This is a genomic window from Rhizobium sp. Leaf306 (assembly GCF_001423425.1).
Taxonomy (GTDB): Bacteria; Pseudomonadota; Alphaproteobacteria; order Rhizobiales; family Rhizobiaceae; genus Neorhizobium; species Neorhizobium soli.
This window is the reverse complement of record NZ_LMNX01000002.1, coordinates 54,070-108,574: the sequence shown is the minus strand read 5'-3', so window position 1 is coordinate 108,574 and position 54,505 is coordinate 54,070. Positions and strand designations below refer to the sequence as shown.

Annotated in this window: 60 protein-coding genes (2 of these 60 running past the window's edge); 23 read left to right on the top strand and 37 right to left on the bottom strand. The window is 60.9% G+C overall.

Translation table 11 applies throughout. From position 1 onward, the window contains the following. Positions 1-1,131, top strand: the 3' portion of a protein-coding gene (locus tag ASG19_RS08380) for a hypothetical protein (RefSeq protein WP_244476122.1). The gene continues 99 nt to the left of window position 1, outside the view; the window shows 1,131 of its 1,230 coding nt (coding positions 100-1,230); its start codon lies off the left edge, out of view; the stop codon is at positions 1,129-1,131. Between the two features lie 124 nt (positions 1,132-1,255). Here ASG19_RS08380 and ASG19_RS08375 read toward each other — a convergent pair whose 3' ends face one another. The 7 genes from ASG19_RS08375 to ASG19_RS08345 all read right to left on the bottom strand — a co-directional run bounded on the left by ASG19_RS08375 (position 1,256) and on the right by ASG19_RS08345 (position 9,519). Beyond that, positions 1,256-2,380, bottom strand: a complete 1,125-nt coding sequence (locus tag ASG19_RS08375; protein ID WP_062455215.1) for a branched-chain amino acid ABC transporter substrate-binding protein — start codon at positions 2,378-2,380, stop codon at positions 1,256-1,258. A gap of 140 nt (positions 2,381-2,520) precedes the next feature. Next, the gene (locus ASG19_RS08370) at positions 2,521-2,874 is read right to left on the bottom strand and encodes a DUF6867 family protein (RefSeq protein ID WP_062455213.1); all 354 of its coding nucleotides are present in this window, start codon (positions 2,872-2,874) and stop codon (positions 2,521-2,523) included. A 39-nt stretch (positions 2,875-2,913) separates the two neighbouring features. Further along, a complete protein-coding gene (locus ASG19_RS08365) occupies positions 2,914-3,642 on the bottom strand; it encodes an ABC transporter ATP-binding protein (protein WP_062455212.1) in 729 nt (242 codons plus the stop codon). Further along, on the bottom strand, positions 3,642-4,520 hold the full coding sequence (locus tag ASG19_RS08360; protein WP_062455210.1) for an ABC transporter ATP-binding protein: 879 nt from the start codon (positions 4,518-4,520) through the stop codon (positions 3,642-3,644). The genes ASG19_RS08365 and ASG19_RS08360 overlap by 1 nt, the downstream gene beginning before the upstream one ends. Then, a complete protein-coding gene (gene livM, locus ASG19_RS08355; RefSeq protein ID WP_062455209.1) occupies positions 4,520-5,908 on the bottom strand; it encodes a high-affinity branched-chain amino acid ABC transporter permease LivM in 1,389 nt (462 codons plus the stop codon). The genes ASG19_RS08360 and livM overlap by 1 nt, the downstream gene beginning before the upstream one ends. A gap of 1 nt (position 5,909) precedes the next feature. Beyond that, positions 5,910-6,812 (bottom strand): branched-chain amino acid ABC transporter permease, encoded by a 903-nt coding sequence (locus ASG19_RS08350; protein ID WP_062455207.1) that lies wholly within the window; start codon positions 6,810-6,812, stop codon positions 5,910-5,912. A 280-nt stretch (positions 6,813-7,092) separates the two neighbouring features. Beyond that, entirely contained in the window at positions 7,093-9,519 is a 2,427-nt protein-coding gene (locus ASG19_RS08345; protein WP_062455204.1) for an FAD-dependent oxidoreductase, read from the bottom strand. A 206-nt stretch (positions 9,520-9,725) separates the two neighbouring features. Here ASG19_RS08345 and ASG19_RS08340 point away from each other — a divergent pair, with 206 nt between their 5' ends. Further along, positions 9,726-9,992: a hypothetical protein gene (locus ASG19_RS08340; RefSeq protein ID WP_062455202.1), complete on the top strand. Its 267-nt coding sequence runs from the start codon at positions 9,726-9,728 to the stop codon at positions 9,990-9,992. Positions 9,993-10,072: 80 nt separating this feature from the next. After that, on the top strand, positions 10,073-10,375 hold the full coding sequence (locus ASG19_RS08335) for a HigA family addiction module antitoxin (RefSeq protein ID WP_062455200.1): 303 nt from the start codon (positions 10,073-10,075) through the stop codon (positions 10,373-10,375). Positions 10,376-10,399: 24 nt separating this feature from the next. Here ASG19_RS08335 and ASG19_RS08330 read toward each other — a convergent pair whose 3' ends face one another. The 4 genes from ASG19_RS08330 to ASG19_RS08315 are packed head-to-tail and all read right to left on the bottom strand — an operon-like array spanning position 10,400 to position 15,492. Further along, positions 10,400-10,951 carry a sarcosine oxidase subunit gamma family protein gene (locus ASG19_RS08330; protein WP_062457830.1) on the bottom strand — a complete coding sequence of 184 codons (552 nt, stop codon included), beginning with the start codon at positions 10,949-10,951 and terminating at the stop codon, positions 10,400-10,402. 10 nt (positions 10,952-10,961) lie between these two features. Continuing rightward, the gene (locus ASG19_RS08325; RefSeq protein WP_062455198.1) at positions 10,962-13,919 is read right to left on the bottom strand and encodes a sarcosine oxidase subunit alpha family protein; all 2,958 of its coding nucleotides are present in this window, start codon (positions 13,917-13,919) and stop codon (positions 10,962-10,964) included. Continuing rightward, complete coding sequence (locus tag ASG19_RS08320; protein WP_062455196.1) at positions 13,916-14,188, bottom strand: sarcosine oxidase subunit delta; 273 nt, start codon at positions 14,186-14,188, stop codon at positions 13,916-13,918. Before ASG19_RS08320 ends, ASG19_RS08325 begins: the two co-directional genes overlap by 4 nt. 50 nt (positions 14,189-14,238) lie before the next feature. Further along, entirely contained in the window at positions 14,239-15,492 is a 1,254-nt protein-coding gene (locus tag ASG19_RS08315; RefSeq protein WP_062455194.1) for a sarcosine oxidase subunit beta family protein, read from the bottom strand. A 262-nt stretch (positions 15,493-15,754) separates the two neighbouring features. Here ASG19_RS08315 and ASG19_RS08310 point away from each other — a divergent pair, with 262 nt between their 5' ends. Together ASG19_RS08310 and ASG19_RS08305 are read left to right on the top strand one after the other, a co-directional pair. Then, positions 15,755-16,783 (top strand): DUF2793 domain-containing protein, encoded by a 1,029-nt coding sequence (locus ASG19_RS08310; RefSeq protein ID WP_062455192.1) that lies wholly within the window; start codon positions 15,755-15,757, stop codon positions 16,781-16,783. 288 nt (positions 16,784-17,071) lie between these two features. Next, positions 17,072-17,347, top strand: a complete 276-nt coding sequence (locus ASG19_RS08305; RefSeq protein ID WP_062455190.1) for a DUF1153 domain-containing protein — start codon at positions 17,072-17,074, stop codon at positions 17,345-17,347. Positions 17,348-17,435: 88 nt separating this feature from the next. On the opposite strand, the gene ASG19_RS08300 is transcribed toward ASG19_RS08305, so the two are convergent. Then, positions 17,436-17,894 (bottom strand): paraquat-inducible protein A, encoded by a 459-nt coding sequence (locus ASG19_RS08300; RefSeq protein ID WP_062455188.1) that lies wholly within the window; start codon positions 17,892-17,894, stop codon positions 17,436-17,438. 154 nt (positions 17,895-18,048) lie between these two features. Further along, entirely contained in the window at positions 18,049-18,399 is a 351-nt protein-coding gene (locus ASG19_RS08295; protein WP_062455186.1) for a hypothetical protein, read from the bottom strand. A gap of 427 nt (positions 18,400-18,826) precedes the next feature. On the opposite strand from ASG19_RS08295, the gene ctrA reads away from it, so the two are divergent. Continuing rightward, positions 18,827-19,528 carry a cell cycle two-component system response regulator CtrA gene (gene ctrA / locus ASG19_RS08290; protein WP_062455185.1) on the top strand — a complete coding sequence of 234 codons (702 nt, stop codon included), beginning with the start codon at positions 18,827-18,829 and terminating at the stop codon, positions 19,526-19,528. 112 nt (positions 19,529-19,640) lie between these two features. Here ctrA and ASG19_RS08285 read toward each other — a convergent pair whose 3' ends face one another. The 3 genes from ASG19_RS08285 to ASG19_RS08275 all read right to left on the bottom strand — a co-directional run bounded on the left by ASG19_RS08285 (position 19,641) and on the right by ASG19_RS08275 (position 21,137). Then, entirely contained in the window at positions 19,641-19,892 is a 252-nt protein-coding gene (locus ASG19_RS08285; protein WP_062455183.1) for a hypothetical protein, read from the bottom strand. Between the two features lie 54 nt (positions 19,893-19,946). Then, positions 19,947-20,309, bottom strand: a complete 363-nt coding sequence (locus ASG19_RS08280) for a response regulator (protein ID WP_062455181.1) — start codon at positions 20,307-20,309, stop codon at positions 19,947-19,949. Positions 20,310-20,462: 153 nt separating this feature from the next. Beyond that, positions 20,463-21,137: a histidine phosphotransferase family protein gene (locus ASG19_RS08275; RefSeq protein ID WP_062455179.1), complete on the bottom strand. Its 675-nt coding sequence runs from the start codon at positions 21,135-21,137 to the stop codon at positions 20,463-20,465. A gap of 255 nt (positions 21,138-21,392) precedes the next feature. On the opposite strand from ASG19_RS08275, the gene ASG19_RS08270 reads away from it, so the two are divergent. Then, positions 21,393-21,929 carry an EipA family protein gene (locus ASG19_RS08270; RefSeq protein ID WP_062457827.1) on the top strand — a complete coding sequence of 179 codons (537 nt, stop codon included), beginning with the start codon at positions 21,393-21,395 and terminating at the stop codon, positions 21,927-21,929. Between the two features lie 100 nt (positions 21,930-22,029). Further along, positions 22,030-23,280 (top strand): hypothetical protein, encoded by a 1,251-nt coding sequence (locus ASG19_RS08265; RefSeq protein ID WP_062455177.1) that lies wholly within the window; start codon positions 22,030-22,032, stop codon positions 23,278-23,280. Positions 23,281-23,296: 16 nt separating this feature from the next. On the opposite strand, the gene ASG19_RS08260 is transcribed toward ASG19_RS08265, so the two are convergent. Both ASG19_RS08260 and ASG19_RS08255 read right to left on the bottom strand, forming a co-directional pair. Further along, on the bottom strand, positions 23,297-24,118 hold the full coding sequence (locus tag ASG19_RS08260; RefSeq protein ID WP_062455175.1) for an RNA methyltransferase: 822 nt from the start codon (positions 24,116-24,118) through the stop codon (positions 23,297-23,299). Next, positions 24,118-24,507 carry a hypothetical protein gene (locus tag ASG19_RS08255; RefSeq protein ID WP_062455173.1) on the bottom strand — a complete coding sequence of 130 codons (390 nt, stop codon included), beginning with the start codon at positions 24,505-24,507 and terminating at the stop codon, positions 24,118-24,120. Before ASG19_RS08255 ends, ASG19_RS08260 begins: the two co-directional genes overlap by 1 nt. A 45-nt stretch (positions 24,508-24,552) precedes the next feature. Here ASG19_RS08255 and ASG19_RS08250 point away from each other — a divergent pair, with 45 nt between their 5' ends. Together ASG19_RS08250 and rpoH are read left to right on the top strand one after the other, a co-directional pair. Further along, the gene (locus tag ASG19_RS08250; protein ID WP_062455171.1) at positions 24,553-25,578 is read left to right on the top strand and encodes an RluA family pseudouridine synthase; all 1,026 of its coding nucleotides are present in this window, start codon (positions 24,553-24,555) and stop codon (positions 25,576-25,578) included. Positions 25,579-25,783: 205 nt separating this feature from the next. Then, a complete protein-coding gene (gene rpoH / locus ASG19_RS08245) occupies positions 25,784-26,686 on the top strand; it encodes an RNA polymerase sigma factor RpoH (protein ID WP_062455169.1) in 903 nt (300 codons plus the stop codon). 150 nt (positions 26,687-26,836) lie between these two features. Here the strand turns inward: rpoH and ASG19_RS08240 are convergent, their stop codons facing one another. Together ASG19_RS08240 and ASG19_RS08235 are read right to left on the bottom strand one after the other, a co-directional pair. Beyond that, a complete protein-coding gene (locus tag ASG19_RS08240; RefSeq protein ID WP_062455167.1) occupies positions 26,837-29,287 on the bottom strand; it encodes a hypothetical protein in 2,451 nt (816 codons plus the stop codon). Between the two features lie 58 nt (positions 29,288-29,345). Beyond that, positions 29,346-30,641 (bottom strand): adenylosuccinate synthase, encoded by a 1,296-nt coding sequence (locus ASG19_RS08235; protein ID WP_062455165.1) that lies wholly within the window; start codon positions 30,639-30,641, stop codon positions 29,346-29,348. A 337-nt stretch (positions 30,642-30,978) separates the two neighbouring features. On the opposite strand from ASG19_RS08235, the gene ASG19_RS08230 reads away from it, so the two are divergent. Next, positions 30,979-31,866, top strand: a complete 888-nt coding sequence (locus tag ASG19_RS08230; RefSeq protein ID WP_062455163.1) for a DMT family transporter — start codon at positions 30,979-30,981, stop codon at positions 31,864-31,866. 83 nt (positions 31,867-31,949) lie between these two features. Here the strand turns inward: ASG19_RS08230 and ASG19_RS08225 are convergent, their stop codons facing one another. After that, entirely contained in the window at positions 31,950-32,504 is a 555-nt protein-coding gene (locus ASG19_RS08225) for a transglutaminase-like cysteine peptidase (protein WP_062455161.1), read from the bottom strand. Positions 32,505-32,729: 225 nt separating this feature from the next. On the opposite strand from ASG19_RS08225, the gene ASG19_RS08220 reads away from it, so the two are divergent. The 3 genes from ASG19_RS08220 to ASG19_RS08210 all read left to right on the top strand — a co-directional run bounded on the left by ASG19_RS08220 (position 32,730) and on the right by ASG19_RS08210 (position 34,194). Then, positions 32,730-33,077, top strand: coding sequence for a hypothetical protein (locus ASG19_RS08220; protein WP_062455159.1), 348 nt, complete (start codon positions 32,730-32,732; stop codon positions 33,075-33,077). 160 nt (positions 33,078-33,237) lie between these two features. Then, the gene (locus tag ASG19_RS08215; RefSeq protein WP_156466456.1) at positions 33,238-33,441 is read left to right on the top strand and encodes a hypothetical protein; all 204 of its coding nucleotides are present in this window, start codon (positions 33,238-33,240) and stop codon (positions 33,439-33,441) included. Between the two features lie 177 nt (positions 33,442-33,618). After that, positions 33,619-34,194, top strand: coding sequence for a hypothetical protein (locus tag ASG19_RS08210; protein ID WP_062455153.1), 576 nt, complete (start codon positions 33,619-33,621; stop codon positions 34,192-34,194). 35 nt (positions 34,195-34,229) lie between these two features. Here the strand turns inward: ASG19_RS08210 and ASG19_RS08205 are convergent, their stop codons facing one another. Both ASG19_RS08205 and ASG19_RS08200 read right to left on the bottom strand, forming a co-directional pair. Continuing rightward, positions 34,230-34,658: a L,D-transpeptidase gene (locus ASG19_RS08205; RefSeq protein ID WP_062457824.1), complete on the bottom strand. Its 429-nt coding sequence runs from the start codon at positions 34,656-34,658 to the stop codon at positions 34,230-34,232. Between the two features lie 198 nt (positions 34,659-34,856). Then, on the bottom strand, positions 34,857-35,246 hold the full coding sequence (locus ASG19_RS08200; protein WP_062455152.1) for a RidA family protein: 390 nt from the start codon (positions 35,244-35,246) through the stop codon (positions 34,857-34,859). Between the two features lie 180 nt (positions 35,247-35,426). Between ASG19_RS08200 and ASG19_RS08195 the strand changes: the two genes are divergently transcribed. Then, positions 35,427-36,467 (top strand): phytanoyl-CoA dioxygenase family protein, encoded by a 1,041-nt coding sequence (locus tag ASG19_RS08195; protein WP_062455151.1) that lies wholly within the window; start codon positions 35,427-35,429, stop codon positions 36,465-36,467. A 43-nt stretch (positions 36,468-36,510) separates the two neighbouring features. Here the strand turns inward: ASG19_RS08195 and ASG19_RS08190 are convergent, their stop codons facing one another. The 5 genes from ASG19_RS08190 to galE all read right to left on the bottom strand — a co-directional run bounded on the left by ASG19_RS08190 (position 36,511) and on the right by galE (position 40,320). After that, positions 36,511-37,134 (bottom strand): alpha/beta hydrolase, encoded by a 624-nt coding sequence (locus tag ASG19_RS08190; protein WP_062455150.1) that lies wholly within the window; start codon positions 37,132-37,134, stop codon positions 36,511-36,513. Between the two features lie 11 nt (positions 37,135-37,145). After that, a complete protein-coding gene (locus tag ASG19_RS08185; protein WP_062455149.1) occupies positions 37,146-38,075 on the bottom strand; it encodes a VOC family protein in 930 nt (309 codons plus the stop codon). Between the two features lie 143 nt (positions 38,076-38,218). Continuing rightward, on the bottom strand, positions 38,219-38,911 hold the full coding sequence (gene ung / locus ASG19_RS08180; protein WP_062455148.1) for a uracil-DNA glycosylase: 693 nt from the start codon (positions 38,909-38,911) through the stop codon (positions 38,219-38,221). 11 nt (positions 38,912-38,922) lie between these two features. Then, positions 38,923-39,318, bottom strand: coding sequence for a VOC family protein (locus ASG19_RS08175; RefSeq protein WP_062455147.1), 396 nt, complete (start codon positions 39,316-39,318; stop codon positions 38,923-38,925). Between the two features lie 12 nt (positions 39,319-39,330). Next, on the bottom strand, positions 39,331-40,320 hold the full coding sequence (galE, locus tag ASG19_RS08170; protein WP_062457821.1) for a UDP-glucose 4-epimerase GalE: 990 nt from the start codon (positions 40,318-40,320) through the stop codon (positions 39,331-39,333). 193 nt (positions 40,321-40,513) lie between these two features. On the opposite strand from galE, the gene ASG19_RS08165 reads away from it, so the two are divergent. Continuing rightward, entirely contained in the window at positions 40,514-40,870 is a 357-nt protein-coding gene (locus ASG19_RS08165; RefSeq protein WP_062455146.1) for a YbaN family protein, read from the top strand. 1 nt (position 40,871) lies between these two features. On the opposite strand, the gene ASG19_RS08160 is transcribed toward ASG19_RS08165, so the two are convergent. The 3 genes from ASG19_RS08160 to ASG19_RS08150 are packed head-to-tail and all read right to left on the bottom strand — an operon-like array spanning position 40,872 to position 43,664. Next, complete coding sequence (locus tag ASG19_RS08160) at positions 40,872-41,654, bottom strand: heme ABC transporter ATP-binding protein (RefSeq protein ID WP_062455144.1); 783 nt, start codon at positions 41,652-41,654, stop codon at positions 40,872-40,874. Between the two features lie 22 nt (positions 41,655-41,676). Then, positions 41,677-42,765, bottom strand: coding sequence for an iron ABC transporter permease (locus ASG19_RS08155; protein WP_082476258.1), 1,089 nt, complete (start codon positions 42,763-42,765; stop codon positions 41,677-41,679). Beyond that, a complete protein-coding gene (locus ASG19_RS08150; protein WP_062455142.1) occupies positions 42,765-43,664 on the bottom strand; it encodes an ABC transporter substrate-binding protein in 900 nt (299 codons plus the stop codon). The genes ASG19_RS08155 and ASG19_RS08150 overlap by 1 nt, the downstream gene beginning before the upstream one ends. A 161-nt stretch (positions 43,665-43,825) precedes the next feature. On the opposite strand from ASG19_RS08150, the gene ASG19_RS08145 reads away from it, so the two are divergent. Continuing rightward, entirely contained in the window at positions 43,826-44,173 is a 348-nt protein-coding gene (locus tag ASG19_RS08145; protein ID WP_062455140.1) for an antibiotic biosynthesis monooxygenase, read from the top strand. 8 nt (positions 44,174-44,181) lie between these two features. Next, positions 44,182-44,706 carry a heme utilization cystosolic carrier protein HutX gene (gene hutX, locus ASG19_RS08140; protein WP_062455138.1) on the top strand — a complete coding sequence of 175 codons (525 nt, stop codon included), beginning with the start codon at positions 44,182-44,184 and terminating at the stop codon, positions 44,704-44,706. Positions 44,707-44,784: 78 nt separating this feature from the next. Here the strand turns inward: hutX and ASG19_RS08135 are convergent, their stop codons facing one another. Continuing rightward, positions 44,785-45,027: a hypothetical protein gene (locus ASG19_RS08135; protein ID WP_062455136.1), complete on the bottom strand. Its 243-nt coding sequence runs from the start codon at positions 45,025-45,027 to the stop codon at positions 44,785-44,787. Positions 45,028-45,272: 245 nt separating this feature from the next. Here ASG19_RS08135 and ASG19_RS08130 point away from each other — a divergent pair, with 245 nt between their 5' ends. The 3 genes from ASG19_RS08130 (at position 45,273) to ASG19_RS08120 (ending at position 46,432) form a co-directional block, all read left to right on the top strand. Then, positions 45,273-45,563, top strand: a complete 291-nt coding sequence (locus ASG19_RS08130; RefSeq protein WP_062455134.1) for a hypothetical protein — start codon at positions 45,273-45,275, stop codon at positions 45,561-45,563. A gap of 128 nt (positions 45,564-45,691) precedes the next feature. Next, complete coding sequence (locus tag ASG19_RS08125; protein ID WP_062455132.1) at positions 45,692-46,084, top strand: DUF983 domain-containing protein; 393 nt, start codon at positions 45,692-45,694, stop codon at positions 46,082-46,084. 99 nt (positions 46,085-46,183) lie between these two features. After that, on the top strand, positions 46,184-46,432 hold the full coding sequence (locus ASG19_RS08120) for a hypothetical protein (RefSeq protein WP_139283784.1): 249 nt from the start codon (positions 46,184-46,186) through the stop codon (positions 46,430-46,432). 329 nt (positions 46,433-46,761) lie between these two features. Here ASG19_RS08120 and treY read toward each other — a convergent pair whose 3' ends face one another. The 5 genes from treY to ASG19_RS08095 form a co-directional block, all read right to left on the bottom strand. After that, positions 46,762-49,299, bottom strand: coding sequence for a malto-oligosyltrehalose synthase (gene treY, locus ASG19_RS08115; protein WP_062455129.1), 2,538 nt, complete (start codon positions 49,297-49,299; stop codon positions 46,762-46,764). Continuing rightward, positions 49,296-51,107, bottom strand: a complete 1,812-nt coding sequence (treZ, locus tag ASG19_RS08110) for a malto-oligosyltrehalose trehalohydrolase (RefSeq protein ID WP_062455127.1) — start codon at positions 51,105-51,107, stop codon at positions 49,296-49,298. Before treZ ends, treY begins: the two co-directional genes overlap by 4 nt. 129 nt (positions 51,108-51,236) lie before the next feature. Beyond that, positions 51,237-51,923: a metallophosphoesterase gene (locus ASG19_RS08105; protein ID WP_062457815.1), complete on the bottom strand. Its 687-nt coding sequence runs from the start codon at positions 51,921-51,923 to the stop codon at positions 51,237-51,239. A gap of 74 nt (positions 51,924-51,997) precedes the next feature. Continuing rightward, positions 51,998-52,801 carry a nucleotidyltransferase family protein gene (locus ASG19_RS08100; RefSeq protein WP_062457812.1) on the bottom strand — a complete coding sequence of 268 codons (804 nt, stop codon included), beginning with the start codon at positions 52,799-52,801 and terminating at the stop codon, positions 51,998-52,000. Positions 52,802-52,963: 162 nt separating this feature from the next. After that, the gene (locus tag ASG19_RS08095; RefSeq protein WP_062455125.1) at positions 52,964-53,197 is read right to left on the bottom strand and encodes a hypothetical protein; all 234 of its coding nucleotides are present in this window, start codon (positions 53,195-53,197) and stop codon (positions 52,964-52,966) included. Positions 53,198-53,334: 137 nt separating this feature from the next. Between ASG19_RS08095 and ASG19_RS08090 the strand changes: the two genes are divergently transcribed. Together ASG19_RS08090 and ASG19_RS08085 are read left to right on the top strand one after the other, a co-directional pair. Further along, positions 53,335-53,517 (top strand): DUF3008 family protein, encoded by a 183-nt coding sequence (locus ASG19_RS08090; RefSeq protein WP_062455123.1) that lies wholly within the window; start codon positions 53,335-53,337, stop codon positions 53,515-53,517. 81 nt (positions 53,518-53,598) lie between these two features. Further along, on the top strand, positions 53,599-54,505 hold the 5' portion of the coding sequence (locus ASG19_RS08085; RefSeq protein WP_062457809.1) for an amidase. 455 nt of this gene lie beyond the right edge of the window; the window shows 907 of its 1,362 coding nt (coding positions 1-907); it begins with the start codon at positions 53,599-53,601; its stop codon lies off the right edge, out of view.

The window sequence follows — 54,505 nt, the reverse complement described above, 5'->3', positions numbered from 1 at the left end:
GGCTTCGAGCCGCTCGACGCCGGCATGCACCATGCCCGCTATGTGCGCTCGGCGGCACAGAGCGCCAAGACATGGAACCTGGATCTCCAGACAGGTGAGCTGCAGCGGACCGCAAAGACGGCGTATTTCGACATAACCTGTCGGGTGCGGGATGCGGGCGACGGCGTCACGCAGAGCCGGTTCTACATCTTCGACCACTGCGCGCTGGTCAACAGCCTGAACGGCAAGCCGCTGCCGCGCCGTATCCTCGACGGTTATCGAAGCGCCTTGCGTATCGTCACCCAGGGCGGCATGGCCGGCTATCTCAGGCATGCATGGCGGTTCGGCCTATTTTTCCTGTTTCCATTCCTGCTGGTGGCGGTAGCGCTTGGGCTCACCGCCGTGATCGCTGCCCTGCCCGCACTGCTCGGGCTCAATATGTTGCATCTGTTGTGGAGCATACCGCTTGGTCTTGCGCTGTTCCGCTACGCCTTCCTGCCCTTCATGGCACGGTTTCACACGCTGCACCTGTTTGCCGACTGGGAGATGGCCGACGCGATGGGCAATCTCGACAGGCCCGATGTCAACGCCTGGCTGGCGAGCTGCATGGAGGGTGTCCGCGAGGCACTGACTGAGGATGCGGACGAATATCTCATCACGTCGCACAGCATGGGATCGGCTGTCGCGACGCACGTGATCGGCATGCTGCTTGCGGAAAATCCTGATGTGTTCAGGCGGGGCGCAGATCAGAGCGACCGCAAAGTGAGCTTCGTGACGCTCGGTGGCGCGATCCTGCAATGCTCGATGCTGCGGCCCGCTACAACATTGCGCGAATGTGTCGGCCGCATTGCCCGATCACCACAGATCTTCTGGCTGGAGGTTCAGTGCCTCACCGACAGCATTCATTTCTACAAGAGCCGCGTCGTGGCGCTGGCAGGACATGAAGATGCACCCCAGGCGACGCTTGCCTTCATCAGGGTCAAGCGGATGATGGCGCCCGAGCGCTACAACAGGATCAAGCGCGATTTCCTGCGCGTGCACCGTCAATACGTTCTGGGATCGGAAGCAAAGTCGAATTTCGATTTCACACTGATGACCGCCGGCCCTCTTCCCGCGGCGCGGTTTGCCAGTTTCACCCCCGAAAGTTTCTGATGGGATTTTCAGGGTTTGAGCTCGGGAAACTTAGAGCTCGATATCTGAACCCTGCAGGCATCAATGCAAAAAGCCCGGCCAATGGCCGGGCTTCCTGTCAATCGATGGTTCAAGCCTTGAAGGCTCAGCCCTGCGGGAAGTAGCTGTACTTGCCGTCCGGCCCCTTCTTCCACTCGTACATGACGTAGCCGGGGAGCTTCGGGTCGCCCTTGGCGTCGAAAGCCATGTCGCCGAGAACGGTCTTGAACGGACCCTTTTCCTTGAGAGCCTTGGCAACGACTTCTGCGTCGTCAGGGCTGCCAGCAAGCTTGATGCCTTCGGCGATGACCTGAACGGCTGCGTAGGAATAGAGCGTGTAGGCTTCAGGGTTGAAGCCGGCAGCCTTGAACTTGGCAACCAGTTCCTTGTTCTCCGGACGCAGTGTCGGATCGGGACCGAACGTGTTCAGCGTGCCTTCGACTGCATCGCCAGCGATCGAGGCCAGTTCGTTGGAGACGATACCGTCACCCGATACGAGCGTTGCCTTGAGGCCAGCATCCTTCGCCTGACGGATGATCAGGCCGGCTTCCGTGTGGAGACCACCCCAGTAGATGATCGAAACACCGGCTTCCTTCATCTTGGAAATCAGCGCTGAGAAGTCCTTGTCGCCGACGTTGACGCCTTCGCGGATGACCTGCTTCTTGCCGGCCGCGTTGTAGGCTTTCATGGTTTCTTCAGCGAGACCCTGGCCGTAAGGTGTCTTGTCGTCGATGATCGCGATCTTTGCATCGGCGAACTTCTCGGCAAGATACTTGCCGGCGACGCCGCCCTGCTGGTCGTCACGGCCGCAGGTGCGGAACGTGTTCCACAGGCCGCGCTCGGTGAAGACAGGGTTGGTTGCTGCAGGGGTGACTTCGAGCATGCCGTTTTCGGCATAGACTTCCTGCGAAGCCGGGATCGAAACGCCCGAGTTGAAGTGACCGACCACATACTTCACGCCATCGGACGCGAACTTGTTGGCAACGGAAATGCCCTGCTTCGGATCGGAAACGTCGTCGCCGAGCGCGATGACCAGCTTTTCGCCGTTGATGCCGCCGGCGGCATTGATATCGGCGATAGCCTGTTCAGCACCCTTCTGCAGCTGCGCGCCGAATGCAGCATTCGGGCCGGTCAGCGGGCCGCCAACGCCGATAATGATATCGGCCCAGGCGTTGCCGCTGAATGCGACCATCGCCGTCAGCGCGACGGCGGAAAGAAGAGACTTCTTCATTGATTTACTCCCAGTTTTTAGGTGAGCGGTTTTTTGGGACCCGGACGCAATACCCACCATCATTGCGCCGGAGAAATGTTCCACCCTCTGGTGTATTCTTATTTGACCCAACCCAATCTGAAGTCAGAAATGAGCGACTGTCAATCTTTCTTCTTCCATGAGAAAGCGGAGACAGGCTGATAGAGCCAGTAGTAGTTCTGAACCATCTGACGGGTGCGGCGAATGCGGAATCCGGAGATGGAAAACGCCATCAGCAGCACCACATCGATGATGTAATGGAACGGGCTGATGAACGGTCCCTGGAACAGCGCGTAGTGCATGAACTGCATCGCGACGGCCAGAAGCAGCGTGTAGGCGATGACATGGCCATAGCCGTTCCAGCCTTCTGCGACCGCCTTGCCGGCGCGCCACGCCGTCCAGAAGCCGAGGACCATGACGAGTGCGCGCAGGAAATAACGCACGCCAGTATCGGTTTCGAAAAACAGGCCCTGCATCTCAGTGTCCCCCGGTCGCCGGAATGATGATCATGGTGCTCAATGCCGGCCCCCCTCGAGATAGGCGGCGCGGACTTCGGGATTTGCGAGCAGTTCCTTGCCGGAGCCGGACATCGTCACCTTGCCATTGACCATCACATAGGCGCGATCGGACAGTTTGAGTGCCGCAAACGCGTTCTGCTCGACGAGGAAGACGGTGAGCCCCTCTTCCTTGTTCAGCTTCTTGATCGCCTCGAAAATGCCCTTGACGATCAATGGTGCGAGGCCGAGCGACGGCTCGTCCAGAAGAAGGAGTTTCGGACGCGCCATCAGTGCACGGCCGATCGACAGCATCTGCTGCTCGCCGCCCGAAAGCGTGCCGCCGCGCTGGGCCTGGCGTTCCTTGAGGCGCGGAAACAGGGTGAAGATCTTTTCGACGTCCTCTTTGAAATACTTGAGGTTGTCGAGACCGGCGCCCATCTGCAGGTTTTCGTGCACGGTCATGCGCGGAAAGATGCGGCGGCCTTCCGGCGACTGGGCGATACGCCGACGCGCAATCAAATGCGTCGGCACCTGCGTGATGTCTTCGCCGTCGAAGATGACCTGACCCTTGCGGGCCTGCGGGCTGCCGCAGATCGTCATCATCAGCGTCGACTTGCCGGCACCGTTGGCGCCGATCAGACTGACGATCTCGCCCTTGTTGACTTCGACATTGACGCCGTCGAGGGCCCGGATGTTGCCGTAGTAGGTTTCGACGCCCTGGACTTTCAGAAGGGGTTCACCGGCCATCAGACGGACCCCTCTTCAATAATGCCCTTGTCGAGCTTTTCCTCGATTTCTTCAACTTCATCATCCTCGACGCCGAGATAGGCTGCGATCACCCTCGGGTCGTTCTTCACGTGATCAGGCGTTCCGTCGGAAATCTTCTGGCCGTATTCCAGAACCACGACGTGATCCGAAATCTCCATGACGACGGACATGTCGTGCTCGATCAGGAGCAGCGACGTGCCTTCGTCGCGGATGCCGCGCAACAGCGCGTTGAGCGTCAGCGATTCCTTCGGGTTGAGGCCGGCGGCGGGCTCGTCCAGGCACAGAAGCTCCGGCCCTGTGCACATGGCGCGGGCAATTTCCAGCCGGCGCTGGGCGCCATAGGAAAGATCGCCGGCCGGGTCGTCGGCGCGGTCTGTCAGATCCGCCTTGTCCAACCAGTATTCAGCCTTTTCGATCGCGGCCTTGGCAGCGTTCTTGTAGGTCGGCAGACCCAAGAGGCCGAGGATCGTGTAACCCGAAGCCTTCATCAGCACATTGTGCTGCGCAACCAGCAGGTTTTCGAGAACCGTCAGGCCGGAAAACAGCCGGATGTTCTGGAAGGTACGGGCAACACCCGCGACCTTGTTGATCTCGAAATCGCGAAGGCGTTCCAAAAGGAACTCCCGGCCGTTGCTGCGATGCAGGGTCAGCATGCCCATCGTCGGCTTGTAAAAGCCGGTGATGCAGTTGAACACCGTCGTCTTGCCAGCGCCGTTCGGGCCAATCAGCGCGGTGATTTCACCGCGCTTGGCTTCGAACGAGAAGTCGTCGATCGCCATCAGGCCACCAAACCGCATCGACAGATGCTCGACCCTCAGGATCGTGTCTTTCGTCATAGTCGTCATATCCGTCGCCATCAGCCGTGGCCTTCCTTGGTGAAGCTGCCGGAGATGGCCTTGCGCTCCTTCAGGAAGGCTGTCGGCTCACGCGAGCCCACGAAGCCACGCGGCTTGAACAGCATGACGATGATCATCGCCAGCCCGAACAGCAGCATGCGGTAGAGTTCCGGGGTGAAGTCGGGGCCGAAGATGATCTTCAGGAACGACATCTCGCGCAGGATTTCGGTACCGCCGACCATGATGACAGCGGCGATCGCGATACCGGTCAGCGAACCCATGCCGCCGAGAACCACGATGGCCAGAATGACCGCCGATTCCAGGAAGACGAAGCTTTCCGGAGAGACGAAGCCCTGGCGGGTCGCGAAGAAGGAGCCCGCAAAACCGCCGAACATCGCGCCCGTGGCAAATGCCGTGAGCTTGGTGGTGACGGTGTTGATGCCGAGCGAGCGGCAGGCGATTTCGTCTTCGCGCAACGCTTCCCATGCACGACCGATCGGCATGCGACGCAGGCGAATGGTGACATATGCCGTCAGCATGCAGAGCGCGAGGATGATGTAGAACAGGAAGATCTTGTAATAGACCGACGAAGCCGAAAGACCCCAGGCCTTGACGAAGTTGTTCGGGGAGCCCGTATCGAACGACCAGATGCCGAAGAACGACGCCTTGGCAATGCCCGAGATACCGAACGTGCCCTTGGTGACGTCGGTCCAGTTGATCAGAACAAGCCGGATGATTTCACCGAAGGCGAGCGTCACGATGGCAAGGTAGTCACCCCGCAATCTCAACACCGGGAAGCCGAGGATGACGCCCCAGAGCGCGGCGAGAATGCCGGACATCGGCAGCAGCAGCCAGAACGAGAAGCCGAAATAGGATGACAGAAGCGCGTAGGAATAGGCGCCGACCGCATAGAAGGCGACATAGCCAAGATCGAGCAGACCGGCGAGACCGACGACGATGTTGAGGCCCCAGGCGAGCATCACATAGATGAGGATCTGGATGCCGAAGTTGTCGACATATTTCAGCGAGCCCTGCTTGCCGACGATCAGCAGCGACAGGAATGGATAGATGAGCAGGAAGACCAGCGCGAACTTGAGGAAGTGGCGATGGAAGAAGCTCTTCTCTTCCGAAATCTCGAGAATGCCGGCTTTGGCCTTGGCAAGTTTGCGACGGTCGAGATGGGGCTTGATAAAGGCGACGGTCATGAAGCGACCGACGGCAGCGACTGCCACGAACACCGCAAGCAGGCCCCAGCGGGTGCGCCAGACGAGCTGGTTGTTGATATCCTGATAGGTCTCGATGCCGACGAACAGGGAGAACATCAGGAAGGCGATGACGCCCGCAAATATGCCTTCCTTGATCGCCTTGGCCATGACGTTGTTGGGAACGGTTTCCGATACGGTCGCCATGTTACACCTTCTCCACTTCAGGACGACCGAGGATGCCGGTCGGCTTGAAGATCAGCACGAAGGCGAGGATCGCAAAGGTCGCGACATCCTTGTAGGCGATCGAGAAATACGCCGACCACAGGCTTTCGATGAGGCCGATCAGCAACCCGCCGAGAACAGCGCCCGGCAGAGAGCCGATGCCGCCGAGAACGGCTGCGGTGAATGCCTTCACACCCGGAATGAAGCCGTCGTTGAACGAGGCGACACCGTAGTACATCAGGTACATGGCACCGGCGACGGCGGCGAGAGCCGCGCCCATGATGAAGGTGATCGAGATCGTCTTGTCGACGTCGACGCCGAGCAGAGCCGCCATCTTGCGATCCTGTTCGGTGGCGCGCTGGGCACGGCCGAGCGGCGTCTTGTTGACGATGTACCAGAACGCAAACAGCAGGATCGAGGTGATCACGACGATCAGGATCTGCTTCAGCGACACCGTGATCGCACCGAAATGATAGGTGTCGGTGACCAGCGGCGGGATCGGCTTGTTGCGCGGACCCTGCGTCACCTGGATGAAGTTCGACAGAAAGATCGACATGCCGATCGCGGTGATCAGCGGCGCCAGGCGGAACGAGCCGCGCAGCGGACGGTAGGCGATCCGCTCGATCGTCCAGTTCCACAGGCCTGTCATCAGCATGCCGACGAGCAGCATCAGCAAAAGCAGCAGCGCCACCGGAATGCCGGCGAAGAAGGATGTGGCAAGCAGGAACACGATCAGGGCGGCAAAGCCGCCGAGCATGAAGATGTCACCATGGGCAAAGTTGATCATGCCGATGATGCCGTAAACCATCGTATAGCCGATTGCCACGAGCCCATAGATGGATCCGAGAGTCAGCCCGTTTATGAGCTGCTGGATAAAATATTCCATATATTTTCCCCTGCGGATGCGATCCTTGGCGGCCGCATCTTTCGCTTGAATGTCCCTGATAGGATCTTCAATTTTTTTGATTCCTACCGGTTTCGATCGAAATGTGAAGTGCAAAAGAAAGAGGCAGACATAATTTCAGTGGCTTTTGCAGCACGTGACGCAAATCCGCTTGGCATTGTTGAAAAAACGGCACGATTTCCACACGAATGGCAAAAACTATAGAGAAATAACCTCTGGTCTGCTTCGGTCTTGGCTTATCCGCTTCTTCAGCTTTCGACGGTCAGGACCGCATGCGCGACCCGTTGGCGTCAAAGATCGGATGCGGCTGAAGCCGGGCGATGAGCATCTCGCCGAGCACCTCGATCTGCCACCCCTCCTCCGTTCGGGAGACCTCTTTCGGCACATAGCCCATGGCGACCGACACGCCGGCGGCATGGGCGTATCCACCCGAGGTCACCCAGCCGCAGACCTGGCCGTCAAGCGAGATCGGCTCGTCGCCGAGCACGTCCGCATCTTTTGCATCGACGACGAAGGTGACGAGACGCAGCGCGCCGCCCTCCGCCTTTTCCTCGATCGCCGCGGCCTTGCCGATGAAATCGGCCTCCTTGCCATAGGCGATGAAGCGACCGAGCCCCGCTTCCACGGGACCGTAAAGCGGCCGGTATTCGCGAGACCAGCTGCCGAAGGATTTTTCGACACGTAGCGCATTCAAGGCGCGGAGGCCGAACAGGGTGATCCCGAACTCCGAACCGGCCTCCATGATGAGATCGAACAGATAGCGCTGATATTCCGGCTTCATCCAAAGCTCGAAGCCGAGATCGCCGGTATAGCTGACACGGCCGACGATGACCGGCGCCATGCCGAGATCGATCTCGACAATGCCCATGAACGGCAGAGCCGGATCCGACAGGTCGAGATGGGTGAGTTTTTGCAGCACATCGCGTGACCGGGGGCCCGCAATCGACAGGCCGACCAGACCGAGATTGAGACAATCGAACGAGACCGAATCGTCATCCGGCAGATGCGTCTCGAACCAGCGCATATGATAGTCCTCGGCAATGCCGGAGCCGATCAGCAGGAACGCGTCGTCGCCGAGATTGGCGAGCGTGAAATCGCCGATCAGCTTGCCGGCCTCGTTCAGCATCGGCGAAAGCGCCATACGGCCGACGGCTGGAACCTTGCCCGCGAGAATATGATCGAGCCAGGCATGCGCGCCCTCGCCCCCGATCGAATATTTGGCGAACCCCGAGGTCTCCATCAGCCCGACGCTGTCGCGCACCGCCTTTGCCTCGCGGCCGACATGCTCGAAATCGGTGGAACGGCGCCAGGAAAACGCATCCTCGACGCCTTCAGGCGCAAACCACAGCGGCGTTTCGAGCCCGTAGGACGCGCCGAACACCGCACCCCTCGCCTTCAGCGCGTCGTAGATCGGCGTCGTCAACAGTGGTCGCGCAGCCGGCAGTTCCTCGTTGGGATAGCGGATCGAGAAGCGGCGGGAATAGTTTTCGCGCACCTTCGCATTGGTATAGGCAAGCGACGCGTAATCGCCGTAGCGGGTGACATCCATGGCGAACACGTCGAAACCGGGATCGCCCTCGACGATCCAGTTGGCGAGCGCCAGCCCTACGCCGCCGCCCTGGCTGAACCCGGCCATGACAGCGCAGGCCGACCAGAAATTCGTCATGCCGCGCACGGGCCCGACAAGCGGATTGCCGTCAGGCGAAAAGGTGAAGGGCCCGTTGATGATCGTCTTGATGCCGGCATTGTTGAAGGCCGGGAAATGCCGGAAGCCCACTTCCAGCTCGTTCGTGATGCGCTCAAGGTCCTCGGCCAAGAGTTCGTGGCCGAACGTCCAGGGCGTCTCGATCGGCGACCAGGGCCGGCAGTCCTTTTCATAGGTGCCCATCAGCATGCCGTTGCGTTCCTGACGAATGTAGATCTCGCCGTCGAAATCGACGCAGTGCATCAGTTCGCGACCGGACGTCTTGTTGAAATCCACGACCTCGGGCATATCCTCGGTGATCAGATACATGTGCTCCATGGCAAGAACCGGCAGTTCCAGCCCGACCATGCGCCCCACTTCGCGGGCCCAGAGACCGGCCGCATTCACCACATGTTCGCAGCGGATCTCGCCCTTGTCCGTGATCACCCGCCAGGTTCCGTCGGGAAGCTGCACCAGATCCTCGACCTTGGTATGCAGGTAGATCTCGGCACCGTTCTTCTTAGCCGATTTCGCATAGGCATGGGTGGTGCCGTAGGGGTCGAGATGGCCCTCGTGCGGATCGAACACGGCGCCCACGAACTGCGTCGGGTTGAGCAACGGCATCATCGCATGCGCTTCCTCGACCGAGACGAGCCGCGCTTCACCGTTTGCATACTTGCCCTTGGCAAGCAGCGACTTGAACCAGTCGAACCGCTCCGGCGTCGCCGCCAGCATCAGGCCGGAGGTCATGTGCAGGCCGATATCCTGGCCGGAATAGGCCTCGATCTCCTTGTAGAGTTCGACCGTGTATTTTTGTAGCTTGGCGACGTTCGGATCGCCGTTGATCGTATGCATGCCCCCCGCCGCATGCCAGGTGGAGCCTGAGGTGAGCTCCGAACGCTCAAGCAACACGACATCGCTCCAGCCGAGCTTGGTCAGATGGTAGAGGACCGAACATCCGACGACACCACCACCGATGACGACAACTCGAGCATGGCTTTTCATGTATCCCGTTCCCCTAACTTGATGCCTGTTTGGGGTGAGCCTAGAACCTCCCGAGAATTGCCAATAGGCTGTTCTGCGAACCGGGGTTTGTCGTTTCCGACATAGTCGCTGTTCGTTTCGCGCCATCTTGCGACAGGAAGCTGAAACTAATTTTTCAATCGCCGCGTATGCCCTTTCATGAACGCCAAGCGACAGGAAATAGCGCCATGACAAACGTGCTGAGCTTCGACGAACTGGTAGGCAGCGTATTGACCACGATGCGCGACGCGACACCGCGCAAGACGATCGAGTTCGGCGTGATCCACGGCTTCTGCCGCGATTTCGCCGAGGACCTCGCCCCCGAATTCGTCGACCTCCTGAACCGCGTCGAAGGCCTGCACAGCCTCGTACCGGCACTGGAGAAGCGCCCCGACCTCGTCACCGCAGCATCGCAGGAAAAGGGCCTCTGGAGCTTCGTTCGCGAGAAGCACTGAAGCGCTTCGACTTGACGCTTTTAGTATCAATGCATGATACTAAAAGTCGGATGCACCCATGAGGCATCGAGGCGACGTAAATGGTGAACTCTGTACTCCCGGCAATTCATCCAGGCGAAATCTTGCGGGATCTCTATCTCGAGCCGCTGGACATGACACCTTACGCTCTTGCAAAAAAGCTCAACGTTCCACGCACGCCGATCGAACGTATCGTCGCGGAGAAAGTCGGAATCACGCCGGATACAGCGCTGTGTCTCGCGAGGTTCTTCAAGACCTCGCCTGAACTGTGGATGAATATGCAGACGAGCTACGACCTGAAAACGCAGGCGCAGGCTCTTGAGGCGGAACTCGCGACTATCGAGGAATATGCCTTGGCGGGTTGAGACCTGTCACGGCCCGGACGAATTTCACCCGCCCGAAAACGATGCCGTCAGGGCGAATTCGCGGCCCATTTCCATCAGGTCCTCGTAGACCGAGCCGGCGAACGACCGGGGCGTGATGATCTCGAAGGCATCGGGGCCGGTGCGCGCCAAATTCACTGCGACGTGGCCGAACAGCATGTTTGCGGAATGCCCCGGCGCAAACGCCTGCGGATGCAGATCGACGCCGACGCATTTTGCAAGGATCTGCCGCACGCTGGGTCCCGAAATCGCCATCAGCACCTTGCCGTCGCTCTGATCAACGACGGAGGCGCCGGATATTTCGGATAAGTGACCGGCAACGGTCTCTGAGCCTGCGGTGAGCGACACCGCCAGCCATTCCGCCGGGCCGCAGAAGCGCGGCGCGATATCCGGGGCAGCCTTGAGTGCTAGGCCCACGGCCTGCTCCTGGCCCGCATGGGCAAGCACCGAAAAGATCACCGGCCGCCGCGCGACGGACAGGTGGTTGGGGTTGGCGCTCGTCTCGAAGCCCAGGATGTGATCTTCGAGCGCATGGCGGTGGAGAAGTGTCAAAGCCATCGTCATGCCCTCAAAGATGTTGTTTTGTGTTTTGTGGATCGACAAAGACCGGCAGGCAGACTTCCGCCGCGACTTCGGTGCCGCGAAGTCCATCCCAGACAGTGATCTTCTCGCCGATCCGCTCGCGGCCGGATTTGAGAAGGCCGAGACCGATCGTGTGTCCGAGCGTCGGCGAATAGCAGGCTGATGATACGAAGCCCTGGTCGCCCGCAAGCGTCGCGGCCGCGCCATCTTTCAACAGATGGGCGCCCGCCATGAACTCCTTGTCGGTTTCCACAGGCTTCAGGCCGACGAGTTGGAGGCGATCGGCGGCGGTGAGGCCGAAACGGGTCGAGAGGCGCTTGCCGATGAAATCCGGCTTGGTCATCGCCATCATCTTTCCGTAACCGAGATCGTCGGGTGTCGTGCGGCCTTCCAGTTCGGCATGGGTGACAAAGCCTTTTTCGATGCGCAGGACGTTGAGCGCCTCGACGCCGTAGGCACAGATACCGTCCTCGCGGCCCGCTTGCATGATCGCATCGGCCACCGCCTCTCCGTAGCCTGCGGGCACTGCCAGCTCATAGGCCAGCTCGCCCGAAAACGAGATGCGGAACAGACGCGCCTTCAGCCCACCCTTGAGCGTGACGACCTTCGCACCGAGAAACGGCATCGCCGCATCGGAAATGTCGTCTTCCACGATCCGGGCAAGGATGATCCGCGCCTTCGGTCCGGCCAGCGACATCTGCGCCCACTGGTCGGAGGAGGAGACGAAGCGCACGTCGAGATGAGGCCAGAAGGTCTGGCTTGCAAATTCCAGATGCGCCATCACTTCTGTCGCGTAAGTCGTCGTGGTGGTCATCACATAGTGGTTTTCCGACAGGCGGCTGGTCGTGCCGTCGTCGAAGACCATCCCATCCTCGCGCAGCATCAGGCCGTAACGCGCCTTGCCGACCGGCAGCTTCAGGAAGGCGTTGGAATAAACCCGGTTCAGGAATTCAGCAGCGCCTGTGCCGAAGATCTCGATCTTGCCGAGCGTCGAGACATCGCAGAGACCGGCGTTTTCGCGCACGTTGCGCACTTCGCGGTCAACGCTGTCGCGCCAGGTTTTTTCTCCGTCGCGCGCAAACCAGGAGGAGCGGTACCAGAGGCCGCTCTCGACGAAGGTCGCGCCATTCTTCTTGGCCCAGCCATACAAAGGCGAGGTCCTGACCGGCGCCGCGTGCTCGGCCCGCGATGTGCCGGCGAGCGCGCCCATCGAGACCGGCGTGTAGAACGGCCGGAAGGTCGTGGTGCCGATTTCGGCCGGCGACACGCCGCGCATGGCAGCGACGATGCCGATCGTCGCGACATTGCCGAGCTTGCCCTGGTCGGTCGCCATGCCTGACGTGGTGTAGCGCTTGGTGTGCTCGATGTGCCGGAAACCCTCGCGCTGCGCGAGACCGAGATCGCTGACATGCACGTCGTTCTGGAAATCGACGAAGGCCTTGTCCTTGGCCCCCGGCACATACCAGAGTGGCGCGAAATCAGGATCGTATTCGCCCTCAACCTCGGGAATGTTTGCCGCATAGGCGGCAAAGCCGAGTTCGGTCGAAAACGCAGCTGCCTTGGACGCCCCGTCGCGAAGGCAGGCGGCGATGCTGTCGGCACAGCCAGCGGATCCGGCAGCAACAAAGCCTGATCCCACATCCGGCGCCAGAAAGGCTTGCGCCGCGTCCGACCACACGGGCTTGGCACCGCGCTGGCACATGAGATGCACGATCGGCGACCATCCGCCCGCCATGGCCAGCGCATCGCAGGCGATCTCCTCCTCGAAGCCGGCACGCTCTGCCACCAGCGCATCGATGCGGTTGCGGCCCCTTGTGGCGACGACGGCGCCGCCATGAATGACACGAACGCCGTAGGGCGCCGGATCGGTGGACGTCGCGCGCGCATCGATGATTGCGGTCACCTCGACGCCACGGGCGGAAAGATCGCCCGCCGTACGATAACCGGAGCCGCCATTGGTAAAGACGGCCACCTTGGAGCCGGCAGCGACGCCGTAGCGATTGAGATAGGTGCGCGCCGCATTGGCGGTCATCACGCCCGGCCGGTCGTTGCCGCCGAACACGAGAGGCCGCTCTTCGGCACCGGAGGCAAGGATCGCCCGTTTGGCGACGATGCGCCAGACACACTCGACCGGCAGATCCGGCGACGGCGTTTCCACGTGCTTCTGCACCCGCTCGACGGCGCCGAACACCATGTCGTCATACCAGCCGAACACGGTCGTGCGCGGCATCATCGTCACGTTCGGAAAGGACGCGAGCTCCTCGACCAGACCGGCGGCGTAGTCGCTCGCCGCCTGCCCGCCGATCACGACGTTTTCGGATAGCAGCGAGCCCCCGAAGCGGGCACTTTCATCGGCAATCAGCACACGCGCACCGGCCCGGGCGGCTGAAAGTGCCGCCATCAGGCCCGCAGGCCCTGAGCCGACGACCAGCAGATCGCAATGCGCCCAGGCTTTCTCGTAGCGATCCGGATCCGCCTCCATGGTCAGCTTGCCGAGCCCGGCGGCACGGCGGATCAGCGGCTCGTAGAGCTTTTCCCAGAGCATCGCCGGCCACATAAAGGTCTTGTAGTAGAAGCCTGCGCCAAGAAACGGCGACAGCAAGCCGTTGACGGCCCCCAGATCAAAGGCGAGCGACGGCCAGCGGTTCTGGCTGACGGCGGTGAGGCCATTGTAAAGCTCGGCCACCGTCGCGCGCACGTTCGGCTCGGAACGGGCGCCGCTACCGATCGTCATCAATGCATTCGGCTCGGCGGAACCTGATGTCACCGGGCCACGCGGGCGGTGATACTTGAAGCTGCGGCCCATCAGCATCTGGTCGTTGGCAATCAGCGCCGAGGCGAGCGTATCGCCGTCGAACCCGGTATAGCTCTTGCCGTCGAATGTGAATGTCAGGGGATTGGCCCGGTTGACGAGACCACCGGCATCGAGGCGATAGGCGCTCATCGGCTCCCCTCCCTCGACGCTTGCGCATCCGTCACCCCGAAAACCTCATGCGTGAGATTGTCGCGATTGACCACCAGCCAGCGGCGGCAGCCGGCCGCGTGATGCCAGTACTCCTGATATCTGCCTTTGGGATTGTCGCGGACATAGACATAGCGGTGCCAGGCCTCGTCCTTTTCGGACGCCGACGGGCGGGCAATCACGGCACCGCGAACCGAAAACTCTTCCTTCGGCCGCGTTCCGCAATGGGGGCAGGTAATCAGGCTTGCCATGTCTTGATCTCGGTCTTTGTTCTCGGTCTTCGTCTCGGTGCGGATACGGCTCAGTGCATGTTCGGTTGCGGGCCTTTGCCGCCCTCGTCGAGCACATAGCCCCGCTCGAACCGGTCGAGCCGCATGAAGCGCGAGACGTGATGGGTTTCGTTCTTGGCGATCAGATGCGCGAAGCAGAAGCCAGAAGCCGGCGTGGCCTTGAAGCCGCCATAGCACCAGCCGGCATTGAGATAGAGATTGTCGATCGGCGTGCGGTCAATGATCGGTGATCCGTCCATCGACATGTCCATGACGCCGCCCCAGGCCCGCAGTGCTTTGGCGCGCGAAAGTCCGGGGATCAGCGACACGCCCTCCTGCATCGTCTCCTCGACGGTCGCAAGATTGCCGCGCTGCGCATAGGAGGAATAGTAGTCGATATTGGCACCAAACACGAGACCGCCCTTGTCCGACTGCGAGATGTAGAAATGTCCCGCGCCATAGGTGATGACGTTGTCAATGACCGGCTTCAGCCCCTCCGATACGAAGGCCTGCAGCACATGCGTCTCGATCGGCAGCGCCAGATCCGCCATGCGCCCGACCGTCGTCGTGTTGCCGGCAGCGGCCAGCGCCAGCCGGTTGCAGCCGATAAAGCCCTTGGTCGTCTCGACGCCCTCGACTTCGCCGCCCGGTCCACGGCGAATGCCCGTCACCTCGCAATGCTGGATGATATCGACACCTCTCGCATCGGCACCCCGTGCGTAGCCCCAGGCGACCGCATCGTGACGCACCGTGCCGCCGCGCTTTTGCAGGAGACCGCCCATGACGGGAAAGCGGCCGTGGTCGAAATTAAGATAGGGCGCGAGCCTTCGCACCTGTTCGCGGTCGAGCAGATCCGCATCGACGCCGTGAAGCCGCATCGCATTGCCGCGACGCGCGTATTCATCGCGCTGGCCGTCGGAATGGAAAAGATTCAGCACGCCACGCTGCGACACCATGGCATTGTAGTTGAAGTCCCGCTCCAGCCCTTCCCACAACTTCAAGGACATCTCGTAGAACGGATTATTGCCTTCCAGCAGGTAGTTGGACCGGATGATCGTGGTGTTGCGGCCGACATTGCCCGACCCGATATAGCCCTTCTCGATCACAGCGACATTGGTGATGCCGAATTCCTTGGCAAGGTAGTAGGCCGTCGCCAGACCATGCCCGCCACCGCCGACGATGATCACATCGTAATGCGGTTTCGGCTCCGGCTCGCGCCATGCCGGCGTCCAGCGACGATTGCCCGAAAGCGCCTGCTTGATGATCGATAAGGCGGAATATCGCATGCCGTGTTCCCGTGCTCGTTGCGCCCACATTCGCACATGCGGACGAAGAAACAAGGGCAATCGGGACATCAGAACGCCTGTTTGAAGCCATGGCGAGACAAGCCCCCACACCGTTGCCGTCCCGCCACGCCGGACGTTGCGGGCGCCGATTTTGGCGCAGGCACGTATTATATTTCAGTCACTTAACACGAGTTACATCCTCACGCGCAGGCACGGCCGTAAAATGCACGCGACCAACACTGGCCAACTTTTGGAGCGCAACATGCCCGATACGACCACCCAACTCGACATGCCCTTCATCCTGCCGTCGCAGGCGCAAAAGCACGTCACCCATAACGAGGCGCTGCTTGTTCTGGACACGCTGGTGCATCTGACAATCCTCTCCGAACTGTCGGCTCCGCCGACGACGCCGGCCGAGGGCAATCGCCATCTGGTCGGCGCTGGCGCAACCGGTGAATGGACGGGCAAGACCGGGTGCGTCGCCGCCTGGCAGGACGGCGCCTGGACCTTCCTGACCGTGAAGACGGGATGGCGGGCATGGTTTGCGGAAACTTCTCGCCTGCGGGTCTTCGACGGCGCTACCTGGCGGGATGTTCCGCTGCCGGATCAGGGCACCCTGAGCCTGCTCGGCATAAACGCTGTCGCCGATGCCACCAGCCGATTGTCGCTGTCGTCTCCTGCAAGCCTCTTCAACCACGCCGGCAACGGCCACCAGATCAAGGTCAACAAGGCGGCCGCAACCGACACCGCATCGCTGCTGTTCCAGTCCAACTGGACCGGGTTCGCAGAAATGGGGCTTGCCGGGAACACCGAATTCTCCATCAAGATCAGCGACGGCACCACCTGGCGCACGGGTCTCGCCATCAGCCCGACAGGTCGTGTCAGCCGACCCAACCAGCCGGCAGCGCGCGCCTATCGCACAGGCACCACGTTCACACCGACATCGGGTCAGCAGAGCGGCTTTACCACCTACGCCCTCAACCAGGGCAGTTTCGTGCTTGGGGCTGCGGCCGCGGGTGGCGGCAACGCGATCACGATTCCTGCCGCGGGCATCTACCTCGTCACCCTCAATCTCGTCGCCACCACATCGTCTGGGCATGGGGCGGTGCTGCTGCGCAACGGTACGGAGACACTGATGACACTCAACGGCATAACGGGTGGCGCGCAGTCGCAAGGCGCAAGCGGCGTGTTTTCGCTGAGCGCAGGCGATAGCCTGACGCTTCAGCACTCCGGCACCGCACAGGTGACACTGGGTGTCGGCAAGACGGAGCTCTCGCTGACCCTGCTCTGACCAAAATCGACGTGGCCGATTATCGCAATTCCAGTTGCAAAGATCGGCCATTTTACCCGCGCGGTGGCCACAATGTGTCCTCTTCCGGAGCAGCCATGAAATAAAACAAGAAATTCATCACTTAAGACAACTCTAACAATGCCTTGTTTTAAAAGGTTTTTGTCGGCTCGAATCAAGTGAATTGCGACCAATGCGGGTTTGGCCACAAATGGCGCGTCTCGTTTAGTCAAATGTTAAAACTGCCCCGGTAGGCTCTCGTTTGTGGTCTTGCGTTGTGTAGAGAGTCCAATGACCGAAATGATACGTCCCCGAGTTAAATATGTCATCGGTCCCGATGGCAGCCCGCTTACGATTGCGGATCTTCCGCCGGCCAATACGCGCCGCTGGGTTATCCGTCGTAAGGCAGAGGTTGTCGCCGCGGTTCGCGGCGGCCTGTTGAGCTTGGAAGAAGCCTGCGAGCGTTATACGCTCACCGTCGAAGAATTCCTGTCCTGGCAAGCGTCTATCAACGACCACGGCCTGGCCGGTCTTCGGACCACCCGCATTCAGCAGTACCGCCATTAGGCGAAGTCAGCAGACCACTGTTCATCGGTAAAATCGAAGTGCCGTTGCCTCACCGCAGCGGCACTTTTTATTTGCCCTGGTTTGAAACTTACCGGGACAAGGACGGTTCTCGCCGCGCCAGTTGCGGCAATATGCCGGCGATGATCGCCGAAGCCGCATAGAACCACAGGCCGGGTTGCGTTACTGCCTGCGCGAGGCCGGATGTCTTGGCCGCAAACACCACGAGTGCCACCAGCATCACATCCATCATCGACCATTTCGCAAGATGCGGCATCACGCGCGCGAAAAATCCCGGCTGACGATTGCCGCGAAAGGCTTGCGCGCCGAGCGCCATAAGCTTTGCAACCGGGAAGACAATCGAGAACAGTCCGACGATGAGCGCAAGCGCGACATCGCCCTGCCCCCATAGAGCAGAAACGAGCTCGACCAGCGACGGCGTCTCGCGAAAGAAATACAGCCGGTCGAAGCGAATGATCGGCAGGGAAAGTCCCAGGACCAGAAAAACGCAAGCTGCCGCATAAAGCGAAAACCAGATAAGCCTTCTCATCCGGCACCCATAGCAAAGCTTGGGCCACACGTCTGCCCTGCCGCTCCGTGGGAAAAGTCGAAAAAGCAAAAACGGGGGCACCGTTATGCGGTCCCCTCGTCAAAGTCCTCTCGCTATCGTGTGATGCGCTCGGCTGGCAACCAGCCGTAAGGCATCAGGCGCGGGCGCGCATACCGGTGTCGCGCTCTTCGAGCGCCGACGCCTTTGCAAATTCGGCTTCCGCCTCTTCCAGCGCAAGCTCGGCCGCATCCTGCTGGATCCGAAGTTCCCGGATCGAGACTTGCAGATTGTCGGCCCGCTGGCGGGCAGCCTTGGCAAAAGTTGGATAGGCGAAGTGATTCGGGTCAGAAATTCCCGATTTCTTCTCCTCGACGGTGATCTGGTGCTCCAGTTCCTTCGCCATTCTTTCGAATTCGGCCATCATCGTCTGCAACTGCTGCAGTTGACGACGCTTTTCGTTAACCTGAAAGTTCTTCAGGCGAACAAGATTGTCACGCGATTTCATACGCAATACTCCGTGGATAGCGAGACCCAGGCCGGTAAACCCCTGTTCAATACAGTGCGAGGCTCAAAAAATTTCCGAGGCGTTAACAAATTTGGCGCCGCGTTAACCTTTCATTTACAGGCATCATTAACAATAAGCCTGATCATTTAAGGGTCGGTAAATGCCAAGGCCGGTTTTCGGTCACGACAATGTCGGAGTCGTTTGAATCACTTAGCGGGGTTTCCTCCTCCGCTGAATCAAGCTGGCGATGGCCAATCCTTAAAGTAAAACAGGCTGCTACTAATTTTGCTTAACAAAATGATGCACCTTGCCAGGACCGCTCATAATTTGTTAACCAGTTTCTGGCAGCTTCCAAATCAGGCTCAGTCTGGATCCGTATCGAGTAAGGGGGCATCGGTAACCTTACGCGGCGGTAAAGGGGAAAATTATGCGGGTTCTACTCATCGAAGATGACAGCGCGACGGCCCAGTCGATCGAGCTGATGCTGAAATCGGAAAGCTTCAATTGCTATACGACCGACCTTGGCGAAGAAGGCGTCGACCTTGGTAAGTTGTATGACTACGATATCATTCTTCTTGACCTCAATCTCCCCGACATGTCGGGTTATGAAGTGCTTCGCACTCTGAGATTGTCAAAGGTCAAGACGCCAATCCTGATCCTGTCGGGCATGGCGGGCATCGAAGACAAGGTACGAGGCCTTGGTTTCGGCGCAGACGACTACATGACCAAGCCGTTCCACAAGGACGAACTGGTTGCACGTATCCACGCCATCGTTCGCCGTTCGAAGGGCCATGCCCAGTCGATCATCATCACCGGCGAACTGATCGTGAACCTCGACGCCAAGACCGTCGAAGTCGGCGGCCAGCGTGTGCACCTGACGGGCAAGGAATACCAGATGCTGGAGCTTCTTTCGCTCCGCAAGGGGACCACGCTCACCAAGGAAATGTTCCTCAACCACCTTTATGGCGGTATGGACGAGCCGGAACTGAAGATCATCGACGTCTTCATCTGCAAGCTGCGCAAGAAGCTCGCAAATGCGGCCGGTGGCGCGAACTACATCGAGACTGTCTGGGGCCGTGGCTACGTGCTGCGCGAACCTGACAATGTCGAGCTCGCAGAAACCGCCTGAGCCTGAAAACTTTTCCCTATCCCGGATTGAAGAGCACCCGCGCAAGCGGGTGTTTTTGCGTTTGAGATTGCCGAAAGCGCTGAGGATTGACGAATTCAGCGCGGTGTCCGGATCAAGTTTCCATAAACACGGTTCGAGCTTGTTGCCACTCAACCCAGCAGTTCTCTGGATCGATGTCGAGGTAGCCGCGCTGCTCGTCCATTTTCTGAGCAACATCACGAGAAACTGCGATGACCTCACACGTGTCGGTGATTTCGATGACCTCGTCTTCCGTCAGAGGGCTCCCCTTCGCTCTCTCGCTTTGAAGTAGCGTCGCGATGAGACTGGGTACAGGGTAGAGAACGAGAAGTTCTTCTTCGCTCACAGGACACCTCCGAGACGCGGCTTCACTCAGCGCACGCCGCAAACGCTGAAACTATCAAGCCGCAACAGCAAAGCCGCCGAACACCGATGTCAGGATCTTGCGGTCGAAAGGTTTGAGGAGAAAATCGCTGGCGCCGGCGCGTTTGCCGGCCATCATCTTCTTCAGGTCCGTCTCGATGACGCAGTAGAAGATCTTGACGTCCTTGCCGCGGTCCATTGCCCGGACGGAAGCGATCAGACCGAGCGCGTCGTCGAGGCCTGCATCGACGATCAGGAAGTTCGGCAAGGTTGCACGGCAGCCGGTCAGTGCTTCCTGCGCAGTGCCCGCTTCGGAAACCAGGAAGCCGATCTCCGAGAGAATGCGCTTGCCCACTTTGCGCACGATGTCCGAACTGTCTGCAATCATCATTCGCTGCATCGTGTTTCCCCTGATGCTGTGCCCGTCCCTAGGCAACATCCACCATGACCCGAATGAAGCTAAGAAAGAGTTACGCGTCAGGCGCAGCGCGAAAAGCGCGGGCCGCCTCAGGGCAACCCGCGCTTTTCACATGTCAGAGCGCTTGATCGGGTCTCAGACCTCTTCGGAAACGGCCGGCACTTCGGCAGGGACGGTTTCCGCGATGAATGTGATCTTGTCTTCAGACACCACGTATTTCAAATCCATGCCGCATTCGTCGGCCAGCAGAACCGTGTAATAGGGCTGGATCGTGTGGGCATCGACCGCCTCTTCCATGGCACCCGACAGCACTTCGACGAATTTCGCCGGCACGCGCATCATCCGGCCCTTGATGGTGATGATGAACTTCGCGTCGAATTCCGGGTTTTCGAGTGTCACATCGAGAGAGCCGCCACGCGGAATGCCGCCGTAAGCGACAGTGAAGAGGTTGAGGAGCAGCTTGACCCGGTTCTTCGGGATGATGGCGCGCGGGCCGTTCCAGGAGACTTCCGTCTTCTTTTCGGCGACCGCGAACTCCTTGGCAGCCTTTTCGGCCTCGCCCGTATCGATCGATGCACCAACAGAGCCGGAGGCGCCGAAAGCAAGCCGCGCGAATTTCAGACGCACCGAGGCGTTCATGGCCGATGTACGGATCAGGTCGAGCGCATCCGCGTCGGCGGCTCCCTCATCGAGAAGCTCCAGGCCATTGTTGATGGCTCCGACCGGCGAGATGATATCGTGGCAGACCCGGCTGCAGAGGAGAGCTGCCAGATCCGGACCGCCGAGGGTTAGATTGGGATTTTTAGGCATGCGTGTCTCCGGCTGGATGAAAATATTCCCTCGCGCATGTGCCACAGCAACATTGCGCGGGGATTGTCGACGGTCAATGTGTATAGGTGCCGCCATAATGACACCATTTGTGGTAAACCGATTGTTAACGTCATGCCGCCAAGATAGAGGCGGCTTAAGCATGACGCTTGATAACGGAAGATTTAACAAACGGACTTCAATATGCGCCGCCAGAACCTTTCCGCCTTCGCTCGCTTTGCCACCGCTTTCGTGGTCATGGCAACCGCTTTCTGTGTCACAATCGAAAGGGCATCCGCCCAGCAGAATGCTTCGCAGTATTCGATGCAGGAAATTGTCGATGCCGGCCACGGCTTTTTCGGCTCCACCAGCGGCGGTCTCGCCAAGGTGGTGGAAAACGCTTTCTCGAAATACGGCCTGCCCAACGGTTACATTCTCGGCCAGGAAGGCTCCGGGGCCTTCATCGCCGGCCTGACCTATGGCGAAGGCCAGCTATACACGAAGAATGCCGGACAGCATCCGACCTACTGGCAGGGCCCATCGCTCGGCATCGATTACGGCGGCCAGGGCACCCGCGCCATGATGCTGGTCTATGACCTGCCGACGGTCGATTCGCTCTATGCCCGCTTCGGCGGCGTTTCCGGCTCGGCCTTCGTAGTCGCCGGCGTCGGGATGACTGTCCTGCGCAACAACAACGTGATCCTGGTGCCGATCCGCACCGGCCTTGGCGCCCGTCTCGGCATCAATGTCGGCTATCTGAAGATGACCCGCGAAGCCACCTGGAACCCCTTCTGAGCGGCAGGCTGACACCTCCACCGGGCGAGCCCACTTGCCGGGTGCAGGCGCCCGTGCTTAAAAAGAGCCTGTCCGCTCCAGACACAAAGAACGGCTTTCCGTGATCCAATACGCACTCCTGTTTGGCCTGGGTTTCCTCAGCGCGGCGCTGCTTGCCATCCTGATTTCGCCGGCGATCCACAGGCGGATCGTGCGCTACACGGAAAACCGCATCCGCGCGACACTGCCGATCAGCCCTGAGGAAGTGCGTGCCCAGCGTGATATGGCACGTGCCGTCTATGCGGCGGAAAACGCCCGGACCTCTCAGGAACTGATCCAGGCGCGCGAGAAAAACACCCGCCTGATGCTCGATATCGAGGCGCTGAACGCGACCATCCGCACGCTTGAAGACGACCGGCAGGACCTGAAGATGCAGGCCGACACGCTGGATGTCGAGGCTGCCGCCACCCGCTCGCGTCTTCGCCAGGAAGACAGCTATATCCAGGAGCTGAAGGTGGCGCTGGAACAGTCCCACGACGACCTGCGGATGCGCGATGTCGAGATCGGCGAACGCCAGCAGCACGTTGCCCGGCTGATTGCCGATACGGACAATTTCCGCATCGACCTCTCGTCTCATGCGGCAGAGATGGAAGGGCTCAAGGCCCGGATCGGCAATCTTCGCGACGAACGCGAGACGCTGCGCACGGAAATTCGCGACATGACCACCCGCGCCAAAGAAGCCGAGAGCAAGGTCAAGCTGGAAGAGCAACGCCGGATAGCGCTGCAGGAAAGGCTGGACCGGGAGATCGCCGAGGGTGCCGACAGGGCAGAGGCGCTGGACCGCCGTCAGCAGGAAATCGAACGGCTGCGCGAAAAACTGAAAACTGCCAATGCGGAAGCCCGTGACGCGAGCCGGGCCCTGCGCAAAACCGGGTCGCCAGCCGGATCAAAACCGAAGTCGAATTCAGGCAAGATCAACACGCCCGGTCCCGAAGACATCCAGGCGGCGCATCTCCTCGAGGAGGGTGTGTTAGCCGTCGCCCGCCCGACGGGCATGGACCCAGAGCCCACCATGATGACAGCTGCGATGATGACGCCGGCCATGATCGATCTCGCAGAAGATGCCCGCAACCGGGCGACCGCAGTGTCGGAACGGCTTTTAAAGAGTCGCGATGGCGCTAACGATGCAGCACTTCGGCAGGAGCTTGCAACCATCGCTGCAAGTCTTGTGGCGCTCACGGCCGCGCGCGAAGGCAAAGCCTCGCCGATCAACACGATCCTGTCTGGAAAATCCGGCAACAGCGATCGCGAAAGCCTGGCTGCCAAGGCCAAGAAGGCCATGGCGAAACTGAACGAGCAGTCGTCGTCCTGAACGACACCTGAAATCCCTAGAGCCGGCCCTGCCGCATGGCGATCTCGTAGAGCGCGATGCCGGTCGCGGTTGCGGCGTTGAGACTGTCCAGTCCCGGCATCTGGGCAATGCGCGCGGTCTTGACCGCAGACAGGATATGCGCCGGCAGTCCGTCGCCCTCGGTTCCGGTGATCAGTGCCATCTTCGGATGCGCCGGTACGTCGCGGATTTCGGCGTGTCCGGCAGGCGATAAGCCCCAGATCGCGAAGTCGCGCGACATCAGGGCGTCCAGAAGCTCCGTCATCGTCCCGGTGCGTGCATAGGGCACCGAGAGCACGGAGCCGACAGAAACCCGCAGCGACTTTCGATAGAGCGGATCGCAGCAGGCGGCATCGAGCAGCACCGCATCGGCGCCGAAGGCGGCCGCATTGCGGAAGATCGAGCCGATATTGTCGTGGTTGGAAATGCCGAAGGCCGCAACGACCAATGCCTTTTCCGGCAGGTTCTGCAGGAGGTCCGCAATCGACGGCTCCTCAGCCCTGCGACCGATCGCCAGCACGCCGCGGTGGAGGTGGAAGCCGACAATCCGGTCGAGAACGGCAGAGGATGCGACATAGACCGAAACATCGTCAGGGAAACGGCCAAGGATGTCTTCCAGCCCGGACACCCGATTTTCCAGAAGCAGAAGCTTCTCCGCGACGAAGCCGGACTTGGCCCGGTGGGCCTGCGCCAGCATGCGCAGCACCACCGTGCCCTCGGCGATAAACCGCCCGCCCCTGCCCGTCAGGTCGCGATCGCGGACCGCCTGAAATTCGGCGATCCGCGGGTCGTCCGCATCCTCGATGCGGATTGTCTCCATCACGGACCGGTAGCGATCGTCACGTCGGCGACGATCCGGCCGAGCACGATGTCGAACACGAACACCTTGCGGGAGCCGTTGAGCTGGCCGAGGAAGACGAGCTGGCTGCCGGACATCGACACATTGTCGATTTGGAAACCGGTCGGCAGTGCGGCGGTGGCCTTCAGCGGCTGGTCCGACGGAACGGTGAAACTTCCGGACGTCGCGACCGTTGCGGGGCCGTCTGCGGGACGCTGGGAGATCTTGTAGACAATCGCGGCGAGGACCGCCATAAAGCAGACAAACAGGATCCCGCCCGAAACGAGCTGCAGAAGCACCATCTTCCGGCGGATTCTCTCCATCGCCGGATCAAGCGGCTCTTCCTTTTCCTCGACTTCTGGTTGGGGCATGAATTGTCCTTATGCGTGCAAGATTGCGAATTGACGGAAACCGGAATGAACGACCCCTTTAAACAAGCCGAAGCCCCGAGGAAAGTCCTGACTGCCGATGAGGCAGCAGAAGGGCGGTTGGATGCGTGGCTGACACAGGTTCTGGACGGCGAATTCTCCAGAAACCGCATCAAGGCGCTGATCGAACAGGGTGTCGTACTGCTGAACGGCAAGGCCTGCACCGAGCCGAAGAAGAAGGTGTCGCCCGGCGATCAAATCGAGATCACATTGCCGGAACCGGAAGATCCCGAACCCAAGGGCGAGGATATTCCGCTCGATGTTCTCTATGAAGACGAGGACCTGATCGTCATCGCCAAGCCGCCGGGTCTCGTGGTGCATCCCGGCGCCGGCAATTGGACCGGGACCCTCGTCAACGCGCTGATCTACCACTGCGGCGACACACTATCGGGCATCGGCGGCGTCAAGCGGCCGGGCATCGTCCACAGGCTCGACAAGGATACGTCGGGCGTCATGGTCGCTGCCAAGAACGACCTGGCGCATCGCCACCTGGCCGACCAGTTCGCCGACCATGGCCGTTCCGGTCCGCTGGAACGCGCCTATATGGCGGTCGTCTGGGGTCGCCCGAAAGGTTTGAAGGGCACGATCGACGCACCGCTCGGCCGCGCCGGTGGAGACCGGACGAAACGCGCCGTCACCCGCGAGAATGCCGCAGACGCGCGCGAAGCCGTGACCCATTACGAAGTCATCGAGCGCTTTCACGAAACGCCTGAGGCAACCTCTCTGGCAGCGCTGATCGAATGCCGGCTGGAAACCGGCCGCACCCACCAGATCCGCGTCCACATGGCCCATATCGGCCATCCCCTCATCGGCGACCTCGATTATGCCGGTGGCTTCAAGACCAAGGTCAACAAGATCCCCGAGCCCGCCCGCACCGTCGTCAGCGCCTTCCCGCGCCAGGCGCTGCACGCCTATCTGCTTGTGTTCGAACATCCCCGCACCGGCGAGGTGATGGAATTCGAGGCTCCGATCCCCGACGACCTGGAACAGTTGATCGAAGCCCTGCGGCAATGACGGCCTGACCGTCGCCGGAAGTCCGATCGATCATTACGCATTTGTAATGTCATAACGTTGGTGTGAACGCTTGAATCGCTGTTCCGCCACACTTATCTGACACTTGCATTGGTGCGGGGTCGGGAACGATCCGCGCCATAATCGGTTCGCCGTAAGGGCAGATGAAATCTGCCGGGAACCGACAACGATCGGAAAGGGGTGCTTCATGGCCCGTAACAATCTGCCTTCGATTACCGCCGGCGAAGCCGGTCTCAATCGCTATCTCGACGAAATCCGCAAATTCCCGATGCTGGAGCCACAGCAGGAATACATGCTCGCGAAGCGTTACGCTGAGCATGGCGACCGCGCTGCCGCCCACAAGATGGTGACGAGCCACCTGCGTCTCGTTGCAAAGATCGCCATGGGCTATCGCGGCTACGGCCTGCCGATCGGCGAAGTCGTGTCGGAAGGCAATGTCGGTCTGATGCAGGCCGTCAAGAAATTCGACCCGGAACGCGGCTTCCGTCTGGCGACCTATGCAATGTGGTGGATCAAGGCCTCGATCCAGGAATACATCCTGCGCTCCTGGTCGCTGGTCAAGATGGGCACGACCGCCAACCAGAAGCGGCTGTTCTTCAACCTGCGCCGCCTCAAGGGCAAGATCCAGGCGATCGAGGAAGGCGATCTGAAGCCGCACCAGGTGACCGAGATCGCCACCAAGCTGAACGTATCCGAGGAAGAAGTGATCTCGATGAACCGCCGCCTCTCCGGCGACGCTTCGCTCAACGCCCCGATCCGGGCTGCTGAAGGCGAAGCCGGCCAGTGGCAGGATTGGCTGGTCGACGATCATGAGAGCCAGGAAGCGGTCCTGATCCAGCAGGACGAGCTCGACACGCGCCGCCGCATGCTCGGCAAGGCACTTGCCGTGCTGAACGAACGCGAGCGCCGCATCTTCGAAGCCCGCCGTCTGTCGGAAGACCCGGTGACGCTCGAAGAACTGTCGACCGAGTTCGACATCAGCCGCGAACGCGTCCGCCAGATCGAGGTCCGCGCCTTCGAAAAGGTGCAGGATGCGGTGCGCAAGGAAGCCCTCGCCCAGGCCCAGGCATTGCGCGTCGTCGACGCGTAACGAGAGACACCAGCACTCGCAGACCGAAGGCCGCATTTTGCGGCCTTTTTCTTTGACCGGAGCCATGGGAGTTCGCAACGGGAGGCTGGAAATGGAAAAGGGCCGCTCTCGCGACCCTTCTCGTATGACCTATGTCCTGCGACCGGTCGATTACTGGCCCGTCTGGCCGCCGGCCTGGCCCCATTCGCGGATGGCCTCGTTGAACGCCTTTTCGCCTTCAGGCCCCTTCTGGAGCGTGAACAGCGCGCGGCGTCCGTTGCGATAGGCGACCGGGATGTCGATCCAGTTGCGGGTGCGCAGCAGCTCCATATTGGTGTTGCGGGCATCCGGGAAATCGTTGAGTGCGATCATGTGGAAGTCGTCGGTGATCTTGGCCGGAACCGCGATCAGGGCGTTGCCGCGATCCTGCTCGGATGTCTTCATCGCAATGCGCTGGACGCTGTCGATTGCACCGCCCTCGAAGTCCGGCGGGACGGCAAAGACGATCTCGATCAGATGGCTCGCGGGCAGCGACGGATCCGAGTTGCGCTTGAACGTCACAAGCGCGGTCAGACCACGACCGGGTATGGTGATGCGGGCCTGGACTTCAGCCTGAGGCGGACCGCCGTTGGAACCCGGTTCGCGCTGCAGAGACCAGGAAACGCTTCCGTCGATCGCGGTCGGCGCGGTCTGGCCAAGACGCTCTTCATAGAGGAACATCTTTTCGCCGGAGACCGCAGGGGTCGCTGCCGGATTGGCGTCGGGGGCAGGCGCTGCAGGTGCGCCGGGCGCGGTTGCAGCCGTCGCGGCAGCACCAGGCGCCGCAGGCGGCGTGGTCGGCGGGGCGTTGAGCTGCGCCACCGACTGCCCTTCGGCGTTCTGGGCAAGGCTTCCGGCCGAACCCGGACCTTCATCCACCTCTGTGCCATCCGGCATCAGACGCTGGGTGAATTTCGGGCTGGCGGTCGAACCGTCCGCGGCTGGCGGCGGGCTCGTCTGACCGGCGGACTGGCCATTTGCCTGTTGCGTCGAAGGCGTCGGGTTGGCCGGCGCTGCTGCCGGAGCCGTAGTTGCGTTCCCGGAGGCCGGTTGCGAGGTCGCGGGCGTTTCAGCGGTCGAGACCGCCGTGTCCGTCGAGGAAGATGGCATGAAGCCTTCGACCATCTCGCTCAGCGCGTCGCGGTTCATCCAGGCGGCATAACCAGCGCCACCCAGCAGCAGAAGGCCGACCAGTCCGAGTGCGAGGCCACCGTAATTGCGCTTGCGCGTCGTCGTCACCCGGTATGGCTTAGCCGGGGTCGGCATCAGGTCTTCGAGATTGTCATCCGACTGGGCCTGTCTCGGGCTCGAGGCGGCAGCGCCGGCGCCGGCAATTGCCGCGCCCTTGCTGTACCCGATCAGGTCATCCAGATCGCTCCAGGGATCCTTCTCGTGATCCTTGCCGGCAGGTTTTTGTGCCTGCTCATCCGCTTTTGCGTCAAGCTGGTAGCCCGCGAAGAAATCGTCGCTGTCGTCTTTGCGCCCGGTCTCCGTCCCGGTCTGGCCGAAACTTGGGAGCTCAGCGACCGATGGCATGCGAACTGCATCGGCAGAAACATGGGTTTCCTGGTCGAAATGCGCGTCGACGCGATCACCACTGTTTAGATCGGCCTGCGGCTGGTTCTGATGGACCGGCTCGACGGGACCGGCCGGCACCAGTTCCGGAACGTCGTCCCAGGCGGCTGCGGCGGTGTTTTCGGAATGCGCCGGCTCATGCCAGGTGGGCTCTTCGAAAAGCGGCGCATGTTCCGTGCGCGCTGGCTCCGCACTGGTCTGCGGTGGCCACTGGACGTGGGCGACGTCATCGTCCTGATGGGCAGCCGAGTAGGGAAGATCATCATCCCGCTCGTTTGCAACAGGCTCGTCGACAGTCCCGGGATACTGCTCGATCGGCGCGTCGACGGAATGTGCCCGGCCGTCATCGGCCACAGGTTCGTTGTGGACCTGCTCATCGCGTTCACTGACGGCAGCGACATCACCGACCGGCCATCCACCTTGATGAACAGTGTCCTGCTCCTCGGACGGCGCAGGCTCTTCGTAAAGCGGACGCTCTTCGTAGGCCGTGCGTGCCCCATACGTCTCCGGCTCTACAGCCGGTTCGTAATGGGCAACGTCAGGTTCGCGTTCTTCGGCTGCAACAGGAGCAACAGGCTCGTGCCGTTCCTCATAGAGCGGAGGCTCGTCATACGAATAGCCAGCCGGCTCGGTAGCGGCGAGCGGTGCTGCCTGTTCGGGCTCTTCGCCCGGAGCGGGTGCCGGTTCCTGCTCGGGCTCCGCTGGAGCCGGCAACACCGTCTCTTCAGCGGGCGCAGGCTGGCCAGCGGCAAATTCGTCGTCGGCAAAACCAGCCTCGTTCTCGAACGGCGCCAGCGCCTCCGCGTGCTCGCTCTCGACTTCGACGATCGCCGTTTCGAGCTTGTCCATCTGCCGCCGGAGCATTTCTTCCGGCGGCCGCGGCTTCATGTTCTCGAGCTGCCGTTGAACGGCACCACGCGCTTTTTCATATACTTTCGCGCGGGCTTCAGGCGAGTTTGTCGCCAGACCATCAACAGCGCGGCGGATCACCGCTACAAAATCTGCCATCAGCACTTCTCATTGTCGCCGGGCTCAAGCCGGCTGAATGGATAATCAATAGTTGACATTAATCTTCAAACGGGTCCGTCACAAGTATGGTGTCGTCGCGTTCCGGACTTGTGGAAAGTAGCGCAACTGGCGCGCCAATCAATTCCTCAACCTGACGAACGTATTTGATCGCCTGTGCCGGCAGGTCCGCCCAGGACCTTGCACCAACGGTCGATTCCTTCCAGCCTTCCAGCGTCACGTAGATCGGCTCGACCCGAGCCTGTGCCGCCTGGCTTGCGGGAAGATGGTCAATCCGCTGGCCGTCGAGCATGTAGCCGACGCAGATCTTCAGTTCTTCCAGACCGTCGAGAACGTCGAGTTTCGTCAGCGCGATCCCGGTGATGCCGTTGGTCGCGACCGACTGGCGAACCAGCGCCGCGTCGAACCAGCCACAGCGACGCTTGCGACCCGTGACGGTGCCGAACTCATGGCCCTTTTCACCGAGGAACTGGCCGATCTCGTCATGGAGTTCGGTCGGGAACGGGCCTTCACCAACGCGCGTCGTGTAGGCCTTCGTGATGCCGAGGATGTAGCCCAGCGAGCCCGGGCCCATGCCGGAACCGGCAGCAGCCTGGCCGGCAACCGTGTTCGACGACGTCACGAATGGATAGGTGCCGTGGTCGATGTCGAGCAGCGAGCCTTGCGCGCCTTCGAACAGGATGCGCGAGCCCTTGCGGCGCTCCTTGTCCAGCAGTTCCCAGACCGTTTCGCGGAACGGCAGAACCTGTTCGGCGACCGAGGTCAGTTCCTGCATGATCGTCTCATGGCTGACTTCCGGCTCGCCCAGACCGCGGCGCAGCGCGTTGTGATGGGTGAGGATGCGATCGACCTTGGCCGACAGCGTATCGAGGTCGGCGAGATCCATGACGCGGATCGCACGACGGCCGACCTTGTCTTCGTAAGCCGGGCCGATGCCGCGGCGGGTGGTGCCGATCTTGGTGCCGGTGTTGGATGCCGCATCTTCGCGCAGGCCGTCAAGCTCGCGGTGCAGCGACAGGATCAGCGTCGCGTTGTCGGCGATGCGCAGCACGTCCGGGGTGACCTTGACGCCCTGCCCGTCGAGCTTTGCGATTTCAGCGACCAGCGCGTGCGGATCGACGACGACGCCGTTGCCGATAACCGAAAGCTTGCCGCGGACGATACCGGAGGGCAGTAGCGACAGCTTGTAGCTGACACCGTCGATGACGAGCGTATGGCCGGCATTGTGGCCGCCCTGGAACCGAACGACGATATCCGCCCGTTCAGAGAGCCAGTCGACGATCTTGCCCTTGCCCTCGTCACCCCACTGCGAACCAACCACGACTACATTCGTCATCTTTGCTTTCCTGCGTTTCGGGCCTGCCCTTCAAGCACGCCACGGCGCCGCGACAGCACCGCTGCTCTGAGACAGCGGCGTTGCGAGCGCCAGATAGAGTTCTCTCCCACAAGGGCGCTCGTCCGAAACCGCGCCGGACCCGCCCCTGCAAACGCGCGCATCTATAATGCCTTGGCCCGAGGAAAGCGACCTGTTTGTGAATGCTGGACGGTTTTTGCGTGACAATTTGCAAATTCCCACGCTATGGCCCACGCCAAGCGTTCCGGCCAAGGTCGGCGCCGACGAAAGACGATAGGGCAAGGACGGGCCGTCGATACGGCACGCGGAGGAGATTATCGTGTACCGCAGAGCCTATATCTTCCTGATCGTTGCGACGCTGTGCTGGGGCGGCAATGCGGTCGCGGGCAAGCTTGCCATCGGTCATATCAGCCCGATGCTCCTGACCTTCTGGCGATGGGCGTTCGCGACCGTCATCATTTTCGCGATCTCCATACCCGATCTTCGCCGCGATTGGCCCGTGATCCGGTCGAACCTGCCGCTTCTCGCCTTTCTCGGCCTCGTCGGCTACGTCGTCTTCAATGCGGCGCTCTACACCGCGGTCAATTACACCACGGCGATCAACGTCACCGTCGAGCAGACGCTTATTCCGGTGCTGATCTTCCTGTTCAATTTCGTGCTGTTCCGGATGAAAGTATCCTGGCTGCAGATCGTCGGCTTCGCGCTGACCCTGATGGGCGGGCTTTTGACGGCAGCCCATGGCGACCTGTCGACCATCGTCACGCTCAGCGTCAATTTCGGCGATGCGGTCATGATGATCGCGATCGTCGCCTATGCGGTCTATACGGTGACGCTGCGTTTTCGCCCGGCCATCAGCTGGCGCAGCCTGATGGCAATCCCGGCGCTGTTCGCCCTGCTCGGCAGCATTCCCGCCGCCGCGTGGGAATATTCGGCTGACCGAATGATCTGGCCGGACGCCAACGGCTGGATCATCGCAGTCTACACCGCCGTCTTCGCATCGCTGATCGCGCAGGTGCTCTATATCCGCGGCGTCGAGGAGATCGGTGCCAACCGGGCCGGCCTGTTCATCAATCTGGTGCCGGTTTTTGGCACCCTGCTTTCGGTGATCGTGCTTGGCGAAAACCTGCAGGCATTCCACATCGTGGCGCTGGTTCTGGCGCTTGGCGGCATTGCCATCGCAGAATGGGGAAAGCCCGCACAGCGATAGACGCGAACGGGCGACAACTTGGAAAAAAAGGGCCGGCAGCGTCAGGGCACGTCGACGCCACCGGCCAGCAGGGTCAGTGAGCTTTAGATATCGTAATGGTCGGCAGTGGCAGCTGGCGAAGACAGAGCATCGCTAGCCTTCGTGGTCTCGGTCATCGTCTGGGCAGTCCTGTCGACCGTCAGGCCGCCATGCGAGAGCACGATGTCGCCGCGCGGCGTTGCAACAACTAGGACCCGTTCGATCCGGCCCTCGTCGTTGAGAGCGTAGCCGATCGTCAGGTTGCGGCTATCCCAGCCGATGGAAACGAGATGGTCGCGCTTGAGATCGGCGCAATCGAGGCAGAGATCCTGATCGGCAGCAAGGTCGTCGGCGAACGTGTCGAGATAGCCGTCGACGGCTGCAAGCTTGCCGTCGACCGCGTCGTTGACGCGCTTCAGTTCGTGGGCCTGATCGATGGTAAATTCGGAAATCGTGTTGGAGCCTTCAGCGCCATGGGTACGGTTCTGGGCGACCTGCATGTGGAGAGCGGAAACGCCTGAGAGCGAGCGGGCAAACGAGCCCGGACCTGCAGCATTGGCTTCCTTGCCTGCAACCAGCGCGGTCAGTACGATCGCGGAAATGATGAGCTTCTTGATCATGGCCCGTACCCTGTTTGGCGGATGGCTCTGTTGCCATCTCGTTTCGTTATGGGACGACCATACGCAGCCAGGTTTGCGGCGCGCTTAAACGAATAGATGCAATTTTATTGAAATCCATTTTTTTTCCCGCGCTGGCACACAAAAGGAATTGGCGCGCAATAGCTGGAACCAACGGCACCTGGGGCGGTTTGGTAACTGTGAGGACAACAAGAAGGAAACACTCCCATGAGCATTAAACTATTCAACGTCGCAGCCCTTTCGCTCGGTCTCGCAACCTCGGCTTTTGCACAGACCAGCGGCTCCGGTTCGGGCGGCAATGACGGATCCGGAAGCACCGGCAAGTCGATGCCGATGTCCGGTGTCGAACAGACCGCGCCGACAACGTCGCTGCCGGGCGTGGATTCGTCCTCGACCAACAGCACATCCGGCACAACGCCATCGACCAACTGCCAGGCAGGCACGATGAAGGATCCGGGCGTGGCTTCCGGCAACAACTCGAATCCGGGCGCCAGCACCAACACTGGTACCGCCGGTGGAGCCATGATGACCATGGAAACCAATCCAACTTGCTGATCGCCCTCTGGCGTATCGCAGACATGATCAAGGCCGCTCCATTGAGCGGCCTTTTTCTGTCGTTATCGGGGCTTCCGCGAACGCCCCTGTTACTGCGCTATAAAACTTCTCTGCGCAGTTCGTGTATGTGAAAACATACTCATGAATTGGAGAGATCTTCGTGCTATGTGTGCAGGCCGAGGCAACCGATCGGGCAACCTGGATGAAGCCGATGATCAACCGCATTCTATGGGCGCTGGCCGCCCTCGCCTACGGTGTCGCCACCGTGGTCGCGTTTATCGTGCTTTTGCCCGCAGCGCTGATCCAGTCAGCCTTCTCCAAAAAAGTGATGGTCGAGGACCGCGAACGATACCTCGACGATTAGTCCGAGTCTCCGCAACCCCTTCAATGTCGACGATCGCAAACCATCGCGCCGAGGCGAGCGCGTGGAGCCTTTCGGCTGCTTTCTGGGCCGTTAAACTTTTCGTTAAGTTTTAGTGGCATTGTTCCAGTCTGAAACCTCAGAGATAGAGCCTTAAGTCCAAGCCTGAAAGAACGCGCGATGCGTAATGCGTTTTACATCGCCCTTCTGATGATGTCCCTCACGGCTTGCGCCTCCGCGCCGAGCCGGATCGGAGATGCCTGCGCGATTTTCGAGCAGAGAGACGGGCTTTTCAACAACTGGGCCCGCCAGGCGCGCGCAGCAAGCCGCGAATACGGCGTGCCGGTCCCGATCCTGATGGCGACGATCTACGTCGAGTCGAGTTTCCGCGCCCGCGCCCGCCCGCCGCGCAAATATGTGCTCGGCATCATTCCCTGGGGCCGTATCTCTTCGGCCTATGGCTACGCACAGGCGCTGGACGGAACCTGGGACGGTTACCGCAAATCGACGGGTCGCTGGGCCGCCAGCCGCAGTGACTTCGGCGATGCCATCCGCTTTGTCGGCTGGTATCACCACCAGAGCCATATCCGGAACAACATCCCCCTCAGCGATACCTACAACCTCTACCTCGCCTACTATACCGGCCACGGCGGCTATGAGCGCGGCCAGTTCGGCGGCGGGGTTCGCCAGACCGCAAAGAAATCTGCCGCCATGGCAGCCAGATACGAGGCGCAACTGCGCCGTTGCGGATACTGAACCTTGGTTCCCGTGCAGGCTAAGCTGCACACGGCCTAATAGCCGACAACGATGCGGGTGTTAGCGGTTCCATACCGGCTCGTCAGCGCGAAAAAGGTTGCGGCATTTTCCGGATGCAGCCTGATACAGCCATGGGAGGCTGGTCGACCGAGGCGCTTGGTATCGAACGTCGCATGCACGGCATAGCCGCCATTGTAGAACACGGCGAACGGCATTGGCGCGTTGTCGTACTTGCGCGACCTGTGGCTCCTCGAGAGCCATTTTGCGCTCCAGCTGCCGAGCGGCGTGCTGTAGCCTTTCCGAGCGGTCGATACCGGCCACCGGTAGACATCAACACCGTCTTCGCTCACCGTCATCGTCTGGGACGACAGGCTGACGCTGGCGACCAGGCCGGCGGACAGTGCGGACGACGCAAAGACAAGCGCACACGAAAACAGTGCAGCTCCAACCATGTAGTGGCGCATGAAATGTCCCCCGGAAAGCCCCTTACCCTGAAAGGACATCATCACTTTGCGAGAAACGTTTCAATATAGTCTAGCGTGCCCGTCGTTGATTATTTCGAATTTTGTTTAATCGGCACAGTAAATTTCGAAAACAAGGCATGAACTGACAAGATTATTACCATTTTATCCTGATAGTATCGTGGCAAAGCGAGATCCGCCCTAAAATACCTTTGCAGCCGTCACCTCGACCTCGACCAGAAATTCCGCGCGGGTGAATCCGCCGACGATGATCAGCGTCGAGACTGGCTTTGGGTCGAGCGTGAAACGATCGCGCACCGCCATGTAGGCCTGGAAGTCCTCGCGCCTCGTCACGAAGCCGGAAATGCGGATGACGTCGGCATAGGTCATCTTGGCCTCGTCAAGGATCGCCCCAATCGCCTTAAAGCAGAGTTCTGCCTGGGCGGTAACATCGGCCGGGATCGCATCGTCAAGGCCAATGCCGAGCTGGCCCGAGGTGACCATCAGACTGGCGCCTGGCGGCACGAGCAGACCGTGATTGTAGGCGCCGAACGGCTGACGGACGGATGGCGGATTGAATGTCGTCTTCATCGAGGAGTGCTACTCTCTTCAAAGCATGGCAATGGCGCACTAGACCTCTCAACGGCCGACGCTGCAAGCCAACCCTCCCCTGAAAACGAGCCTGGGACGGGGCAAAGAGCAGGCGACCTGATCCCTTGCGGCCTCAATGCCTGATGGTATGATCGCAGCGACGAAGATACGGGGTTGGGGATGGCGGAGCAAACAATTCAATGGTGGCGCTATCCGCGGCTGGCGCTTGGCATTCTTGGCAGCGACAAGTCGTTTCGCAAAAACCCGCTGATCGGCCATCCGCACCTGAACGAGCTTGGCCTGCATCGGGAGCGGGTGCGGATAGCCGCTCGGATGGCAGACTACCGTCGCCGCATCCTGGGGTCACAGGTCAGACCGGAGGAACGCAGCGCGTTTGATCGCGACGGGTTCGTGATCCGGCAAAACGCATTGCCGCAGGACGTCTTCCTGCGCATCCGCGATTTCCTCAAGAGCGAGCCTCTGCCGGCACGCGAGATGCGGCAGGGACAGGCGGTGACGCGGATGATTCCGATCGGCCCGACAGCGCTGAAGCGCCTGCCGGATCTGGCTCGCTTCAGCCACAATCAGTCGATCGCCGGCCTCCTGCGCTATGTCGGCGGTGCCGGCGGCGATCCGATCCACTTCATCCAGACGGTGATTGCCGAACCGGCGCTGGCCAAGGCCGATCCGCAGACCGCACTGCACGCGGACACGTTTCACTCGACCTCCAAGGCCTGGCTGTTTCTCGATGATGTGGAGGCGGACAACGGTCCCTTCGTATTCGTGCCGGGCAGCCACAAGCTGACGGAAAAGCGGATCGAATGGGAATATCGGCAAAGCCTGATCGCCAGTACGGACAACCGCGCCCATCACGCGGACGGATCATTCCGCATCACGCCGGAAGAGCTGACCACGCTTGGTGATTTCGAGCCGAAGAAGGTGACTGTGCCGGCCAATACGCTTGTCGTTGCCGATACCTATGCGTTCCATTCGCGCGCGGTCAGCTTCAAGCACACGATGCGGGTGGAACTGCATGCCTATCACCGCACCAATCCGTTCTCGCCGCTGCCCTTCTCACCGCTGAGCCTGGTTCCCGGCCTGCACGACCGCCGCCTCGATCTCTATCTCGGCCATTCCGACCGCAAGGCAAAGCGCGCCGGCAGAAAGCCGACATGGCAGGATGTCGGCGAGTGCACGGCCTATTCCGAGCCGCATATCTGACGGCTAAGCCAGGCCCGCGGATCTGCGGGCCCGGCGATCTCAATTATTCGCCGCGGGCACCATAGGGCGCCAGAAACGTCTTGATCGCTTCGATCTCGTTCGGGCGAATCTCGTGGCCGCTGGCATGCCATTCCAGCGTGACCTCGTCACCGGCCGCGCGGAGATAGTCGGCAAGTGCCTGCGTCTGCGGCACCGGGCAGATCGGGTCCCGCTCGCCGGCGGTGATCAGCACATGCGCCTTCTCACCCGTCGTGCGCGCAGGCGGCGTGAACGGGATGAGCGGATGCATCAGCACGCCCGCCTCAAACAGGCCGGGCCTTTCGATCATCACATTGGCAAGAATGTTGGCGCCGTTCGAAAACCCGAGGCCAAGCACGGTCGAGGATTCGTAGCGGTCGCGATTGGCTTCCACGAAGTCAGACATCCGCTTAGTCGCACGGGCGAGATCGTCGAGATCGTAGACCCCTTCCGCCTTGCGGCGGAAAAAGCGCGCCGCCCCATGCTCGGCGACGTCGCCGCGCGGAGAGACGATCGTAGCACCCGGCACGAGCCGGCTCGCAAAATCGAAGAACTGGTTCTCGTCGCCGCCGGTGCCATGAAAGGTAAACAGGATCGGCGCACCGGGTGCACCGGGCCGCGCCCGGTGCACATAACTGTCGAAACTCATCGTCTCTCTCCTTAGGCCAGCGGTTCCAAGTGCTCCTCGAGCGTCGAGCGCAGATGCTCGTGCTGGGTCGGCAGCTTCAGGGCCTCGCCCAGATGCGCGGTATCCTCGTCGCGGTCGAAACCGGGTTCATTGGTCGCGATCTCAAACAGCACGCCGCCGGGCGTGCGGAAGTAGATGGCCCAGAAGTAATCGCGGTCGATCACCGGCGTGACCTGGTACCCCGTATCCATCAGTGCCTTGCGGACTTCGAGCTGCTTTTCACGGTTTTCGACCGCAAACGCCAGGTGATGCACGGAGCCGGCACCGAGACGTGCGCCCGAAATATTCGGCATCGTCTCGACGTCGATAAAGTCGGCGCCGTTACCGCCGGGCATGCCGAACCGCGTGACACCGTCTCTGGCATCAACCTGTTCATAGCCCATGAACTTCAAGAGCTCGGCATTGGCACCGTCGTCGCGCAGTCTGAGCGACGCTGAATGAAAGCCGCGGATCGCTTCGTCGGCACCGACGCCGTTGCCCGTCCACTGGGCGCGGTCGTCATCCTTGACTTCGACCAGCGCAAACCCGTCGCCGTCTGGACCTGCAAACTGCAGGCGCTTTTCGCCAAAGGCTTCGTCGGCCTTCAAACCATCGGCACCGGCTTTGGTCAGACGATCCGTCCAGTAGCCGAGCGAGCCCTGCGGTACAGAGAATACGGTCGTGCCCACTTCGCCTGAGCCGGGGCGGCCCCTGGCGATATGCGGGAACGGGAAATAGGTCATGACCGAGCCGGGCGTGCCGATTTCGTCGCCGTAATAGAGATGATAGACGTCAGGCGCATCGAAGTTGACGGTCTTCTTGACCCGGCGCAGGCCGAGCGTATCGGTGAAGAACCGGTTGTTGGTGGACGCGCTGGCCGCCATCGACGTGACGTGGTGGAGGCCCTTGATCTGGTTAATCATGTCAAACCCCTTTTCAATTTGTCGGCTCGGGAGCGAGCCGTTGTCTGGGGTGATAATTGGTGATCGCATGCGAATTGGATAGAGGATCACATCCGAACGGATTGTTCATTTTTCGTTGACGAGGTGACCTAAGCGTTCACCGCTCAGACGGTTTCCGGCAGCTGCCAATCGACAGGATCCTTGCCGATGGACTGCAGATACTCATTCGCCTTGGAAAACGGCTTCGAGCCGAGAAACCCGTTATGAGCGGACAGCGGCGACGGGTGGGCGGACTTGATGACTAGGTGCCGTTCCTCATCGACAAAAGCCGCCTTCTTCTGGGCATAGGCTCCCCAGAGAATGAAGACGACGCCGTCGCATTCCTCGTTGACGGTGCGGATGACAGCGTCCGTGAAGCGTTCCCAACCCTTGCCCTGATGCGCCGCGGCCTTGCCCTCTTCCACGGTCAGCACGCTGTTCAAAAGCAGCACGCCCTGTTCGGCCCAATGCTCGAGAAAACCGTGCTTGGCCGGCGCGATGCCGAGATCCGCTTCCATCTCCTTGTAGATGTTCACAAGTGACGGCGGGATACGCACGCCGGGCCGGACGGAGAAGCACAGGCCATGCGCCTGGCCTTCCCCGTGATACGGGTCCTGTCCGAGGATCACCACCTTCACCTCATCGAGCGGCGTCAGGTCAAGTGCACGGAAATACTCCGAACCCTTTGGAAAGATGAGCTTTCCCGCCTTCTTCTCGGACACAAGGAAGCTCTTGAGATCGGCCATATAAGGATCCTCGAACTCTGTTTCGAGCGCGAATTTCCAGGTTTCCTCGAGCTTGATATCGCCGTCCGCCATACAGGTGTCCTTTAGGTGAAACGTCCGCCGCGCTGGATGACTTCGGTCCTGTAGCCATCCGGATCGGTGACGAAGAAGAATTTTGCAAACGGCCGGCCTTCATGCGGCATGTCCGCAAGCTTGCCCACCGTCAGGCCCAGTTCGGAGAAGCGCTTGTGTTCCGCCTCGACATCCTCGACCGTCACCGCCAGATGGCCGTAACCGTCTCCAAGGTTGTAGGGTTCAGAACGATTGCCGTTGACCGTCAGTTCCAGTTCGAAACCGGTTTCGAGATTGGAGAGGTAGATCAGCGTGAACTCTGCGAACGGCCGGCGATCGGCGACCTTCAGGCCGAACGCGTTGTCGTAGAACTCGACCGAGCGAGCTTCGTCCAGCACGCGGATCATCGAGTGCACCATCTTTGCCATGAGGGGCGCTCCCTATTGGAGGATGTGGTTGGACTTGGAGTGCCAGTCCCAGGCGGAGCGGATAATGTCTTCCAGGGAATATTGCGGCTCCCAGCCGAGCACGGCCTTGGCCTTGTCGTTGTTGGCGACGAGCGAGGTGGAATCGCCTTCGCGGCGGCCGACATATTCGACCGGGAACGGCTTGCCCGACACATCGGAGATGGCGTCCAGCAGTTCCTTGACAGTGGTGCCGGTGCCGGTGCCGAGATTGAGCTCAACCGTATCGCCGCCGGCGAGCAGGTAGTCGACCGCGCGTACATGCGCGTCGGCCAGATCGAGCACGTGGATATAGTCGCGCACGCAGGTGCCGTCACGCGTGTCGTAATCGTCGCCGAACACCTTGAAGCCCTGGCGACGGCCAAGCGCTGCCTCGATGGCAAGCGGGATCGCATGAGTTTCGGGCGTATGCCATTCGCCGATCCGGCCTTCGAAATCGGCACCGGCCGCGTTGAAATAGCGCAGCATGACCGATTTCAGGTCCTTGTAGGTGCCGTAGTCCTTCAGCACCTGCTCGATGATGAATTTGGTGCGGCCGTAAGGGTTGATCGGCGCCTGCTTGTGAGTCTCGTCCATCGGCACCCGGTCTGGAAGACCGTAAGTTGCGCAGGTCGAGGAGAACACGAAGGCCTTCACGCCAGCGTCGATCGCGGCCGACAGAAGCGTCAGCGCACCGATGACATTGTTGTCGTAGAAACCGACCGGGTTCTTGACGGATTCGCCGACTTCGATCAGCGCAGCGAAATGCAGGATGGCGTCCGGCTTGTGCTTGGCGAGCACTTCGTCGAGCCGTGCACGGTCGCGGATATCGCCCTGTTCGAGCTCGCCCCAACGCACGAATTCCGCATGACCGTTGGAAAGATTGTCGAAAACGACGGGCTCGTAACCCCGGTCCGCCAGCACGAGGCACGTATGGGACCCGATATACCCTGCCCCACCAACGACAAGCACCTTTTCCTTAGACATCATCGCTCCTGCTTCTTCGAAATCGGCGGCACTATACCGACAGGGTTTCAAATGGGAAGGGTAGAGGCCATATCAGGGGTCCCGCTCCCCATGGCAGAACACCAGACAGCATCCCCGTGCAGTTGATTCTTTACATGAAGACGGGCGCCGCGAACTTGTCTATCCTTGTCAGCAGATTCCCGTAGGTCCTTTGATGCGTTACATCTTTCTCAGTCTCGGCTGGCTGTTCGTGGGGCTTGGCGTGATCGGCGCCTTCCTGCCGATCCTGCCGACGACGCCGTTCCTGCTGCTGGCCGTCGCCTGCTTTGCGCGGTCCTCGCCGAAGCTGGAAGCGTGGCTGATGAACCACAAGACGCTCGGCCCGCCGCTCCGAAATTGGCGCGAGCGCGGCGCTATTTCGCGAAGGGCAAAGGTCACGGCGATCTCGCTGATGGCCGTCAGCTATACCGGCTTCTGGTTCGGCTCGCACCCGGCAGCCTGGCTCGCCATTCTGGTGGCCGCGCTGATGATCGGCCCGGCCATCTTCATGCTGACGCGACCGGACGCCTGAGCTAGCGATGCCGCGACTGCGGCAGAACGTAAGGCACATGCGCTGCCGGCACGCGACCGACGGCACCGGCGATGCCATAGACGGAAGCAATCATCTCGTCGCTCACGGTGTCATGGCAGGGACCTTCCGCAACCACGCAGCCGTGGTTCAAAACCACCAAATGGTCGGCAAATTCCGCGGCAAGGTTGAGGTCGTGCAGGATGGCGAGAACCATGCCACCGGCAGCCGCAAAATCGCGGGCGGTTTCCAGCACCGAGATCTGGTGGCCCAGATCGAGACTGGCGGTCGGCTCGTCGAGAAACAGCGCGCACGGCACGCCGTCGACCACCGCCCTTGGCACCTGCGCCAGCGCGCGGGCAAACTGGACGCGCTGCTGCTCGCCGCCGGACATCGACGGATAGGGCCGGCTTTCGAAACCGCGCAGGCCCACCCGTGCCAGAGCCTTGCGCGCTTCCTCTCCCGGATTGAGCGAACCGTTGGCAACCGCACCCATGCGGGCGATCTCCAGCGCCGAGAAGGGAAAGGCCAGCTGCGTCGCCTGCGGTAGCACCGCTCGGCGCCTCGCCAGATCGACCGGCTTGCAGGCCGCCACATCGGCACCGTAATAGGAAACATGCCCGCTATCCGGCACCATCTCGCCGGACAGGACCTTCATCAGCGTCGATTTTCCGGCACCGTTCGGGCCAATCACCACGCTGAAACGGCCGGGCTCCAGCGTTAGGCTGACTTGATCGATCAGCTTGCGACCGGCGCGGCTGACGGTGACGTTTTCTGCCCTGATCATGCCCGTCCTCCTCGTATGCCCCTCATGGCAGGTCCCGCATGCCGATGCCGTTGCGTCCGATCAGCAGGAACAGAAAGACCGGCGCGCCGAACAGCGCCGTAATCACCCCGATCGGCAGTTCCGCGGGTGCCGCAACGGTACGAGCCACGGCATCGGCGATCAGCAGAAGCGCGCCGCCGCCGAGCGCCGAGCCCGGCAGCAGAAACCGGTGCGACGGCCCCATCGCAAGCCGCAGCAGATGCGGCACCACGATCCCGACAAAACCGATCGAGCCGGCGACGGCGACCGTGGAGCCGCAGGCCGCTGCAACCGCGACGATGACGATCCGCTTCAGCCGCTGCACCGGCACGCCCATGTGGAAGGCCGCCGCATCGCCAAGCACAAGCGCATCGAGACCGCGCGCGACGAAGGGGATGATCGCCATCACAAAGACGATGAACGGAAGGATCGACAGCACCCGCCCGTAGGTGGCACCGCCGAGGGAACCGAGGCTCCAGAACGTGATGTCGCGCAACTGCCGGTCATCGGCCATGACGATCAGAAGCCCCATGAAGGCGCCCGACAGGGCACCGATCGCGATGCCGCAAAGGATCAGCGCCGTGGTCGAGGTTCGGCCGTCGCGGGTGGCGATAACATAGAGCATCCAGGTGTTGATCAGGCCGCCGAAAAACGCCATCAGCGGCAGGAACTGGTTTCCAAGCAGCATCGAGACCGGGGCAAGCACCGTGCCGCCGAGTACGATCGCCAAGACCGCCGCAAGGCCTGCACCGGATGTGACGCCAACGATGCCGGGATCGGCAAGCGGATTGCGAAACAGGCCCTGCATCATTGCACCTGAGACAGCGAGCCCCGCGCCGACCAGAAGGCCGAGCGCCGTGCGCGGCAGGCGGACGGCTTCGAGGATGACCCGTTCCTGGGTGGTGAGGCTGTCACCGTTGCCCGTCAGGTAGGCGAAGAGATCGCGAAGGCCGACGCCGGTCGGGCCGACGCCGAGCGAAAGAAGGCAGGCGGCGATCAGGAGCACCACGAGAAGGACGATGACCAGCACGCCCTGCGACGTGCGATCGCCCTCGCCCGTGTTGCGAAACGGCATGGCCAGCGCCTTCATCATCAGTGCATCGCATCCGGATAGAGTTTTTCGGCAAGCGCACGACCGGCCTCAGGCGTGCGCGGACCAAAGCCCAGCAGCAGCAGGCCATCCATCGAGATTAGCGACTTGGACGCGGCGGCCGGCGTCGTCTGCATCGACGGCAGCGCGAACATCTCATCCGGCGTGGTCGAATGGTCGCCGCGTGACATGGAGAGGATCACGTCAGGAGCCGCGGCAATCACCGCCTCGTCGGACAGCGGCTTGTAGCCTTTGATCGAGGGCGCGGCATTGACGCCACCCGCCATTTCGATGATCGCGCCGGCTTCCGTATCGGCACCGCCCGCCATCAGCCGCCCGTTGGCGACGGAGAGAACGAACAGCACCTTCTTCTTTTCGCCGGCAATCTTCACCACATCGTCAGCAAGCGCCTTCAATCCGTCCTCGGTCTTTGCGGCGAGCACGCCCGCCTTGTCGGCAAGGGCGACAGCGGCACCGACGTCACGAATCTTCTGGCCGATCTTGGCCGGATCCGGCGGTGTCGGGATGACCACGACAGGGATCTCGCTGGCCTTGAGGATCTCCAGCACCGGCGGCGGACCGGCCCCCTCCTCCATCAGGATCAGATCCGGCTTCTGGCCGAGAATGCCCTCGGCCGACAGTGCCCTGATATAGCCGACGTCAGGCTTGGAATTTGCGGCGGCAGGATAGGAACTGGTGGAATCTCGCGCTACAATACGGTCCTCGGCGCCCAGATCGTAGAGGATTTCGGTGATCGTGCCGCCGATCGAAACGATGCGCCGGGCGTCCGGATTGCCCGTTTCCGATGCCGTGGCGCTGCTGAATGCGACCGCGGCGGTGACGATGGCAAGCGCGATCAGACGTGTAACGCTTGGTGAGGAAGCCCGGAGAGAGAAAACCATGAGACCCGCCCTTGTGATACCAGAGGGCAAACTCGGTTGCGATGCGATCCGCCCCAGCCGCCCTATAACTTGAGTTGACTAGACAAGTTTTTTCCGGTTTTCAAGACAGGCATCAAGAGATAACTTGAGTGCGAAGTGAAACTTATGTGAGGATTGATTCCATGTACATCGCCATGAACCGTTTCCGCGTCGTGCCGGGCTTCGAGCAAGCGTTTGAAGACATGTGGAAAAGCCGCCAGGGCCGGCTTGCCGAAGTGCCAGGCTATCTCGAGTTTCACATGCTGAAGGGACCGAAGGCCGACGATCACACGCTCTATGCCTCCCACACGCTCTGGGAAACCGTCGAACATTTCCAGGCCTGGACAAAGTCCGAACAGTTCCGTGCAGCCCATGCCAATGCCGGCCAGAACCGCGGCAAGGTCGAATACCTCTCCGGCCCGCAGTTTGAAGGTTTCGAAGTCATCATCAGTGAAGACAAGAACGGCGTCCGCGCCGCCGACGCAGCCTGAGGTCCGCAATGGACACCCACTCGGAGATCGCGCCCGACCGCCGCGAACGCGCGCTCAAAGCCCTCTCAGAAAAGCCCGACGGCGTCGTTGAATCGATTGCAGCAGGCGCCGGTGTGACGGCGGCAGAAATCCTGGCAGTCCTGCCGGAGGGGTCGGCCGTCATTGCCGGCAAGGAACGCTTCGACGAAATCTGGTCGGAGCTGACCACCTGGGGCGTCGTGCTGTTTCTCGTTCACACGGAGGACGTGGTGGCCGAGATCGACGGCATCCTTCCGGCCGGATCGGAAAGCCACGGCTGGTTCAACATCCATGGCGACAGCCCGATCGGTGGCCACATCCGCAAGGACAACTGCGCCTCTATCACCTTCGTCGACCGTGCGTTCCATGGTCGCCGTTCCTGCTCGGTCTGGTTCATGAACCAGAAGGGCGCCGCCATGTTCAAGGTTTTCGTCAAGCGCGACGCTGGCCGTGAACTGATGGCGGATCAGCTGGTGAAATTCGAGGCTTTGCGCGATCGTTACGCGAGCCTGTAAGTGATGTAGGTTCGGATTGGATAATTTCCGAACCTACACGATTTGCGCAGCAGCGCGGATCAGCGGACAACAGGCTCCTTAAAGAGCCGGCACCCATTTCCAGAACACGCCTTCCAATCTTTCCGGGTAATATTTGAACTCGCACTCGAGTTTTCGGCCGTAGGTTTCGGCCTGCGACAACGCCTCGGCACTGACAGGGCTCATGCCCGTCCCTGGCGCAAACCAGTCTTCCAGAAGATCTTCCGGCACATAGATGCCGGTCCTCAGAGGCAACGCCGTTAAGGCAGCATCGAGTTCTGCGGGTATCGTCCGTGGCGCCATTGTTTCATCCCTTCGATCGTTGATTGGAATCGCGCTCGATCTGTGAGCTTTCAGGAGGTTGTCCGTTTACAAGAATGCCCCACTGACACCGTTGCGTCGAGAAGAAATGGCGCCCGCTGTTCCCGCTCGCCCGCTGCCGACGGCATGAGCGCACAGGCAGAATGGTTCAATCTAGCCAAAAGCGCTCTGGACCCTAAGTTGGATAGAGGTGGGTGCAGCGTGTGCTAACCAATGAGGATAATGTCATGAAAATCGTCGCCTTCTCTGCCGGCCTTCTGGGACTTGCCCTGGCGCTCAGCAGTTGCACGACCGCCGGCGCCAGTGGCGGCGGATCTGACATTGCCCCGATCAAGGGGAGCATCACCTATGGCGGCCAGCCGCGTTCGAAGCTGACCAAATCCCCCATCGGCAGCACGTTTCCGCATGAGTTCATCGACCAGTTCGGCGACCGGGTGAGCGAGACCTATGTGATCGAGCCGGACCGCAGCCTGCGCATCATCGATCGGCACGTGATTTCAGAGTCCTTCTCCGACTAGAGGGCGCCCTGCGATCGACTTTCGTCGGGCGAGGCAGATTGACGCGCCTCACGCGCGCCTCTTGTGGGTTGCAGCCGTTGCACTTATTCCGTGTCGGGTAGATCGACATGGCATGATTGGGAGGCAACATGGCAGACGACGGGAACTGGGCGCCGCTTTCGCCTTACGCAACGGGCGTGCGAGGGCGCTGCCCGCGCTGCGGCCAGGGCCATCTCTTCAAGGGCTTTCTGACGATCAGGCCGCGATGCGAAGCGTGCGGGCTTGATTACGCCTTTGCGGATCCCGCAGACGGTCCGGCCTTCTTCGTCATCTGCTTTGCCTGCGTGCCCTCGGTGGCACTCGCAGTGTGGATCGAGACGGTGTTTTCGCCGCCGTTCTGGGTGCATCTTCTCATCTCTCTCCCCTTCCTGCTTCTGACCTGCATCCTGCCGCTGCGACCGCTGAAAGGCTGGCTCGTCGCCAGCCAATATATCTACCGGGCGCGGGAGGGCAGATTGCAAGGAAGCCCGAACGACGTCTGATTCTGGTGCGACCGGGTGGTCTCCGACTGCCGCTCGTCGCGCGAGTACCGGAACAATTTCCCGCGCCAACCATTCGACATGACAAGCAAGGAGCCTGTTATGCCGGAAATGCAAGAGACTGAGACGGAAGCACAGCGGCGGTCGCTGGCGCTTGAGGGCGCAATGCTGCTGATGATCGACGGCCTTGCCGCAAGAGGCACCATTTCGGTGGATGAGGCAGAAGACATGCTTCGCATCCTGTCCACAAGCTCCGACGGATCGGCCCTCCGAGCCAACAATTCCCTGCGCGTCGTCAACCAGCTGAAGCGGTTGCGACGGGGCGATGGCAGTGCAGCACCCGGCGCCTGAGGCGGACTCACATCTGTCGACGCAGAGATCACGTTTTCAGGAACCTTTTTTACGCCTCACCGTTCACCTCCCAACAGCAAAAGGAGACACTATCATGAATAGCATCGTATGGTTGGTAGGCGCAGTCGTCATCGTAATCGCGGTTCTGAACCTCGTTGGATTTGCTTGATTTGATTGCCCTTTTCCACTGAACTTCACGTTCAGGTGGAGAAACAAAAAGGCGCCGGTTCTGATCGAACCGGCGCCTTTTTCGTGTTTGTGACGTCCCGCCTGGGTGGGTCACTGCCCGCCGTCACTTCGGCGAGCAGTGCGATTAGATGAGGGCTCGCCTATTCGGCAGTCAGCAGTGCAAACGGATGATCGGCAAAGGCGAGGTTGACGGCGATGCTGTCCTTGGCCTCGACGTCCTTGCCGGTGGAGAGATCGCGGTAGCGACGGTTGGCGAGCTGTGCAGGCAGCTCCACTTCCGTCTCCGCCCAGCGCTCGCCCCGTGACGGATAGACGTCGCCGTTGAGCGCGCCGAAGACCAGCCGCGGTACGATCACGATCAAGGCTTGATCGCCATCGGTGCGGGCGAAGGCCAGGATGTTTTTAGCCCGGTTTCCGGTCGCCTTGAGCGGCACGTAGTCGCCCTTGCGGAACAGGTCCGGCGCGTCGCGACGCTGGTGCAGCAGACGCTGGATCAGGTGCTGTTTCAGCCGTCCGCTCAACCATCCGTCCTCTGTCGAGGAGTCCGGATTGTCGTTCTCCGCAGGGAGGTCCTGCAGCATGGCGAAATCCGGTTCGCGACGGTTGTCGGGGTCGACAAGGCTGAAATCAAGCGCCTCGCTGCCCTGATAGATGTCAGGCACGCCCGGTGCCGTCAGCTTGACGATCGTCTGGGTCAGGCTGTTGACCAGACCGGCCCGGATGAAGGGCTGGAGCGCCGAGGAGAAGTCCGCCAGGAATTCCTGGTTTTTCGGCGACAGCATGTAACGGGCGTAGTCGAGCACAGCTTTCTCGTAAGCCTCGTTGCTGTCGCCCCAGTTGGTGCGCAGCTTGGCTTCCTTGATCGACTTCTCGACATAGGCAAGGAAACGCTCCTCGAGTGCCTTGAGGCCGCTCTCGTCCTTCGGCTGCAGCGTTGTCGGCCAGACGCCTGCGAGCGCCTGATAGAGCATCCATTCGACTGCAGGCTCCGGTGCCGGGCCATCATCCAGCGAGACGACCTTCGTCGCGTTCATCTTGCGCCAGCGGGCAACGCATTCCGACCAGAGTTCCGGCGCCTCGGTCAGCACGTAGAGACGGGCACGGGCATCTTCGCCGCGCTTGGTGTCGTGCGTGGATGTCCCAGACAGCGCATCCGGCTGGCGCTCTAGCCGGGTTTCCATGTCATGATGGAAACGCTCGACCGAGAAGTCACGCGGCAGCGGTTCGGCGCCGACTTCGTTGAGTGCAAGCGCCATATGCTGACGGAAGAACAGCGTGTCTTCGACGGACTTTGCCATCAGCGGGCCGGTCAGCTGCTGGAAGCGGGTGCGGAAATTCGCCGCATCATGAGAGGCCTTCTCGGACACGTCGTTGCCGAGGATGCGGGTGATCAGATCGAGGCCTGCCTGATCCGGCGCGTTCGGGCCCTGTTTGACCTTGTCGACGACGCTCTTCAGCATCTCGTGGCCTTCCGGCGGCAGACCTGTTTCCGTCCCATAGGTCCGGTAGACCGGGAATGCGACCAGCAGTTCGCGCAGTGCAGACCTCGTGGTCTTCTCGTCCACGCTGATGCCATCCGTGTTGGCGATCGCGACGGCGAGCTTCAGAAGCGTCGTGAACTCGCCCTCGAAATTCTTGTCGGCCATCAGCAGCTTGGCGGCGCGCAGTTCGGCCGTCATGTCGACGGGCTTGCCGACGACGTCGTCATAGGCTTTGCGCAGACCGGCGATCTTTGCACCGTCCACAAGAGCGTCGGACAGCGAGGCGATGAACTCGTAACCCGTCGTGCCTGAGATCGGCCAGTCACTCGGGATGTGCTCACCTTCGCCGAGGATCTTTTCAACGGTGATGTAGCAATCGGGACCAGCTTCCTGGCGCAGAAGCTCGATATAGGCCTTTGGATCGGCGAGACCGTCCACGTGGTCCACGCGCAGACCGTCGACGGCGCCGGAGTGAACCAGTTCGAGGATCAGGCGGTGGGTGTCGTCAAATACCTGTCTGTCTTCGACGCGGACGCCGGCAAGGCCGGTGATCTCGAAGAAGCGGCGGTAGGAGAGATCGCGCGGCGCTTCCCGCCACGACATCAGCCGGTAGGGCTGGCGCTCGTGCAGTTCGACAAGTGATGCCTTGTCGGTAAGTTTGATCACCTCGGTTTCGCGGCCCTGATAGGTTTCCGGCGCGAGCGGATAGTAGCTGTCGTAATAGGCGAAAGCCGGCTTTCCGGTCTTCGGGTCGGGCTTCACCGAGATGTCGCCATTGGAAAGTGCAGTCTCGAACGAGTCGCCGAGGAAAGGCAGCGTCAGCGGGCGCGACCAGTTGATGTCGAAATGCTTTGCAAACCGGCTGTTCTGGCCATTTTCGATAACATCGCGCCACCACGTGTTTTCAAGCGAAGCGGCCATGTGGTTGGGCACGATATCGAGGATCAGGCCAAGACCTGCGTCCTTCAACGTTTTCACCATGCGATCGAAGCCTTCGCGACCACCGATCGAGGGTTCGATCTCGTTGGCGTCGGTCACGTCATAGCCATGGGTTGACTCCGACGTGGCCGTGAAGATCGGCGACGCGTAGAGGTGGCTGATGCCGAGGCGCTTCATGTAAGGCACGAGCTCGCTCGCGCGATCGAAAGTCATGCCGTTGCGGAACTGGATACGGTAGGTAGCTGTCGGGATGGTCACTTGATGTCTCCGGCGGGCGCGAGGCGGACGATGATAGAGTTCTGGGGCAGATCCGGCGTTTCGGACGGCCAGGCAAAGAGCGTCTCACCCGGCAGATCGGGAAGCGGCTGCGCCTTTTCGCCGATGTTGAGCGCAATCGACAACGTGCCTTTCGGGAAAGTCCAGCTAACGGCCAGGAAGCCCTCGTCGGTCTTCAGAACCTTGCCTGAGTTGCCGGTGGCCGTTGCAAGCATCGGCACGATGTGCTGCTGGCGAAGGGAAAGCAGTTCCTTCGTCAGCGCAAGCCACTCCTTGCCGTCGCGGCTATCGTGCTTCTTCCAGTCGAGCTTGGAGGCGTCGAAGGTCGTCTTGGCATTCGGATCGGGGACGACATCGCCCTCGTGGCCGGCATGGCCCTGGAATTCCTTCGCACGGCCCTCGCGCACGGCCTTGGCAAGGTCGCCGTGGAAATCGGTGAAGAACAGGAACGGGTTCGTCTCACCATATTCCTCGCCCATGAACAGAAGCGGGATATGCGGCGAGAACAGAAGCGAGGCGAGCAGAACCTTGGTGCGATCGGCACCGGCAAGCTCGATCAGACGTTCGCCCTCGGCGCGGTTGCCGACCTGGTCGTGGTTCTGAATGAAATCCACAAAAGCGACGGGCGGCTGGCTTGCGCTTTTCACGCCGCGCTTTTCGCCGGCATGCGGCGAGACTTCGCCCTGATAGGCAAACCCTTCTGCCAGAACACGGGCGACGAGCTTTTCCGGCTGCTTGGCGAAATCCTCGTAATAGGCGTGCGTTTCGCCGGTCGCGAAAACATGGACGGCATTGTGAAAGTCGTCGTTCCACTCCGCGGTAAACAGAGGTGCGTTGCCGTCTTCGTCGCGCGGATGCAGGTCTATGATGTTGCGGGCGTCCTCGGTCGTCAGGTGGATCGGCCGGTCGGTAATCTCGGCGCGGATGCGCTCGGCGATCTCGTTCAGCACGTGGCTGTCGGAAATATCCTCGATCTGGTCGATCGCATCGAAGCGAAGACCGTCGAAATTGTATTCATGCAGCCAGTAGAGCGCGGCCTCAACGATGTAGCGGCGGGTCGCATCGACGTCATAGGCGATGGCCGCACCCCACGGTGTCTGACGCTCCTTGTGGAAGAAGTCGGGCGCCAGAAGCGGCAGATAATTGCCCTCGGGGCCGAAATGATTGAGCACGAGGTCAAGCACGATGGAGATGCCATGCGCGTGAGCGGCATCTACGAAGGCTTTGACATCATCTGGTGAGCCATAAGCGGCATGCGGCGCATAAAGAAGAACGCCGTCGTAACCCCAGCCACGGTTGCCGCCGAACTGCGCAATCGGCAGGATCTCGACCATGGTGATGCCGAGTTCGGCGAGATAGGGCAGCTTCTCAATCGCGGCGCGGAACGTGCCGTCAGGGGTGAAGGTGCCGACATGCATCTCGTAAACGACGGTTTCTTCCCAGGGGCGCCCAGTCCACTCCGTTGTCTGCCAGTCGTAGCTGGTCGGATCGATGACAAGCGAAGCGCCATTGACCTCGGACTTCTGGGCACGGGATGCGGGATCGGCGACAACGGTACCATCGGCCAGCACGTAGTTGTATTCCGCGCCTGGTTCGACGCCGGTTGCCAGGATCTCGAACCATCCGTCGTCGCTGCGGCTCATCTCGGCATCCTTGCCGTCGAGACGGAGCACGACCGTTTCCTGGCCCGGAGCCCAGAGACGGAACCTTACCTCGCCAGCAGCGACATATTCCGCTCCCCAGGTTTTCGGAAAGCTTCGGAGTTCGGCGACGGCATTGACGTCCGACATGGGGTCCCTTTCATCAGGTTGAGAGCGACCGGCAAACGAGTGAAAGGCGTGACAGTTCCATCATGGAACAGGCAAACCTTTCACGATCCGTGATTTTCGCAGGCTGATGTTTTTCAGCCTGGAAAGCGCTCAGAGATCGAGCAGCGCATAAGGCCGACCTGTCGGCTTTTCGATATGCGAAGCAACGTTATAGACCGGCGCGCCCCCTGGCGTCCTGCCTTCGTAGCGGCCGCGGTGGGCATGGCCGTGGACAACGGCCTTGACCGGGAAGCGGTCGATCGTTTCGGCCAGACGCGACGAGCCGAGGAAGGGGAAGATTTCCTCCGGTTCGCCTTCCACCGTCTCGCGGATCGGAGCGTAGTGGAGCACGACCATGGCGCGTTCGGAGCGAACCTGACGCAGCGCGTTTTCGAGCCGCATCGTTTCCTCGACGCTTTCGGCCACCATCGCCTTGATCGCCGGCTCGCCGAACGAACCCAGCATGTGACGCCCAAAGCCACCGGCAAAACCCTTGGCTCCGGCGAAACCGACGCCGTTGATTTCGACTGCCTGACCTTCGAGAAGGTGAACGCCGGCGTCCTTCAGGATGTGGGTGACTTCCTCGACGCAGCCACATTCATAATCGTGGTTGCCGAGTACGGCGACCATCGGGATCGAGCATGAGCGCAGATCGGCGGCAAGCAGTTCGGCTTCCTTGACCTTGCCGAGGTCTGTCAGGTCCCCGGTCAGGACCAGAATGTCCGCCTCCTGCGAGATCTCGGCAAACAGGTCCTTGTAGGATTCCGAGCCGTGTTCCTTGACGTGGAGATCGCCCATGGCAGCGATACGCTGCAGGCCCTCAGGCTTCTTGCGATCGCTTTTCTGTTTTTCGGCAGCCTTGTCAGACTTGCTCATACCGGGCCTCCTTCCAAAGTTTTTTCATCGACGCCCGCGCGCAGTTCTCCTTCGCCACCGACGTCGGCAAAACCCCATTCCTTGACGTCGATCTCGAAATCGATGCGGCTGAACATGCGGCCACGGCAGACCTTCATCTGCGGCAGGGGCAGTTCGCGCTGCGCCTTCAGGCGGTCGAGAAGCTCGTCGAGCAGCCAATCAGGAACCTTGTCGCGCTCGGTCGGGTAGATCCAGCGGAAGTTGAGAAGGTGGATCAGCAGCACTTCCCAATGCACTTCCATATGGTTGAGCAGCCGCTCCCAGTCGATCTGGTCATGGGCGCGCAGGATCGTGTGGACGATGTCGCCGCCGTCGTAGCGGTGGCGAAGCTGGACGAAGCATTTCGACCAGATCAACTCCGTCGGGGCGATAATACGGACCTTGTGGCCGTTCATCTCGATCTGTCTGGCATTCTCGAACCAGCTGTCGCTGATGGGCATCGTGCCGTTGGAGGCTGCAAAGATCACATCGAAGAAGTGCTTGCCCTTCTTCACCTTGCCCAGCCAGCGGTCGTCTTCGACCTCGATCTCATATCCCTTCTGCTTGAAGTGCGAGAGGATCCGGGCGTAGTCGCCGGCCTTGCAGAAGATATCGAGATCCTTGGTCTGACGGGTAATGCCGGTATAGGCGCTGAGCGCGAACGTGCCGGCCAGAAGGAACGGGATGTGGCAATCGACCAGATCCTCCAGCGCCACGGCAACGAAGGCCTCCGCATCGGCATCGGCCAGAAACGGTGCCGCCTTGACCTCGAGATCGGGCATTGCCTGGAGCGGATGGGGCGGCGTTTCTCGCGCCGCCGTCGGTGCGGGGGCGAGCCCATGGCGCTTTTCTACATCGGCATTCATCGGTTTTCTCCGAATGTCAGTGGGTAGCGGGAACAGCGCGTTTTCCCGCTGTTTCCCGCCTGAGCGTCAGGCTCAGCCTCACGGCTTTTCCTGGTTGTCCGCATTGGCCATCGGGCTTGGGCGTCCGTCCGGCTGGTCGCCGTCTTCGCGCTGGTCGATGTCTTCAAGATCGGTCTTGACCATGAAACGGTCGATTTCGCCGCGACGCGCGGCTTCGCGCACGGCTGCCGGGTTGGTCGTTTCCATCTGCTCGCTCAATTCGTCACGAACCGGTTCGCGCGCCTTGTCGTCTTCGTGCTTTTCGTTTTCCATCAGGGTCTCCTTTGACGTCGTCAGGCCAGCAATGTGGCGAGCCGGTGGGGAAACCGCCGAGACGCTGCAGAGGTTCCGTGCTGTCGGGAACCGGGACACGGTTTGCCAAGTTTTAAACGGAAACGAAGGAGGACGACATGCCGGCAAAATCAAGTGCGCAGCAAAAGGCAGCAGGCGCTGCGCTTTCCGCAAAGCGCGGCGAGATTAAGAAATCGGAACTGAAGGGTGCTTCCAAAAGCATGGAGAAGTCGATGAGCGAAAAGCAGCTCGACGAACTGGCCTCCACGAAACGCAAGGGAAAGCCGGAACACGCTTCCTGACGCTGGAGCGGCAATGTCTTCTCCTTTTGCACGAATCCGTTACACCTCTGATCCCAGGTGAACGGATAAAGGATGAGCACTGTGACCAAGTCTTACGGATCGATGTCGATTGCCGAGCTTTCGACGCTTTTGCAGCTTGGCAAGGTTGATGCGGTTGAAGTGACCGAATCGGTCCTGTCGGCGATTGAATCCTATTCCGACAAGGCCGTGTTCGTGACGCTACTGCGGGACCGTGCGCTTTCCGAAGCCCAAGCTGCGTCAAAGCGCCTGCGCGAAAATCGCTCGCTCGGCATTCTCGATGGTATCCCGATCGCCTGGAAGGACTTATTCGACATCGAAGGCCTTTCGACCACGGCAGGCTCGAGCGTGATGGCCAAAGATCCGGCGGCGACCAAGGATGCAGCGGTCGTCGATCTCCTGAAACAGGCCGGCATGGTCGCGATCGGCCGCACCAACATGAGCGAATTCGCATTTTCGGGCATCGGCATCAATCCGACCTACGGCACGCCGGAAAATCCGCGCTCGACAGACATGCCCCGCGTGCCGGGCGGATCCTCGTCAGGTGCTGGCGTGGCCGTTGCAGCGGGCCTCGTGCCGGTTGCCATGGGAACCGACACGGGTGGCTCGGTCCGCATCCCGGCTGCCTTCAACGGCGTCGTCGGCTACAAGGCGACCCGTGGCCGATATGCCATGGACGGCGTCTTCCCGCTGGCGAGAAGCCTCGATTCGCTGGGACCGCTTTGCAATACCGTACAGGACGCCGTGTGGATCGACGCGGCAATGCGGGGTCTCGGCACACCGCTGACACCGCGAAAGCCCACGCAGCCGCTCGATATCGTCATCCCCACCAATGGCGTGTTCGACGGCGCCGAGCCGGGTGTGGTCGAGGCGTTCGAGGCAGCGATCGAGAGGCTGGCAGCAGGCGGTGCCCGCATCACCCGCCTCGCCTTCCCGTCCTTCGACGAACTGCCGCAACTGATGGCGAAAT

Excerpts from the sequence above, each read along its gene's own strand:
- ASG19_RS08300 (WP_062455188.1), bottom strand. The coding sequence starts at position 17,894 with ATGAGAAGGCTTATCTGGTTTTCGCTTTATGCGGCAGCTTGCGTTTTT.
- ASG19_RS08260 (WP_062455175.1), bottom strand. The coding sequence starts at position 24,118 with ATGGAGACAATCCGCATCGAGGATGCGGACGACCCGCGGATCGCCGAA.
- ASG19_RS08160 (WP_062455144.1), bottom strand. The coding sequence starts at position 41,654 with ATGATCAGGGCAGAAAACGTCACCGTCAGCCGCGCCGGTCGCAAGCTG.
- ASG19_RS08360 (WP_062455210.1), bottom strand. The coding sequence starts at position 4,520 with ATGGCGACGGATATGACGACTATGACGAAAGACACGATCCTGAGGGTC.
- ASG19_RS08130 (WP_062455134.1), top strand. The coding sequence starts at position 45,273 with ATGAAAATCGTCGCCTTCTCTGCCGGCCTTCTGGGACTTGCCCTGGCG.
- ASG19_RS08090 (WP_062455123.1), top strand. The coding sequence starts at position 53,335 with ATGCCGGCAAAATCAAGTGCGCAGCAAAAGGCAGCAGGCGCTGCGCTT.
- ASG19_RS08280 (WP_062455181.1), bottom strand. The coding sequence starts at position 20,309 with ATGCAGCGAATGATGATTGCAGACAGTTCGGACATCGTGCGCAAAGTG.
- treZ (WP_062455127.1), bottom strand. The coding sequence starts at position 51,107 with ATGTCGGACGTCAATGCCGTCGCCGAACTCCGAAGCTTTCCGAAAACC.
- ASG19_RS08195 (WP_062455151.1), top strand. The coding sequence starts at position 35,427 with ATGGCGGAGCAAACAATTCAATGGTGGCGCTATCCGCGGCTGGCGCTT.
- ASG19_RS08315 (WP_062455194.1), bottom strand. The coding sequence starts at position 15,492 with ATGCGATATTCCGCCTTATCGATCATCAAGCAGGCGCTTTCGGGCAAT.
- ASG19_RS08350 (WP_062455207.1), bottom strand. The coding sequence starts at position 6,812 with ATGGAATATTTTATCCAGCAGCTCATAAACGGGCTGACTCTCGGATCC.
- ASG19_RS08335 (WP_062455200.1), top strand. The coding sequence starts at position 10,073 with ATGGTGAACTCTGTACTCCCGGCAATTCATCCAGGCGAAATCTTGCGG.
- ASG19_RS08255 (WP_062455173.1), bottom strand. The coding sequence starts at position 24,507 with ATGCCCCAACCAGAAGTCGAGGAAAAGGAAGAGCCGCTTGATCCGGCG.
- hutX (WP_062455138.1), top strand. The coding sequence starts at position 44,182 with ATGGACACCCACTCGGAGATCGCGCCCGACCGCCGCGAACGCGCGCTC.
- ASG19_RS08235 (WP_062455165.1), bottom strand. The coding sequence starts at position 30,641 with ATGACGAATGTAGTCGTGGTTGGTTCGCAGTGGGGTGACGAGGGCAAG.
- ASG19_RS08150 (WP_062455142.1), bottom strand. The coding sequence starts at position 43,664 with ATGGTTTTCTCTCTCCGGGCTTCCTCACCAAGCGTTACACGTCTGATC.
- ASG19_RS08185 (WP_062455149.1), bottom strand. The coding sequence starts at position 38,075 with ATGATTAACCAGATCAAGGGCCTCCACCACGTCACGTCGATGGCGGCC.
- ASG19_RS08145 (WP_062455140.1), top strand. The coding sequence starts at position 43,826 with ATGTACATCGCCATGAACCGTTTCCGCGTCGTGCCGGGCTTCGAGCAA.
- ASG19_RS08120 (WP_139283784.1), top strand. The coding sequence starts at position 46,184 with ATGCCGGAAATGCAAGAGACTGAGACGGAAGCACAGCGGCGGTCGCTG.
- ung (WP_062455148.1), bottom strand. The coding sequence starts at position 38,911 with ATGGCGGACGGCGATATCAAGCTCGAGGAAACCTGGAAATTCGCGCTC.
- ASG19_RS08200 (WP_062455152.1), bottom strand. The coding sequence starts at position 35,246 with ATGAAGACGACATTCAATCCGCCATCCGTCCGTCAGCCGTTCGGCGCC.
- ASG19_RS08125 (WP_062455132.1), top strand. The coding sequence starts at position 45,692 with ATGGCAGACGACGGGAACTGGGCGCCGCTTTCGCCTTACGCAACGGGC.
- rpoH (WP_062455169.1), top strand. The coding sequence starts at position 25,784 with ATGGCCCGTAACAATCTGCCTTCGATTACCGCCGGCGAAGCCGGTCTC.
- ASG19_RS08305 (WP_062455190.1), top strand. The coding sequence starts at position 17,072 with ATGACCGAAATGATACGTCCCCGAGTTAAATATGTCATCGGTCCCGAT.
- ASG19_RS08205 (WP_062457824.1), bottom strand. The coding sequence starts at position 34,658 with ATGCGCCACTACATGGTTGGAGCTGCACTGTTTTCGTGTGCGCTTGTC.
- ASG19_RS08340 (WP_062455202.1), top strand. The coding sequence starts at position 9,726 with ATGACAAACGTGCTGAGCTTCGACGAACTGGTAGGCAGCGTATTGACC.
- ASG19_RS08275 (WP_062455179.1), bottom strand. The coding sequence starts at position 21,137 with ATGCCTAAAAATCCCAATCTAACCCTCGGCGGTCCGGATCTGGCAGCT.
- ASG19_RS08270 (WP_062457827.1), top strand. The coding sequence starts at position 21,393 with ATGGCAACCGCTTTCTGTGTCACAATCGAAAGGGCATCCGCCCAGCAG.
- ASG19_RS08240 (WP_062455167.1), bottom strand. The coding sequence starts at position 29,287 with ATGGCAGATTTTGTAGCGGTGATCCGCCGCGCTGTTGATGGTCTGGCG.
- ASG19_RS08345 (WP_062455204.1), bottom strand. The coding sequence starts at position 9,519 with ATGAAAAGCCATGCTCGAGTTGTCGTCATCGGTGGTGGTGTCGTCGGA.
- ASG19_RS08225 (WP_062455161.1), bottom strand. The coding sequence starts at position 32,504 with ATGATCAAGAAGCTCATCATTTCCGCGATCGTACTGACCGCGCTGGTT.
- ASG19_RS08250 (WP_062455171.1), top strand. The coding sequence starts at position 24,553 with ATGAACGACCCCTTTAAACAAGCCGAAGCCCCGAGGAAAGTCCTGACT.
- ASG19_RS08330 (WP_062457830.1), bottom strand. The coding sequence starts at position 10,951 with ATGGCTTTGACACTTCTCCACCGCCATGCGCTCGAAGATCACATCCTG.
- galE (WP_062457821.1), bottom strand. The coding sequence starts at position 40,320 with ATGTCTAAGGAAAAGGTGCTTGTCGTTGGTGGGGCAGGGTATATCGGG.
- ASG19_RS08155 (WP_082476258.1), bottom strand. The coding sequence starts at position 42,765 with ATGATGAAGGCGCTGGCCATGCCGTTTCGCAACACGGGCGAGGGCGAT.
- ASG19_RS08325 (WP_062455198.1), bottom strand. The coding sequence starts at position 13,919 with ATGAGCGCCTATCGCCTCGATGCCGGTGGTCTCGTCAACCGGGCCAAT.
- ASG19_RS08310 (WP_062455192.1), top strand. The coding sequence starts at position 15,755 with ATGCCCGATACGACCACCCAACTCGACATGCCCTTCATCCTGCCGTCG.
- ASG19_RS08105 (WP_062457815.1), bottom strand. The coding sequence starts at position 51,923 with ATGGGCGATCTCCACGTCAAGGAACACGGCTCGGAATCCTACAAGGAC.
- ASG19_RS08210 (WP_062455153.1), top strand. The coding sequence starts at position 33,619 with ATGCGTAATGCGTTTTACATCGCCCTTCTGATGATGTCCCTCACGGCT.
- ASG19_RS08165 (WP_062455146.1), top strand. The coding sequence starts at position 40,514 with ATGCGTTACATCTTTCTCAGTCTCGGCTGGCTGTTCGTGGGGCTTGGC.
- ASG19_RS08370 (WP_062455213.1), bottom strand. The coding sequence starts at position 2,874 with ATGCAGGGCCTGTTTTTCGAAACCGATACTGGCGTGCGTTATTTCCTG.
- ASG19_RS08375 (WP_062455215.1), bottom strand. The coding sequence starts at position 2,380 with ATGAAGAAGTCTCTTCTTTCCGCCGTCGCGCTGACGGCGATGGTCGCA.
- ctrA (WP_062455185.1), top strand. The coding sequence starts at position 18,827 with ATGCGGGTTCTACTCATCGAAGATGACAGCGCGACGGCCCAGTCGATC.
- ASG19_RS08175 (WP_062455147.1), bottom strand. The coding sequence starts at position 39,318 with ATGGCAAAGATGGTGCACTCGATGATCCGCGTGCTGGACGAAGCTCGC.
- ASG19_RS08365 (WP_062455212.1), bottom strand. The coding sequence starts at position 3,642 with ATGGCCGGTGAACCCCTTCTGAAAGTCCAGGGCGTCGAAACCTACTAC.
- livM (WP_062455209.1), bottom strand. The coding sequence starts at position 5,908 with ATGGCGACCGTATCGGAAACCGTTCCCAACAACGTCATGGCCAAGGCG.
- ASG19_RS08320 (WP_062455196.1), bottom strand. The coding sequence starts at position 14,188 with ATGGCAAGCCTGATTACCTGCCCCCATTGCGGAACGCGGCCGAAGGAA.
- ASG19_RS08100 (WP_062457812.1), bottom strand. The coding sequence starts at position 52,801 with ATGCCCGATCTCGAGGTCAAGGCGGCACCGTTTCTGGCCGATGCCGAT.
- ASG19_RS08220 (WP_062455159.1), top strand. The coding sequence starts at position 32,730 with ATGAGCATTAAACTATTCAACGTCGCAGCCCTTTCGCTCGGTCTCGCA.
- ASG19_RS08095 (WP_062455125.1), bottom strand. The coding sequence starts at position 53,197 with ATGGAAAACGAAAAGCACGAAGACGACAAGGCGCGCGAACCGGTTCGT.
- ASG19_RS08190 (WP_062455150.1), bottom strand. The coding sequence starts at position 37,134 with ATGAGTTTCGACAGTTATGTGCACCGGGCGCGGCCCGGTGCACCCGGT.
- ASG19_RS08295 (WP_062455186.1), bottom strand. The coding sequence starts at position 18,399 with ATGAAATCGCGTGACAATCTTGTTCGCCTGAAGAACTTTCAGGTTAAC.
- ASG19_RS08135 (WP_062455136.1), bottom strand. The coding sequence starts at position 45,027 with ATGGCGCCACGGACGATACCCGCAGAACTCGATGCTGCCTTAACGGCG.